60 protein-coding genes and 1 tRNA gene (2 of these 61 running past the window's edge) are annotated in these 57,671 nt (G+C 28.4%); 25 read left to right on the plus strand and 36 right to left on the minus strand.

The window, feature by feature from the left end; translation table 11 throughout:
* Nucleotides 1-309, minus strand: partial view of a transporter gene (locus tag R3342_RS06330; protein ID WP_318939061.1) — the 5' end (the start) only. The gene continues 651 nt to the left of window position 1, outside the view; 309 of the gene's 960 nt are visible here — the first part of the coding sequence; it begins with the start codon at nt 307-309; its stop codon lies beyond the left edge, outside the window.
* Nucleotides 310-382: 73 nt separating this feature from the next.
* Between R3342_RS06330 and R3342_RS06335 the strand changes: the two genes are divergently transcribed.
* The 9 genes from R3342_RS06335 to R3342_RS06375 all read left to right on the plus strand — a co-directional run bounded on the left by R3342_RS06335 (nt 383) and on the right by R3342_RS06375 (nt 10,137).
* Complete coding sequence (locus tag R3342_RS06335; protein WP_318939062.1) at nt 383-661, plus strand: DUF4834 family protein; 279 nt, start codon at nt 383-385, stop codon at nt 659-661.
* A 2-nt stretch (nt 662-663) separates the two neighbouring features.
* A complete protein-coding gene (locus tag R3342_RS06340) occupies nt 664-3,099 on the plus strand; it encodes a YfhO family protein (protein ID WP_318939064.1) in 2,436 nt (811 codons plus the stop codon).
* A gap of 173 nt (nt 3,100-3,272) precedes the next feature.
* Nucleotides 3,273-3,800 (plus strand): methyltransferase, encoded by a 528-nt coding sequence (locus tag R3342_RS06345; protein ID WP_318939066.1) that lies wholly within the window; start codon nt 3,273-3,275, stop codon nt 3,798-3,800.
* Nucleotides 3,797-4,987 (plus strand): glycosyltransferase family 4 protein, encoded by a 1,191-nt coding sequence (locus R3342_RS06350; RefSeq protein ID WP_318939068.1) that lies wholly within the window; start codon nt 3,797-3,799, stop codon nt 4,985-4,987. The genes R3342_RS06345 and R3342_RS06350 overlap by 4 nt, the downstream gene beginning before the upstream one ends.
* Nucleotides 4,984-6,261: a glycosyltransferase family 4 protein gene (locus tag R3342_RS06355; RefSeq protein ID WP_318939069.1), complete on the plus strand. Its 1,278-nt coding sequence runs from the start codon at nt 4,984-4,986 to the stop codon at nt 6,259-6,261. Before R3342_RS06350 ends, R3342_RS06355 begins: the two co-directional genes overlap by 4 nt.
* Nucleotides 6,258-7,337, plus strand: coding sequence for a non-hydrolyzing UDP-N-acetylglucosamine 2-epimerase (gene wecB, locus R3342_RS06360; protein ID WP_318939071.1), 1,080 nt, complete (start codon nt 6,258-6,260; stop codon nt 7,335-7,337). The genes R3342_RS06355 and wecB overlap by 4 nt, the downstream gene beginning before the upstream one ends.
* Nucleotides 7,337-8,797 (plus strand): lipopolysaccharide biosynthesis protein, encoded by a 1,461-nt coding sequence (locus R3342_RS06365; RefSeq protein ID WP_318939072.1) that lies wholly within the window; start codon nt 7,337-7,339, stop codon nt 8,795-8,797. The genes wecB and R3342_RS06365 overlap by 1 nt, the downstream gene beginning before the upstream one ends.
* A 189-nt stretch (nt 8,798-8,986) precedes the next feature.
* A complete protein-coding gene (locus tag R3342_RS06370; RefSeq protein WP_318939074.1) occupies nt 8,987-9,601 on the plus strand; it encodes a hypothetical protein in 615 nt (204 codons plus the stop codon).
* A 38-nt stretch (nt 9,602-9,639) separates the two neighbouring features.
* On the plus strand, nt 9,640-10,137 hold the full coding sequence (locus tag R3342_RS06375; RefSeq protein WP_318939076.1) for a DinB family protein: 498 nt from the start codon (nt 9,640-9,642) through the stop codon (nt 10,135-10,137).
* A gap of 32 nt (nt 10,138-10,169) precedes the next feature.
* Here R3342_RS06375 and R3342_RS06380 read toward each other — a convergent pair whose 3' ends face one another.
* The 8 genes from R3342_RS06380 to R3342_RS06415 all read right to left on the minus strand — a co-directional run bounded on the left by R3342_RS06380 (nt 10,170) and on the right by R3342_RS06415 (nt 16,830).
* Nucleotides 10,170-11,225, minus strand: a complete 1,056-nt coding sequence (locus R3342_RS06380; RefSeq protein ID WP_318939077.1) for a D-alanine--D-alanine ligase — start codon at nt 11,223-11,225, stop codon at nt 10,170-10,172.
* Nucleotides 11,225-11,449 (minus strand): DUF6095 family protein, encoded by a 225-nt coding sequence (locus R3342_RS06385; RefSeq protein WP_318939078.1) that lies wholly within the window; start codon nt 11,447-11,449, stop codon nt 11,225-11,227. Before R3342_RS06385 ends, R3342_RS06380 begins: the two co-directional genes overlap by 1 nt.
* Entirely contained in the window at nt 11,439-12,257 is an 819-nt protein-coding gene (gene murQ / locus R3342_RS06390) for an N-acetylmuramic acid 6-phosphate etherase (protein ID WP_318939079.1), read from the minus strand. Before murQ ends, R3342_RS06385 begins: the two co-directional genes overlap by 11 nt.
* Before the next feature lie 134 nt (nt 12,258-12,391).
* Nucleotides 12,392-13,618: an NADP-dependent isocitrate dehydrogenase gene (locus R3342_RS06395; protein WP_318939081.1), complete on the minus strand. Its 1,227-nt coding sequence runs from the start codon at nt 13,616-13,618 to the stop codon at nt 12,392-12,394.
* Nucleotides 13,619-14,334: 716 nt separating this feature from the next.
* Nucleotides 14,335-14,685 carry a 50S ribosomal protein L19 gene (gene rplS, locus R3342_RS06400; protein WP_318939083.1) on the minus strand — a complete coding sequence of 117 codons (351 nt, stop codon included), beginning with the start codon at nt 14,683-14,685 and terminating at the stop codon, nt 14,335-14,337.
* An 88-nt stretch (nt 14,686-14,773) separates the two neighbouring features.
* Nucleotides 14,774-15,451, minus strand: a complete 678-nt coding sequence (gene trmD / locus R3342_RS06405; protein WP_318939084.1) for a tRNA (guanosine(37)-N1)-methyltransferase TrmD — start codon at nt 15,449-15,451, stop codon at nt 14,774-14,776.
* Nucleotides 15,452-15,493: 42 nt separating this feature from the next.
* Nucleotides 15,494-16,339, minus strand: a complete 846-nt coding sequence (prmC, locus tag R3342_RS06410; RefSeq protein WP_318939086.1) for a peptide chain release factor N(5)-glutamine methyltransferase — start codon at nt 16,337-16,339, stop codon at nt 15,494-15,496.
* Complete coding sequence (locus R3342_RS06415) at nt 16,339-16,830, minus strand: GNAT family N-acetyltransferase (RefSeq protein ID WP_318939088.1); 492 nt, start codon at nt 16,828-16,830, stop codon at nt 16,339-16,341. The genes prmC and R3342_RS06415 overlap by 1 nt, the downstream gene beginning before the upstream one ends.
* A gap of 22 nt (nt 16,831-16,852) precedes the next feature.
* Here R3342_RS06415 and ribD point away from each other — a divergent pair, with 22 nt between their 5' ends.
* Nucleotides 16,853-17,899: a bifunctional diaminohydroxyphosphoribosylaminopyrimidine deaminase/5-amino-6-(5-phosphoribosylamino)uracil reductase RibD gene (ribD, locus tag R3342_RS06420; RefSeq protein ID WP_318939090.1), complete on the plus strand. Its 1,047-nt coding sequence runs from the start codon at nt 16,853-16,855 to the stop codon at nt 17,897-17,899.
* Here ribD and R3342_RS06425 read toward each other — a convergent pair whose 3' ends face one another.
* A complete protein-coding gene (locus R3342_RS06425) occupies nt 17,900-18,940 on the minus strand; it encodes an isoaspartyl peptidase/L-asparaginase (protein ID WP_318939092.1) in 1,041 nt (346 codons plus the stop codon).
* A 72-nt stretch (nt 18,941-19,012) separates the two neighbouring features.
* Between R3342_RS06425 and R3342_RS06430 the strand changes: the two genes are divergently transcribed.
* Nucleotides 19,013-19,648, plus strand: a complete 636-nt coding sequence (locus R3342_RS06430; RefSeq protein WP_318939095.1) for a YigZ family protein — start codon at nt 19,013-19,015, stop codon at nt 19,646-19,648.
* On the opposite strand, the gene R3342_RS06435 is transcribed toward R3342_RS06430, so the two are convergent.
* Nucleotides 19,643-20,050 (minus strand): thioesterase family protein, encoded by a 408-nt coding sequence (locus R3342_RS06435; RefSeq protein WP_318939097.1) that lies wholly within the window; start codon nt 20,048-20,050, stop codon nt 19,643-19,645. The two genes, R3342_RS06430 and R3342_RS06435, sit on opposite strands and share 6 nt — an antisense overlap.
* A 163-nt stretch (nt 20,051-20,213) precedes the next feature.
* Here R3342_RS06435 and dnaA point away from each other — a divergent pair, with 163 nt between their 5' ends.
* Genes dnaA through R3342_RS06450 form a run of 3 tightly spaced genes read left to right on the plus strand, consistent with a single transcriptional unit; the run spans nt 20,214 to nt 22,813 of the window.
* A complete protein-coding gene (gene dnaA, locus R3342_RS06440) occupies nt 20,214-21,641 on the plus strand; it encodes a chromosomal replication initiator protein DnaA (protein WP_318939099.1) in 1,428 nt (475 codons plus the stop codon).
* Between the two features lie 3 nt (nt 21,642-21,644).
* Nucleotides 21,645-22,097, plus strand: a complete 453-nt coding sequence (locus R3342_RS06445) for a low molecular weight protein-tyrosine-phosphatase (protein ID WP_318939101.1) — start codon at nt 21,645-21,647, stop codon at nt 22,095-22,097.
* Nucleotides 22,097-22,813, plus strand: coding sequence for an SAM-dependent methyltransferase (locus R3342_RS06450; RefSeq protein WP_318939103.1), 717 nt, complete (start codon nt 22,097-22,099; stop codon nt 22,811-22,813). The genes R3342_RS06445 and R3342_RS06450 overlap by 1 nt, the downstream gene beginning before the upstream one ends.
* Before the next feature lie 59 nt (nt 22,814-22,872).
* Here the strand turns inward: R3342_RS06450 and R3342_RS06455 are convergent, their stop codons facing one another.
* From R3342_RS06455 to dapF, 4 genes are all read right to left on the minus strand, one after another.
* Complete coding sequence (locus R3342_RS06455) at nt 22,873-23,490, minus strand: peptidoglycan-binding protein LysM (protein WP_318939105.1); 618 nt, start codon at nt 23,488-23,490, stop codon at nt 22,873-22,875.
* Nucleotides 23,491-23,943: 453 nt separating this feature from the next.
* Nucleotides 23,944-24,981: an endolytic transglycosylase MltG gene (gene mltG, locus R3342_RS06460; protein ID WP_318939107.1), complete on the minus strand. Its 1,038-nt coding sequence runs from the start codon at nt 24,979-24,981 to the stop codon at nt 23,944-23,946.
* 1 nt (nt 24,982) lies between these two features.
* Nucleotides 24,983-25,504, minus strand: a complete 522-nt coding sequence (locus R3342_RS06465) for a GNAT family protein (protein ID WP_318939110.1) — start codon at nt 25,502-25,504, stop codon at nt 24,983-24,985.
* Complete coding sequence (dapF, locus tag R3342_RS06470; protein WP_318939112.1) at nt 25,504-26,283, minus strand: diaminopimelate epimerase; 780 nt, start codon at nt 26,281-26,283, stop codon at nt 25,504-25,506. The genes R3342_RS06465 and dapF overlap by 1 nt, the downstream gene beginning before the upstream one ends.
* Nucleotides 26,284-26,442: 159 nt before the next feature.
* Between dapF and R3342_RS06475 the strand changes: the two genes are divergently transcribed.
* The 3 genes from R3342_RS06475 to R3342_RS06485 all read left to right on the plus strand — a co-directional run bounded on the left by R3342_RS06475 (nt 26,443) and on the right by R3342_RS06485 (nt 30,399).
* Nucleotides 26,443-27,849, plus strand: a complete 1,407-nt coding sequence (locus R3342_RS06475) for a trypsin-like peptidase domain-containing protein (protein ID WP_318939114.1) — start codon at nt 26,443-26,445, stop codon at nt 27,847-27,849.
* A gap of 126 nt (nt 27,850-27,975) precedes the next feature.
* Nucleotides 27,976-29,421 (plus strand): glyceraldehyde-3-phosphate dehydrogenase, encoded by a 1,446-nt coding sequence (locus R3342_RS06480; RefSeq protein WP_318939116.1) that lies wholly within the window; start codon nt 27,976-27,978, stop codon nt 29,419-29,421.
* 54 nt (nt 29,422-29,475) lie between these two features.
* Nucleotides 29,476-30,399 carry a DMT family transporter gene (locus R3342_RS06485; protein WP_318939118.1) on the plus strand — a complete coding sequence of 308 codons (924 nt, stop codon included), beginning with the start codon at nt 29,476-29,478 and terminating at the stop codon, nt 30,397-30,399.
* Between the two features lie 51 nt (nt 30,400-30,450).
* On the opposite strand, the gene R3342_RS06490 is transcribed toward R3342_RS06485, so the two are convergent.
* Genes R3342_RS06490 through R3342_RS06505 form a run of 4 tightly spaced genes read right to left on the minus strand, consistent with a single transcriptional unit; the run spans nt 30,451 to nt 33,243 of the window.
* Nucleotides 30,451-30,954, minus strand: coding sequence for a DsrE/DsrF/DrsH-like family protein (locus tag R3342_RS06490; RefSeq protein WP_318939120.1), 504 nt, complete (start codon nt 30,952-30,954; stop codon nt 30,451-30,453).
* A 24-nt stretch (nt 30,955-30,978) separates the two neighbouring features.
* The gene (locus tag R3342_RS06495) at nt 30,979-31,290 is read right to left on the minus strand and encodes a TusE/DsrC/DsvC family sulfur relay protein (RefSeq protein ID WP_318939122.1); all 312 of its coding nucleotides are present in this window, start codon (nt 31,288-31,290) and stop codon (nt 30,979-30,981) included.
* 18 nt (nt 31,291-31,308) lie between these two features.
* Complete coding sequence (locus R3342_RS06500) at nt 31,309-31,992, minus strand: DUF1641 domain-containing protein (RefSeq protein WP_318939123.1); 684 nt, start codon at nt 31,990-31,992, stop codon at nt 31,309-31,311.
* Nucleotides 31,993-32,010: 18 nt separating this feature from the next.
* A complete protein-coding gene (locus R3342_RS06505; RefSeq protein ID WP_318939125.1) occupies nt 32,011-33,243 on the minus strand; it encodes an FAD/NAD(P)-binding oxidoreductase in 1,233 nt (410 codons plus the stop codon).
* Nucleotides 33,244-33,464: 221 nt separating this feature from the next.
* On the opposite strand from R3342_RS06505, the gene ligA reads away from it, so the two are divergent.
* Nucleotides 33,465-35,468, plus strand: a complete 2,004-nt coding sequence (ligA, locus tag R3342_RS06510) for an NAD-dependent DNA ligase LigA (protein ID WP_318939127.1) — start codon at nt 33,465-33,467, stop codon at nt 35,466-35,468.
* Here ligA and R3342_RS06515 read toward each other — a convergent pair.
* From R3342_RS06515 to R3342_RS06565, 11 genes are all read right to left on the minus strand, one after another.
* Nucleotides 35,465-36,115: a Crp/Fnr family transcriptional regulator gene (locus R3342_RS06515; RefSeq protein ID WP_318939128.1), complete on the minus strand. Its 651-nt coding sequence runs from the start codon at nt 36,113-36,115 to the stop codon at nt 35,465-35,467. The two genes, ligA and R3342_RS06515, sit on opposite strands and share 4 nt — an antisense overlap.
* A 91-nt stretch (nt 36,116-36,206) precedes the next feature.
* Complete coding sequence (locus R3342_RS06520; protein WP_318939130.1) at nt 36,207-37,247, minus strand: porin; 1,041 nt, start codon at nt 37,245-37,247, stop codon at nt 36,207-36,209.
* 22 nt (nt 37,248-37,269) lie between these two features.
* The gene (locus R3342_RS06525; RefSeq protein ID WP_318939132.1) at nt 37,270-38,265 is read right to left on the minus strand and encodes a rhodanese-like domain-containing protein; all 996 of its coding nucleotides are present in this window, start codon (nt 38,263-38,265) and stop codon (nt 37,270-37,272) included.
* A gap of 43 nt (nt 38,266-38,308) precedes the next feature.
* The gene (locus R3342_RS06530; RefSeq protein ID WP_318939134.1) at nt 38,309-39,304 is read right to left on the minus strand and encodes a rhodanese-like domain-containing protein; all 996 of its coding nucleotides are present in this window, start codon (nt 39,302-39,304) and stop codon (nt 38,309-38,311) included.
* 296 nt (nt 39,305-39,600) lie between these two features.
* Nucleotides 39,601-40,209, minus strand: a complete 609-nt coding sequence (locus R3342_RS06535) for a rhodanese-like domain-containing protein (protein ID WP_318939135.1) — start codon at nt 40,207-40,209, stop codon at nt 39,601-39,603.
* Nucleotides 40,210-40,233: 24 nt separating this feature from the next.
* The gene (locus R3342_RS06540; RefSeq protein ID WP_318939137.1) at nt 40,234-40,884 is read right to left on the minus strand and encodes a rhodanese-like domain-containing protein; all 651 of its coding nucleotides are present in this window, start codon (nt 40,882-40,884) and stop codon (nt 40,234-40,236) included.
* A gap of 10 nt (nt 40,885-40,894) precedes the next feature.
* A complete protein-coding gene (locus R3342_RS06545) occupies nt 40,895-41,485 on the minus strand; it encodes a YeeE/YedE thiosulfate transporter family protein (RefSeq protein WP_318939139.1) in 591 nt (196 codons plus the stop codon).
* Nucleotides 41,486-41,506: 21 nt separating this feature from the next.
* The gene (locus R3342_RS06550) at nt 41,507-42,037 is read right to left on the minus strand and encodes a YeeE/YedE thiosulfate transporter family protein (RefSeq protein WP_318939141.1); all 531 of its coding nucleotides are present in this window, start codon (nt 42,035-42,037) and stop codon (nt 41,507-41,509) included.
* Nucleotides 42,038-42,048: 11 nt separating this feature from the next.
* A complete protein-coding gene (gene nrfD, locus R3342_RS06555; RefSeq protein WP_318939142.1) occupies nt 42,049-43,008 on the minus strand; it encodes an NrfD/PsrC family molybdoenzyme membrane anchor subunit in 960 nt (319 codons plus the stop codon).
* A gap of 9 nt (nt 43,009-43,017) precedes the next feature.
* Entirely contained in the window at nt 43,018-43,554 is a 537-nt protein-coding gene (locus tag R3342_RS06560) for a 4Fe-4S dicluster domain-containing protein (RefSeq protein ID WP_318939144.1), read from the minus strand.
* A complete protein-coding gene (locus tag R3342_RS06565; RefSeq protein WP_318939145.1) occupies nt 43,551-45,797 on the minus strand; it encodes a molybdopterin-dependent oxidoreductase in 2,247 nt (748 codons plus the stop codon). Before R3342_RS06565 ends, R3342_RS06560 begins: the two co-directional genes overlap by 4 nt.
* A 282-nt stretch (nt 45,798-46,079) precedes the next feature.
* Here R3342_RS06565 and R3342_RS06570 point away from each other — a divergent pair, with 282 nt between their 5' ends.
* Together R3342_RS06570 and R3342_RS06575 are read left to right on the plus strand one after the other, a co-directional pair.
* Nucleotides 46,080-47,960 carry a hypothetical protein gene (locus tag R3342_RS06570; RefSeq protein WP_318939148.1) on the plus strand — a complete coding sequence of 627 codons (1,881 nt, stop codon included), beginning with the start codon at nt 46,080-46,082 and terminating at the stop codon, nt 47,958-47,960.
* A 9-nt stretch (nt 47,961-47,969) separates the two neighbouring features.
* Nucleotides 47,970-48,632 carry a lysoplasmalogenase gene (locus tag R3342_RS06575; RefSeq protein ID WP_318939150.1) on the plus strand — a complete coding sequence of 221 codons (663 nt, stop codon included), beginning with the start codon at nt 47,970-47,972 and terminating at the stop codon, nt 48,630-48,632.
* On the opposite strand, the gene R3342_RS06580 is transcribed toward R3342_RS06575, so the two are convergent.
* From R3342_RS06580 to R3342_RS06605, 6 genes are all read right to left on the minus strand, one after another.
* A complete protein-coding gene (locus R3342_RS06580; RefSeq protein ID WP_318939152.1) occupies nt 48,629-49,906 on the minus strand; it encodes a porin in 1,278 nt (425 codons plus the stop codon). The genes R3342_RS06575 and R3342_RS06580 overlap by 4 nt on opposite strands.
* 82 nt (nt 49,907-49,988) lie before the next feature.
* Nucleotides 49,989-51,533 (minus strand): SLC13 family permease, encoded by a 1,545-nt coding sequence (locus R3342_RS06585; RefSeq protein WP_318939153.1) that lies wholly within the window; start codon nt 51,531-51,533, stop codon nt 49,989-49,991.
* Nucleotides 51,534-51,704: 171 nt separating this feature from the next.
* A tRNA-Lys gene (locus R3342_RS06590) sits at nt 51,705-51,777 on the minus strand.
* Between the two features lie 7 nt (nt 51,778-51,784).
* On the minus strand, nt 51,785-52,825 hold the full coding sequence (locus R3342_RS06595) for a GMP reductase (RefSeq protein ID WP_318939155.1): 1,041 nt from the start codon (nt 52,823-52,825) through the stop codon (nt 51,785-51,787).
* Nucleotides 52,826-52,838: 13 nt separating this feature from the next.
* Entirely contained in the window at nt 52,839-53,747 is a 909-nt protein-coding gene (locus R3342_RS06600; protein WP_318939157.1) for a metallophosphatase, read from the minus strand.
* A gap of 8 nt (nt 53,748-53,755) precedes the next feature.
* Nucleotides 53,756-54,508 (minus strand): 5'-nucleotidase, encoded by a 753-nt coding sequence (locus R3342_RS06605; protein ID WP_318939159.1) that lies wholly within the window; start codon nt 54,506-54,508, stop codon nt 53,756-53,758.
* A gap of 52 nt (nt 54,509-54,560) precedes the next feature.
* Between R3342_RS06605 and R3342_RS06610 the strand changes: the two genes are divergently transcribed.
* The 5 genes from R3342_RS06610 to R3342_RS06630 all read left to right on the plus strand — a co-directional run.
* Nucleotides 54,561-55,076, plus strand: a complete 516-nt coding sequence (locus tag R3342_RS06610) for a DUF6913 domain-containing protein (protein WP_318939161.1) — start codon at nt 54,561-54,563, stop codon at nt 55,074-55,076.
* The gene (gene dapA, locus R3342_RS06615; RefSeq protein ID WP_318939162.1) at nt 55,076-55,951 is read left to right on the plus strand and encodes a 4-hydroxy-tetrahydrodipicolinate synthase; all 876 of its coding nucleotides are present in this window, start codon (nt 55,076-55,078) and stop codon (nt 55,949-55,951) included. Before R3342_RS06610 ends, dapA begins: the two co-directional genes overlap by 1 nt.
* Nucleotides 55,952-55,981: 30 nt before the next feature.
* Nucleotides 55,982-56,494 carry a ferritin gene (locus tag R3342_RS06620; RefSeq protein WP_318939164.1) on the plus strand — a complete coding sequence of 171 codons (513 nt, stop codon included), beginning with the start codon at nt 55,982-55,984 and terminating at the stop codon, nt 56,492-56,494.
* A gap of 123 nt (nt 56,495-56,617) precedes the next feature.
* Nucleotides 56,618-57,445, plus strand: a complete 828-nt coding sequence (locus R3342_RS06625; protein WP_318939165.1) for an outer membrane protein assembly factor BamD — start codon at nt 56,618-56,620, stop codon at nt 57,443-57,445.
* Nucleotides 57,435-57,671, plus strand: the 5' portion of a protein-coding gene (locus R3342_RS06630) for a DNA-directed RNA polymerase subunit omega (RefSeq protein WP_318939167.1). Its footprint extends 90 nt past the window's final position; the window shows 237 of its 327 coding nt (coding positions 1-237); its start codon is at nt 57,435-57,437; the stop codon falls past the right edge of the window. Before R3342_RS06625 ends, R3342_RS06630 begins: the two co-directional genes overlap by 11 nt.

Below are 57,671 nucleotides of genomic sequence, written 5' to 3' on the forward strand. Positions count from 1 at the left end.
TACAGAATTATTGTCAAGTGCAAGAAATTGATCTTTTTGATATGCTATATTAGCATTTAATTCTAGCTTCTCTGAAAATTTTCCATATCTAAAAAATAAATCGCCTCCAAAACTTTTAGGAATACCGCTACTTGTAGTGTTATTACTAGACCTATAAAACAAACCAGTTTCAAACTGATAAACATTTGTGCCTATACTGTATGGGCTTTCAGAAAAACCTGGTCGTTTAGAATTAATTATTTCGGTGTATTGCGCAGTTAATAACTGAATATTTAAAAATAGTATAATCAGTAAAAAAGCTTTTTTCATATTAAATGGGAATAAAGTTCAAATATAAGATTTTATATAATTAAACGTTTTAGTTGTACTCAAATTGTTATTTTTGAAAATTAAAATTATTGAAATGGGTTTGTTAAAAACAATAGCTATTCTAATTGTTGTTTACTACGGAATTAAAATTATTGGTAGATATATAATGCCATTATTTATTAAAAAGGTAGTAAGTAATGTAGAAAAAAAATATAAACAACAGCAAGAGCAACAACAAGAAACAACAGGAAAAGTAGGAGAAACGGTTATTGCTAAAACGCCTCCTAAAACTAAAGAAAGTAATAAAAGTGTAGGCGATTATGTAGATTATGAAGAGGTAACAGACGAATAAATATGAAACAGATTTTTAAAAGTATTATTCCGTTTTTAATTGCAATAGCAGTTTTTATAATAGTTTCAGTTGCTTACTTTTCACCAGTTTTAGAAGGTAAAAAATTATATCAAAATGATATAAAGCAATTTACCGGAATGGCAAAGGCTGTTAATGATTTTAGGGAAGAATATCATACAGAGCCTTATTGGACAGATGCGGCGTTTAGCGGTATGCCAACCTATAATTTAAGTGTCTTATATCCTCATGATTATATCAAAAAAGTAGATAAAATTATTCGGTTTTTACCAAGACCTGCCGATTATTTGTTTCTGTACTTTTTGAGTTTTTTCATATTATTAATGGTTTTAAAATTTGACTATAAATTAGCAATTTTAGGAGCATTAGCCTTTGGGTTTTCAACCTATTACATTATAATTTTAGGAGTTGGTCATAATGCAAAAGCACATGCAATTGGTTATATGCCAATGGTTTTAGCGGGTATTTTATTAGTGTTGCAAAAAAAGAGGTATTTAGGATTTGTGTTAACGGCTTTAGCAATGTCATTAGAAATAAATGCAAGTCATCCGCAGATGACCTATTATTTGCTTTTTGCAGTACTTATTTTAGGAATAGTTTATGCCGTAGATGCTTTAAAAAAACACCAATTAAAACCATTTTTTAAAAGTATTATGGTTTTAGTAGTAGCTGTTGTTTTAGCTGTAGGGACTAATGCTACAAGTTTATTAGCTACCAAAGAATATGCTAAATACAGCACTCGAGGAAAAAGTGAGTTAACCATTAATCCTGATGGAAGTAAAAAAGTTGCAACTAATGGGTTAAGTAAAGATTATATTACAACGTATAGTTATGGAGTTTGGGAAACCTTTAATTTATTTATTCCTCGTTTTATGGGAGGAGGAAATAGTGAAAATTTAGGTTACGATTCTAATATTTATAATTTTTTAAAAGGAAAAGTTAATCCATCTCAAGCTAGGCAGTTTACAGAACATGCACCAATGTATTGGGGAAAACAACCTATAGTTGAAGCACCTGCTTATGTTGGCGCTATTTTAATATTTTTATTTGTTTTAGGATTATTTTTAGTAAAAGGAAATTATAAAAAATGGTTAGTTGGAGTGGTTATTTTTTCCATATTACTTAGTTGGGGTAAAAATTTAAACTTTTTAACTAACTTTTTTATAGATTATATTCCTCTCTATAATAAGTTTAGGGCAGTATCATCTATTCAAGTAATTGCTGAATTAGCTATTCCGTTGTTCGGAATTTTAGCTTTAAAAGAATTTTTCTCTGATAAAATAGAAACAACAATTAAAGTAAAAGCGTTAAAAAACAGTTTGTATATTACAGGTGGTTTTGCTCTGCTATTTGTTTTGTTTGGTAGTAGTTTATTTGCTTTTGAAGGATTACATGACAGCGGTTATGCAAAATTAATTCCTGGTTTATTAGATGCTATTATAGCAGATAGAAAAGCTGTCTTTTTTAGCGATAGTTTAAGAACTTTAATTTTAGTGGTTTTAGCAGCAAGTGTTTTATTTCTATTCTTAAAAGAAAAATTAAATAAAAATATAACCATAATTGTTTTAGGAGTACTTATTTTATTTGATTTGGTTGCTGTGGATAAAAAATATGTAAATAATGCAGATTTTTTATCTGCACGAAAAATAAATCACCCTTTTGTAGCTTCTGCAATTGATAAAGAAATTTTAAAAGATACAAGTTATTATAGAGTCGCAAATTATGCTGCAAATTTAATGAATGATGGTAGCACATCATATTTTCATAAATCTATAGGAGGTTATCACGCAGCTAAATTAGGTAAATATCAAGAATTATTTGATTATCAAATTGCTAAAAATAATATGCAAGTACTTAATATGTTAAATACTAAGTATTTTATATTTACAAATGAAAATAATCAAGAAGTATATCAGCCTAATAAAAATGCAAATGGAAATGTTTGGTTGGTTAGTAAATTAAAATTTGTAACCAATGCAAATGATGAAATTACAGGATTAGATAGTTTACAAACTAAGAACGAAGCTATTTTAGATAAACGTTTTGTAAAGGATAATTTAGAAAATAATTATGAGCTAGATTCCACAGCATCAATAAAATTAGTTGCCCATAAACTAAATGAATTAAATTATACAAGTAAATCTAATACAAAGCAGTTTGCAGTATTTTCAGAAATATATTATAAAAATGGATGGAATGCTTATTTGGATGGAAAGCTAACTAATTATTATCGTGTAAATTATGTTTTACGAGGAATGGAAATTCCTAAAGGAAATCATAAAATTACTTTTAAGTTTGAGCCTACAGTTATTAAAACAGGTACTATAATAATGCTAGTTTCTTTTCTTTTATTAATTTTAATTACCGTTGGCTGGTATTTTATTAGAAGAAAAAAACGATATCTTCCTAATAAACAATAACTTACAAACTTTGGGTTTTAATTAAGATATATTTTTTGTACATTAGATTCAATCAAAGTAAAGAGGAAGATGAGCAGAGAAGGATATTTAAAGCGCATTTTATGCGCTTTTTTACTACACTAAGTCTAATTTAATTTTATATATTGTAGACATAAATTTAATTTTATATATACTTGAAAAATAGCACTATACATTTAAAAAGATATAAAAACACCATAGAATTTTTACAATCTGTACTACCAGCTCCAGCAACCATTTTAGATTTAGGCGTAAGAAATAAACTGAGTATTCTAATGGAAGAAAAAGGATATACAGTAATCAACACTACAGGTGAAGATTTAGATGATGTTTATACGGCAGTAAACAATAAAAAAATAGACGCTGTTACTGCATTTGAAATATTTGAACATTTAATTGCTCCGTATAATATTTTAAAAGAAATTAAATGCGATAAATTAATAACTACAATACCACTTAAGCTTTGGTTTGCAGATGCTTATAGAAGTAAAACGGATTTATGGGATAGACATTATCATGAATTTGAAGATTGGCAATTTGATTGGTTATTAGAAAAATCGGGATGGAATATTAAGAAAACAAAAAAATGGACTAGCCCAATTAATAAAATTGGAATTAGACCAATATTAAGAAAATTTACTCCACGTTATTACGCAGTTTTTGCCGAAAAGAAATTGAAATGAAAATTGGAATGATTTTGGACAAAACATTTCCACCAGATCCTCGTGTGGAAAATGAAGCCGTTTCTTTAGTGAAAAAAGGGTTTGAAGTGTATTTGTTTTGTTTAAATTATGGAAATGAAAAAAAGGATGAAATTATAAACGGAATTAAAGTTAAAAGATATAAGTCCAATAAATTTATTTATAAATTATCAGCACTTGTTTATACAGTTCCATTTTATAGTTTTATAATGGCTAAAAAAATCAATCATTTTTTACAAGAGAATAAAATTGACGCCATTCATATTCACGATATGCAAATTGCAGAAGCCGTTTTTAAAGCAAACGAAAGTTTAAAATTGCCAACGGTTCTAGATTTGCATGATAATATGCCAGAAGTAATCAAGTTTTATCCACATCTTCAAAAGTTTCCTGGAAAACAACTTATTTCTCCTGTAAAATGGAAAAGAAAAGAGGAAGAGTTTATAAAAAAAGCCACTAAAATTTGTACGGTTTCTAAAGAGTTTATTGATGAAGTAGTTTATAGAACAGGTATTTCTAAAAATAAAATAGTTTTAGTTCCAAATACTGTTCAAAAAGAGTTTTACAAAAATGCTATAATTCACAATTCTATTTTAACTAAATATGAAGATAAATTTGTGATTTTGTATTTAGGCGATACTGCAATTAGGAGAGGATTATTAACAGCCATAAAATCGTTACCACAGTTAATTAAAAAAATACCAAATATTAAATTAGTAATTGTTGGTAGTAATACTACAGATTCATTATTATTTAATAGTGTAAATGAGTCAAATTTAAATGATTATGTGGATTTTGAAGGGTGGCAAAATGTAGAATTATTTCCATCATACATTAAGGCTAGTACAATTTGTATATCACCATTATATAGAAATATTCAACATGATGTTGCTTATGCAAATAAGTTATTTCAATATATGAGTTTTGCAAAGCCACTGTTAGTTAGTAACGCAATTGCACAAAAAAAAATAATTGAAAAAGTAAAAGCTGGACTTGTACATATTGAAAAGGATTCTGATGATTTTGCAAAAAAAATTTTAATGCTTTATGAAGATGAAAATTTAAGATTAAAATTAGGAGAAAACGGAAAGCACTTTGTTGAAAACGAGTTTAATTGGGAAAAAACTTCAGAAAAATTAATAGATTTATATAAAAATATTAAATATTGAAACGTGCTTTAATAATAACGTATTATTGGCCTCCAGCAGGTGGATCTGGTGTGCAACGTTGGTTAAAATTTGTAAAGTATTTTCGGGATTTTGATATTGAACCAATTGTTTATACGGTAAAAAATGCAAATTATCCAATATCAGATGAATCACTTTTAAAAGAAATACCAAAAGATATTGAAATATTAAAACAACCTATTTGGGAACCAAATAATCTATTTTCTTTGGGGAAGAAAAAATCAAAACAATCTGCAGGGTTTTTAAATAATAAACCTTCTTTATTTGGTAAAATACTACAATATGTTAGAGCCAATTATTTTATTCCTGATGCTCGTAAATTTTGGATTAATCCTTCCGTTTCATTTTTAAAAAAGTATTTAAAAAATAACCAAATTGATATATTAATTACAACAGGTCCGCCACATAGTGTTCATTTAATTGGTTTAAAATTAAAAGAAGAATTAAACTTAAAATGGATTGCAGATTTTAGAGATCCTTGGGTAGATATTGATTATTTTCATCATTTGCCATTAACCAAAAAATCATTAAAAAAGCATCAATATTTAGAGCGAAATGTGGTAAAAAATGCTGATGCTGTTATGGTTGTTGGTAATACAATGAAAGAAAATTATTTAAAATTCAATAAAAATATTGTTACAATAACAAATGGTTTTGATGATGATATAGCCATGGAAAAAGTTACGCTCGATACTAAATTTTCTATTACGCATATTGGGCTTATGAATTCTGATAGAAATCCAGTTTTATTTTGGAGAGTTTTAAAAGAAATTGGAGATGAGAAACCTCAATTTTTAAACGATTTAAATGTTAATTTGATTGGAAAAATTGATAAAGAAATATTAAATAGTATTTTTGAAAATGAATTAACTAAAAAGGTTAATGTCATAAATTATGTTCCTCATAACAAAATTGGTAATTATCAAAAAACCTCCCAAATATTGTTGTTGGTAGTTAATAATGTTCCAAGTGCAAAAGGAATTATTACTGGTAAAATTTTCGAATATCTTAAAGCAAAAAGACCAATTTTGGTAATTGCACCAAATAAAGGCGATTTAGCAAATATTATAAAAGATACCAATGCAGGTTTTGTAATAGATTATGAAGATAAAGAGTTGTTAAAAAGTACTATTTTAGCATTATATACTTCTTATAAAAAAGGAAATTTATATATAGATTCTAAAAATATAGAACAATATCATAGAAAGGAATTAACTAAAAATGTTGCAACTTTAATAAAGAATATTACCAAATGAAAAAAATTGTAACTATTGTTGGTGCTCGACCTCAATTTATTAAAGCAGCTGTTTTAAGTAGAATTATTGCTGATAATAAAGAAATTAAAGAAATTTTAGTGCACACAGGTCAGCATTTTGATGCAAATATGAGTGCTATTTTTTTTGATGAAATGCAAATTCCTAAACCAACATATAACTTAGGAATTAATACTTTAGGTCATGGTGCTATGACAGGTTTAATGCTTCAAAAAATTGAAGAAATATTAATTAAAGAAAAACCTGATTTAGTAGTAGTTTACGGAGATACAAATTCTACAATAGCAGGTGCGTTAGCAGCCAAAAAGCTACATATAAAAGTTGCGCATGTTGAAGCTGGTTTGCGATCTTTTAATATTAAAATGCCAGAAGAAATTAACCGGATATTAACCGATAGAATTTCAGATTTGTTATGTTGTCCAACAGAAAATGCTATAAAAAATTTAGAGCAAGAAGGGTTTAATAATTTTAATTGCAAAATTGTTCAAAGTGGCGATATAATGAAAGATGCAGTTGAATTTTATAGCAAAATAGCTTCTAATAAATCTACCATAATTTTGGACTTAAATTTAGAACCAAATAAATTTGTTTTAGCAACAATTCATCGGCAAGAGAATACAGATTCTTTAGAAAATTTAAAAGCGATTTTTAAAGGATTAGAAAGTATTAACAAGAAGGCGAAGGTAGTAATGCCAATTCATCCAAGGACTAAAGCGATTTTAGATAAAAACAATCTGAAATATACCATAACTTTTATAAATCCTGTAGGTTATTTTGATATGCTACAATTATTAAAACATTGTAATTTAGTGGTAACCGATAGTGGGGGATTACAAAAAGAAGCATTTTATAATAAAAAAATGTGCATAATTGCAAGAGAAGAAACGGAATGGGTTGAATTAGTTGAAAATAATTTTGCTGCCATTTGTGGTTCTAATTCTGGCAAAATTGAACAAGCTTTTGAAGCTTTTCAAAAATTAAATTTAGATTTTGAAAAACCATTGTTTGGTAATAATGTTGGAATGAAGATTTATAATGAAATACTTTCAATTTTATAATGGGAATAGTATTAAAACAGTCATTTAAAAACACATTAATTCTATTTTTAGGATTTGCAATTGGAGCAGTAAATGTATTGTTTTTATATACTCATTTTTTACAAGAAGACTATTTTGGTTTAGTTACTTTTTTATTGTCGAGCGCTAACATTTTATTGCCATTAGTTGCTTTAGGAATGCAACATACTATAATTAAATTTTTCTCAAGTTATAAAACAAAATTAGATCAAGATTCGTTTTTAACATCCACATTATTATTGCCATTATTAGTAATTATTCCTTTAGGCATAGTAGGCGTTTATTTTTATGAAAGCATAGCAACTTGGTTATCTTCAGAAAATATTTTAATAAAAAAATACACATTTCTTATTTTTATTATAGCCGTTTTTATGGGGTATTTTGAAGTGTTTTACGCTTGGACAAAAGTGCAATTTAAATCGGTATTTGGAAATTTTATTAAAGAAATATTTGCAAGAGTTTGCGTAACTATTTTATTATTTTCAGTCTATTTTAATTGGTTAACCAATCAGCAATTTATTTATGCAATTGTTGTGGTTTATGGAATCCGAACATTAATAATGTTAGTATTTGCATTAATGGTTTATAAACCATCCTTTCATTTTAAATTTCCAACTAATTTAAAAGAAATAATTTCCTTTTCAATATATATATTAGTAGCAGGTTCAGCCGCTGGAATTTTATTAGAAATAGATAAATTTATGATTCCTCAAATGGAACAAATAGCACAAGTTGCGTATTATGCAGTTGGAATTTATATTGCAAGTGTAATTGCTATACCAACTAGAGCTATGCAGCAAATTACAACTCCAATTATTGCCAAAGGAATGAATGAAAATAGAATGGATGAAATTTCAAATTTATATAAGCAATCTTCCATAAATTTATTAGTTGTAGGTGGTTTGTTTTTTTTACTTATTAATTTGAATATAAATGAATTATATCAATTAATTGATAAACCACAATTTAATAAAGGTATTTGGGTAGTTCTAATTATATCTTTTGCAAAATTAATGGAATTAGCTTTAGGAACAGGAAATGCTATTTTGGTAAATTCTAAATTCTACAAACTGTTTTTTTATATATCCTTAGCTATGGCATTGAGTGTAATTTTATTAAATCATTGGTTGATTGCTGTTATGGGAATAAACGGAGCAGCTTTGGCAACTCTTATTGTTGTAGTTATTTACGGAGTTATTAAAATTATGTTTATCAAAACAAAATTAAATCTTCAGCCATTTACAATTAAAACTATCAAATTAATTTTAGTAATAGCAATTTTATATATTGGGTTTAGTTACCTGAATTTTAATTTTAATCCATTATTAACTATTATTTTAAAGAGTTTAATTATTGCTTTGTTATATTTAATAATAATTAAAAAGCTCAAAATTTCTAATGATATAAGTGAATTGTTGTCTAAATATTTGATAAGAAAATAAAAAACCACTATAGCTATAGTGGTTTTAATTATGAAAAATCAAGATAACTTCTAATTTCAGCAGTATATAATGAATTAGGTTTTCTTATGTGTAAAAATACGGCAACAATTAAAACATATATGTAATTTATGTTACAACATATTTAAAATAAAAAGTAATGCTTTGTCAAAATTTTAATAATCAAAAGAAATGACTTATATAATTCACTTTTTATACGGTATAGTAATGGGGTATTTTGGATTAATTTCCCCAGGGATGTTAAATATGACAGCTTTAAAGATAAGTTTGACAACGAATAAGAGTAGTGCCGTTAAATTTGCTGTAGGAGCATCGTTGATAGTTTTTATTCAGGCTGGAATTGCTTTATTTTTTGCAGATTATTTAGTTAAAAATCCAGAAATTATTAGAGCTTTAAAAATAGTAGGAGTAGTTGTTTTTCTTATACTGGCAATTTTCTTTTTCTATTTATCAAGAAAGGAATTCAAAACAAACTCGACCAATAGCAAGATGAATTATATTTTTAAAGGTATTGGGATGTCTATGGCAAACATGCTTGCCATACCATTTTATTTAGGCCTTAGTATTTATTTAGCATCTATTCAAATAATAATTATTAAGCAGCCATATATTATGTTTTTTGTTTCTGGAGCTGCAATAGGTGCATTTTTATTATTTTACACCTACATTGTATTTGCTAAAATTATTAAAAATAAAGTATCCTTTATCGCCAAAAATATAAATATCTTATTAAGTGTTTTATTTTTAATACTAGGAATTTTGACGTTAACAAAACTACTTAACTAATTTTATTTTTATATTTGTTATAAATGCCAAACTAAAATATGATTAAAGCTATTGAAAAAAATTTAGATAGAGGAATTCAACTATTATCTCAAATAACAGATGAGCAATATAGCGATACTTCTATTGCGCCATACTACTCAAGTATTGGAGGTCATGTACGTCATATTTTAGATATTTTTGATTGTGTTTTTGAAGGAATACCATTTGAAAATATTAATTTAATTACAAGGAAAAGAAATATTTTAGTAGAAAAATATACTTCTAATGGAATTGAATATTTTGAAGAAGTAAAACTAAAATTGAATAAATTAGAAAATACTAATTTTAATAAAATAGTTAAAGTAACCGACGATTTAGGATCTGGGGAAATAACAGCAAATTATACTTTGGCAGCTATTTTAATTCAGGCACATAGTCATGCAATTCATCATTTTGCTAGTGTTGGGTATATTATTTCTCAATTAGGTATTAAACTTCCTGATGACGATTTTGGTTTTAATCCTACTACGCCAAAACACTTGAAACTAAATAATTAAATTAATTTTACTTAGAAAGTTTTTAGGATTTGTTAAACCGACAATTTTTTTGACTTAATTAATTGTATATATTTTTTTAAATTCCATAGACTTTTTAAGAATTTAATAGGTGAGCTAAATTTTACTTGGTAGTTTAAATGATTAGATTTTGAAATTTCATAAGCTATTTTCCAATGTTTTCTAATTTCTTTTAAAGCTTTAAAATATGAAATTTTTGAAGCATCATAAATATGTGTTGGTTCTGATATAATTCCGTTAATTTCAATAATTTTAATTTTTTCTTTCTTTATTAAGCTTTCAAATGAATCGTATTTTATATCTAATCTTCCGTAATAAAAGTTTGGTATATCTTTTAAAATAGTATCAAAAATTAATTCTAATTCATTATTAATTAAGTGATTACCATTTTTGAATTCTGCTCCTTTACAATGATTTCCTAAAACATTTAAAATTTTAATTTCACCATTTTTTAGCACGGTTTTAAAGTCATGTTGTAAATTAGAATATAAATGTTTATAGGTATTTGCTCGTTTATCTTTCTCAATAAGTTCATTTAAATTTAGTTTGCCATCACCTTTTACAAATGGAAATGTTTTTAATGTTATAGAGGTGATTTTACCAGTTTTTGAAGTTGGTAATCGGTGATAAAAAATGCCACATTCATTTTTGAAATCAACAAATTCCTGAATTAAAAGATTAATGCTGTTATTTTTATTCAGATAAGTTTTTAATTCTCTTTCATTAATAACTTGTTTTACAAGTAAACCTTTAAACCCAACATCTGGTTTTATAATTAAAGGATAGTTTAATTTTAGACTATTAAGATTATCAATTACAGTAATCACAGACTCATTTTTTTTAACAAATAATGTTATAGGTCTGTAGCTTTCTGGTATTAATTTTATTGTGTCATATTTAGACTCTGTACCATTTCCAGAAAATTTAATTGCTGGGTTTACTGCTGTAAAAAAGGTTAAACTTCTTGATTTTATAGCTAAATAGATTCCGTAGGGAACATTAGGAATATAAAACATAAATGAAGGCCAAAATTCCCAATGGTATAACTTATATAAACTGTTTTTTAGCATTAATTTTTATCAAAAAGCGCATTTAAAAGTATTTTTATGCCTAAATAGCCAACTATTACCGCAGTAATTGCTAATGCTACGCCTGCTATTAGCCACCAATAATTATGTTGATGCTTTATCGCTTTAAAGCCTATACTAATTAAAACAGGAGATAATAAAAGCAATGGTAAAGCTATTACTTCATATTTTAATCCTCTTAATAGAGTGTTTTTATTATTTTTCATTTTGGTAGTTTTTTATGGCGTTCCTTACATTTTCATACTTATTTAATATTTCAATAGCTTTTTCTTTAGAAATAGAAAGTTCATCCATTAACATTTTAGTGCCTCGTTTTATTAATTTATTATTGCTTAATTGCATATCCACCATCTTATTATCCTTTATTTTTCCTAATTGAATCATGGTGCTTGTAGATATCATATTAAGAACTAGTTTTTGAGCAGTGCCAGCTTTCATTCTTGAGCTTCCAGTTACAAACTCTGGTCCAACTACTACTTCAATGGGATATTTTGCTGCCTTTACTAGAGGAGAAGATTGATTACAGGTAATGCAACCAGTAATTATATTTTGCTCATTACACTTCTTTAAACCACTAATTACGTATGGTGTTGTACCCGATGCTGCAATACCAATAACTACATCTTTATTTGAAATTTTGTATTTTTTTAAATCTTCCCAACATTGTGTGGTAGAATCTTCCGCAAATTCTACTGCAGTTCTAATTGCAGTATCACCTCCAGCAATAATACCTATTACTAAATTTTGTGAAACTCCAAAAGTTGGAGGACATTCGGAAGCATCTAAAATTCCTAATCTACCACTTGTTCCAGCACCAACATAAAAAAGTCTTCCGCCATTTTTTAATTTTTCAACAATTTGAATTACTAGTTCTTCTATTTTTGGAATTACTTTTTCAACAGAATTAGGAACAGTTTTATCTTCTTTATTCATGTTTGATAAAATATCCATTACGCTCATTTTTTCTAAATGATTATATTTTGAAGATTGTTCCGTAGTTTTTATAAAGCTCATGTTTCAAAAATACTAAAATGAATTATAATTAATGTGACTTCAAATTATTTTTGTAATAAATGTATGATTTTAAGAAAAATAAAAAAGCGAGCAATTAATTGCTCGCTTTTTAAATATAAATAGAACCTCTTGTATTAAGCTAATTCTTTATCTAAATTTTCTTTTAGTGCATCTAAAAATTCTTGAGTATTTAAATAATCTTTTGAAGTCATTTTATCTCCGTGAATTAATAATGCTAAATCTTTAGTCATTTTTCCACCTTCAACAGTGTTTACACAAACTTTTTCAAGGCTATGGCAAAAATCAATTAAAGCTTGATTATTATCTAATTTACCACGATGTTCTAACCCACGAGTCCAAGCATAAATAGATGCTAATGGATTTGTAGAAGTTTCTTTTCCAAGTTGGTGTTGTCTGTAATGGCGAGTAACTGTTCCATGTGCAGCTTCCGCTTCCATAGTTTTTCCATCAGGAGTAACTAAAACTGATGTCATTAATCCTAAAGAGCCAAATCCTTGAGCAACAGTATCTGATTGTACGTCACCATCATAATTTTTACAAGCCCAAACAAAACCACCATTCCATTTCATTGCAGATGCAACCATATCATCAATTAAACGGTGCTCATAAGTTATACCTGCAGCTTCAAATTTATCTTTAAACTCATTGTCATAAACTTCTTGGAAAATATCTTTAAATCTTCCATCATAAGCTTTTAGAATAGTGTTTTTTGTAGATAAGTATAGTGGCCAGTTTTTTACTAATGCCTGATTAAAACTTGAACGAGCAAATCCATAAATTGAAGAATCAATATTATACATTGCTTGCGCTACACCATTTTCTTCGAAGTTATATACTTCGTGAACTTGTGGTTCTGAACCATCTTCTGGCTCAAAAGTTAAAGTTAATTTCCCTTTTCCTTTGGTAACAAAATCAGTTGCTTTGTATTGATCTCCAAAAGCATGACGACCAATGCAAATTGGTTTGGTCCAACCTTGCACATAACGAGGAACATTGCGCATAATTATTGGTTCTCTAAAAATAGTTCCGCCAACGATATTTCTAAGAGTTCCATTTGGTGATTTCCACATTTTTTTTAATCCAAATTCTTCAACTCTAGCTTCATCTGGAGTAATTGTTGCGCATTTTATACCAACATTGTATTTTTTTATTGCTTCAGCTGCGTCAATAGTTACTTGGTCATTTGTTTTATCTCTATATTCAATTCCTAGATCAAAATATTTGATATCTAAATCTAAATATGGAAGTATTAATTGGTCTTTAATAAATTTCCAAATGATACGAGTCATTTCATCTCCATCAAGTTCTACTACAGGATTTGTTACTTTTATTTTTGTCATGATAAGTATTTTAAATTAAGCAGCACAAAGATACTAATATTGTTAGGAAAATTAGCTTTTAAAAATGCATAAATAGCTATGGTTTTTTGAATTAAAAATAAAATTTGATAAGTGTTTTTAGGAAATAAATAAGAAAAACAAAAGCCATAATATTGATTTCTCATTATCATGGCTTTTTGCTGAAGCTCTTTTTTAATAAGTCTACACTAATTCATTTGGTTCCGCTTATGTTGTTCTTCTAAAAGCCCAACGCTAACCTCATTATTTAACGTAACTTGTTTAATTCTTACAAATTAACTTCTTATTATTAAGTAACTTCTTAAAATAGCTCTTAAAACTTTGTTGCAATTTACTAGAAACTACTTGCTTTAAATAACTATTTCAAATGTCTTTAAAACTTGTGTCCATTTATTCATGCTAAACACATGGCTACATTACTATTTAAAGTTAAGTTTTAAAAACGATGTTCAAGAACATTTAGAACTTTCATTAAAGTTGTTTTAAGTACTTTTTAAAACTTGCGTTTTAAACCTTCCAAAAAACATTTCTCTGATAATTCTTGTGTAAAGAAAGTACTCAAATTTTAATAATGCAAATTTTTAACTCATTATCTTTCAACAAGATATAAACCAAGGTTATTAACAATTGTTTATAACAAAAGAACCCGTATTAATTTATTAATACGGGTTCTTAATTTTATAAAAAGAAAAAATAAACTAACGTCTTTTTTCTTGAATTCTAGCTTTTTTACCAGTTAAACCTCTAAAGTAGTAAATACGTGCTCTACGAACTCTACCATGTTTGTTAACTTCAATTTTTTGAATTGCAGGTAAATTAATTGGGAAAATACGTTCAACACCAACTGTTCCTGACATTTTACGAATAGTAAATGTTTCTGATGATCCAGAACCTTTACGTTGAATTACAGTTCCTCTAAAAAACTGTGTACGTTTTTTATCTCCTTCTCTAATTTCGTAATAAACAGTAATAGTATCACCAGCTTGAAATTGAGGAAATTCGTTTTTAGATACAAATTCGTCTTGTACAAATTTTACTAAACCTTCCATTTTTATGTTTTTTTAGTGTTTTTCAATAACCAACATTCACGATTTTCGTCAGAGGTTAATTTTGAGATTGCAAATTTAGTAAAAAAGATTACTCTTCCAACAAATCGGGTCTTATTTTTTTAGTTCTTTCTATAGCTTTTTCATTTCGCCAATCTTCTATTTTTGGAAAGTTACCAGATAAAAGTATTTCTGGTACCTTTAAGTCGTTATAAACAGCAGGTCTGGTATAAACGGGAGGGGAAAGCAAATTATCTTGAAATGAGTCCGTTAACGCTGAAGTTTCATCACCTAAAACACCTGGAATTAATCGTATAACGGTGTCGCATAAAACTGCTGCGCCTAATTCTCCACCACTTAAAACATAATCTCCAATAGATATTTCTTTAGTGATAAATAAATCCCTAACACGTTGATCTACACCTTTGTAGTGTCCGCAGAGTATTATAATATTTTTTTGAAGCGATAATTTATTTGCAGTTTGTTGGTTTAAAGTTTCAGCATCAGGAGTTAAGTAAATTATTTCATCATAAGTTCTTTCTGCTTTTAGTTTCGAAATGCAATTATCAATTGGTTCAATCATTAAAACCATTCCTGCTCCGCCACCATATTGATAATCGTCAATTTTACCATAATCATTTAAGGCATATTTTCTTAAATCATGAAAATGAACTTCTACTAATTTTTTGTCTATAGCTCGTTTTATAATAGAATATTCAAACGGGCTTTTAATGAGTTCAGGAGATACTGTTATGATATCGATTCGCATTTGGCAAAGATAAGCAACCTAGCAGAATTAATTGTTAACTTTTTAAAGAGAAGCTTTTATCATTCTGTCATTTTTAAAGATATCTTTTCTTAATTCTATATTTTTAAAGCCTTTTTCTTTTAAAAGATTTAAAGTCTCTTTACTTAAATACTGATTAATTTCGAAAAAAAGATTTCCATCTTTGGTTAAATGTTGTTTAGCTAAATCCGCTATTTTATTGTAAAAAAGCAAAGGATTTTGATCTTTAACAAATAATGCTAAATGTGGCTCATTTGCTAATACATTTTGTTGTATTTCGGTTTTTTCTAATTCTCTAACGTAAGGAGGATTACTAACTATAATGTCAAAGGTATTATTGAGTTTGCTGATTTTTAAAATGTCAGTTTCTATAAAGTTTATATTTACATTGTTGTTTTTCGCATTTATAGCTGCTGTATTAATAGCTTTTGGAGAAATATCAATTGCGTAAACATTAGCGTTAGGTAAATTTTTAGCTAAAGAAATGGCTATACAGCCACTTCCTGTTCCAATATCTAAAATGTTTATTGTATTTTTTTTGTGATTTTTAGATAAAACCCATTCCACTAATTCTTCTGTTTCTGGCCTTGGAATTAAAACGTTTGGGTTTACTTTAAAAGTTAAATTAAAAAAATCGGTTTCACCTATTATATATTGTATTGGTTGTTGTTTTTGCAGTTTTTTAATTGCAGATTGAAGAAACATTAAATCATTATCTTCAACTTTTAGTTGAGGATTTAAAGCGATATCTGTACGTGATAATTTTAACCTAAAATTTATCAGTAAATTAAAGAAGGATAAAATTTCAGTTTCAGGATAAATACTTTTAAGTTCTGTAAAAAACTGATTTTTTAAATCGATAATATTCATTATAAATCTTTAAGCATCCATAAATTACATGAATAATGTCCAGTGTCTCCCATACGTTCATTTAAATTTTTAAAGCCTGATTTTTTATATAGTTTCCGAGCATCTTCCATGTATGGTAGTGTTTCTAAATAACATTGTTCAAATCCAAATTCTTTTGCTTTTTTCAGGCATAACTCCATCATTTTACTGCCTAAACCAATTCCTCTAGCTTCTGGTAGAAAATACATTTTTTGTAATTCACATACCTTGCCATCATAATTTTCTAATTGTTTAATTCCGGCTCCACCATAAACATCGCCATCTTTTTCAATAATATAATAAACTGCTTTTTCAATGTTATATGTTTCAAAAAGTGTATCCAATAGTTTATCGGCATATGCGGTACCAACTTTAGGAACTCCAAATTCAATTAATATATCTCTAATAGCTTGCGCAATTTTAGGATTATCTTCAAGTTTAATTTCTCTAATTGTAAAGTTATTATAGGTCATTTTTATGTACTATTTTTGCGGTGTGAATATACACGAAAAATACATAAAAAGATGCATTGATATTGCAAAAAATGGTATAGGAACTACATATCCTAACCCTATGGTTGGCAGTGTGATTGTAATTAATGATGTGATAATAGGAGAGGGATGGCATAAAAAGGCGGGAGAACCTCATGCAGAAGTAAATGCTATTAATTCTGTTAAAGATAAATCACTTTTACAGCATGCAACTATGTATGTTAGTTTAGAGCCATGCTCTCATTTTGGAAAAACGCCACCATGTTCAAATTTAATTGTTGATAGTGGAATTAAAAATGTGGTTATAGGTACTATTGATAATAATAGTTTGGTTAGTGGAAAAGGTGTCGATTATTTAAGAACTAATGGTTGCAATGTTGTTGTTGGGGTTTTAGAAAATGAATGTTACAAATTAAATAAACGTTTTTTTACTTATCATAGTAAAAAAAGGCCATATATTATTTTGAAATGGGCGGAAACGGCTGATGGTTTTATAGATAAACTTAGAGATAGCGATTCAGATAAGTCACCAAATTGGATTTCAAATAGCTATTCACAGCAATTAGTTCATAAAATGAGAGCTCAAGAACAGGCAATTTTAGTTGGTACTAATACAGTTTTAAATGATGATCCAAGTTTAACAACGAGGCTATGGAAAGGTTCTAATCCAATAAGAGTAGTTTTGGATAGAACTTTAAAAATTTCTAAGGATTACAAAGTGATGGATAATAAAGCGAAAACTATAATATTTACTGAAGAAGTTGAAAAACTAACTAAAGAAAATATATTTTTTGAAAGAATTGATTTTTCTAAAAATGTTCTAAATCAAATTTGCGAAGGTTTATATAAATATGAAATACAGTCAGTAATTATTGAAGGTGGTGCGCAAGTATTGCAAAACTTTATTAAAGAAAATTTGTGGGATGAGGCTTACGTTTTTATAGGAAATACAAATTTTGAAAAAGGTATTAAAGCTCCAGAATTAGATAAAATACCATCTAAAAAATATACTATTTCAGATGATATTTTACATTTATATAAAAATCAGTAGTTATTCAGTTTCTTTAAACATTTCAATTTTTTGTTCACCATCCGATTTTTTATATCCTCTAAACATACCTGTGGAATTAAAATCCCAATATACATTTCCGTTTTTGTCTAATAAAATCATTCCACCTTCACCGCCTAATTTACCTATTTGATTAAATAAAACTTCATGCAAAGCATTTTTTGGATTCATATTTTTGTACTGAATTAAGTTTGAAACTTCATGAGCTGCAACAGTTCTAATAAAATATTCACCAGTTCCAGTTGCTGAAATACCACAAGTTTTATTGTTTGCATAGGTTCCAGCTCCAATAATTGGTGAATCTCCAATTCTACCGTATTTTTTATTTGTCATTCCGCCTGTTGAAGTTCCAGCAGCAATATTTCCATTTTTATCTATTGCAACAGCGCCAACAGTTCCATATTTATGATCATCAATTAGTTCTTTATTTATTAAAAGGGATGTTCTGCTTTCTTTATTTTGAATTTTATGAAGTTGGTCTAATCGTTTTTGAGTGTAGAAATAAGTACTATCTACCATTTCAATACCATATTTTTTTGCTAGTATTTCAGCTCCTCTTCCTGAAAGCATAACATGTTCAGTACTATCCATAACTACTCTTGCAGCTAAAATTGGATTTTTAATATGATTAACTCCAGCAACGGCACCTGAATTTAAAGTTTTTCCATCCATAATTGAGGCATCCATTTCTTGTTTACCTTCACTATTATATACGGCTCCTTTTCCTGCATTAAATAATGGTGAATTTTCCAAAACATTAATTGCAGCTTCCACAGCATCTAATGAAATTCCTCCATTTTCTAATGCTTTATAACCTGCATTTAAAGCTTCTTGTAATTTTTGCGTATAAGCATCTTGTTGCTCTTTTGTAAAATACTCTTTTTTAATTCCTCCAGCGCCACCATGAATTACAATAGCAAAAGAATTTGGTTTTCGGTTGTTTTCTTTTTTGTTTTTAGTTAATGTTGATTCGCATGCGGTTAAAAACAAAAAAGTCAGTAAAATAGTTATAATACGTTTCATAATAAAGTGTAGATAAGTTTATCAAATTTATCGATTTAAAAATGAAATAAAAACTGAATTGAAATTATATCTTTGCAGTATATAAAAAAATCAGTTATTTCTTTAAAAAAGGACACATATAAAACTATAGAAGTTTCGGTTGGCGAAGCTTTATACAAAGAAAAAGGAAGTAAGTTTATCGGATTTGCTTTTCCTGTTTTATCAGAAGATGAAGCAAAAATTCATATTCAAGAGTTAAAGAAAAAACATCATGCCGCTAGGCATTGGTGTTATGCTTGGCAATTAGGAATTAAAAAAAAACAGTATCGAGTTAATGACGATGGCGAGCCAAGCAATACTGCTGGCCAACCAATTTATGGACAAATATTAGCTAAAGATGTAACCAATATTTTAGTAGTTGTGGTTCGTTATTTTGGAGGTACAAAATTAGGTGTTGGAGGTTTAATGACTGCTTATAAAACAGCCGCTAAATTAGTTTTAGACGATGCAAATATTATTATAAAAACAATTAATGTTTCGTTTAGATTAAATTTTGAATATGCCGATATGAATAAGGTGATGAAAATTATTAAAGATCAAAATTTAAAAATTTTGAAACAGCAAATGGAATTAAATTGTGAGTTTATTGTTGAAGTTAGAGAAAGTGAAGCTGCTAAAGTTGAGCAACTTTTTAGGGATTTACGATGTTTACAAATTAAAAAGTTATAACTCTATTTTTGTTAACTTATCTAATAAATACTTTGGTGGTCTTGTAGGTTTGTTGGTTTTCATATTTATAAAAACCAAAGTTGTAGTTGCGGTGGTTAATAATTCATTTTGTTCATTATAAATTTCGTAATTAAAATTTATTTTAACGGAAGGTGTTTTTACAAGCGTAGTTTTTAGGGTTAATAAATCGTCGTATTTTGCAGGTTTTAAATAATTTATATTTAGATTAAATACAGGTAACATAATACCACTTTCTTCCATTTCTTTATAAGAAATGCCTATATTGCGAAGCCATTCAATTCGCCCCATTTCTAAGTATTGTGCGTAATTGCCGTGATAAACATAGCTCATTTGGTCCGTTTCGGCATATCTAACTCTGAATTGAATAGTAGATGATAACATAGTGAGTTTTTAGGTTTTGTTATTTACGAAAAAATAAATTAATAATCAATAGATATTTTATTTTTTTATAACAAAAAATATTCACATTTTTGTATAGAGATAATGTTATCATTATTTTAGAAAAATCAGCAAGCTTTAACCTAAAAATACTAGTGAAAATATAATGATTAAAACTGCATCAACAGTTTGGAATGAATGTTTATTATTTATTAAGGATAACATTAAGCAACAAGCCTATAAAACTTGGTTCGAACCAATTAAGCCAATAAAATTATCTGGTGAAGTACTTACAATTCAAGTTCCTAGTAAATTTTTTTACGAATGGTTGGAAGAACATTATATAAAATTATTGAGGGTTGCATTGGTAAAATGCCTTGGAGAAGATGCTAAATTAATTTATGATGTAAGAATGGAAAATAACTACAGTAGTGCTAATCCGCATACTGTTAAAATTCCAAGCTCTAACAGAAATCCAATTAATGCACAAGGCGTAAATGTTCCACTAGATATTAACAAAAGAGAACTTAAAAATCCATTTGTAATTCCAGGAATTCAAAAATTAAAAATTGAATCTCAATTAAATCCTAATTATAATTTTGATAATTTTATTGAAGGAGACTCTAATCGTTTGGCTCGTTCAGCAGGAATTGCTGTAGCAAATAAACCAGGAGGAACATCTTTTAATCCATTATTAATTTATGGTGGAGTAGGATTAGGGAAAACGCATATTGCTCATGCTATTGGGGTTCAAATCAAAGAAAAGTATCCTGAAAAAATGGTACTTTATATTTCGTCTGAAAAATTTACACAACAATTTATAGATTCAGTAAAAGGTAATAATAGAAATGATTTTATTCATTTTTATCAAATGATAGATGTCCTTATTATTGATGATGTTCAGTTCTTGTCAGGAAAAACAGGAACACAAGATGTGTTCTTCCATATATTCAATCATTTACACCAAAATAGTAAACAAGTAATTTTAACATCTGATAAAGCGCCTGTAGATATGCAGGATATTGAACAACGTTTATTATCTAGATTTAAATGGGGATTATCGGCGGAATTACAAGCTCCAAATTATGAAACTAGAGTTTCTATTTTGCAAAACAAACTGTTTAGAGATGGTGTTGAAATGCCAAATGAAATTATAGAATATATTGCAAAACATATAAAATCTAATGTTAGAGAACTAGAAGGAGTGTTAATTTCTATGATTGCACAGGCTTCTTTTAATAGAAAAGAATTTACACTTTCACTAACAAAACAAATTGTAGATAAATTTGTAAAAAACACAAAACGAGAAGTTTCTATAGAATATATTCAAAAAATTGTCTCTAATTATTTTGAATTAGATGTACCTACATTGCAATCTAAAACTAGAAAAAGGCATATTGTACAAGCGCGTCAATTAGCAATGTATTTTGCTAAAAGAATGACTAAAGCTTCTTTGGCTAGTATTGGTTCTCAAATAGGAAAAAGAGATCATGCAACTGTACTTCATGCTTGTAAAACAGTAGATAATTTAAATGAAACTGATAAGCAATTTAGAAAGTATGTAGATGATTTAACTAAAAAACTTACCTTTTAATTAATGACGAAAATATTAATGGTTTGCTTAGGTAATATTTGTAGGTCGCCTTTGGCCGAAGGTATTTTAAAATCTAAGTTAATTACAAAAAATATTCAAATAGATTCAGCGGGAACAGGATCCTATCATGTTGGTGAATTACCAGATCCAAGATCTATTGCTATTGCTAAAAATAATGGAATAAATATTACAGATCAAAGAGCAAGAAAATTTGTGGTAGAAGATTTTGATAATTTCGATCTTATTTATGTAATGGATGCTTATAATTATGATGCTGTTATGAAATTAGCCCGAAATGAAGCTGACAAAGCAAAAGTTGATTTTATTTTAAATGCTGTTTTTCCAAATGAAAATTTAGATGTTCCAGATCCGTATTCAGGAGGAGATTATGGATTTAAAAATGTTTTTAAGATGTTAGATGAAGCTTGCGAAATAATAGCCAAAAAAATAATTTAATGGAAAATAATAAAGGAGTTTTATATTTGATTCCAACTACTTTAGGAGATAATGAACCATTAGAAGTAATGCCAATTTCTGTTAAAAAAACAGTGGAACAATTAGATTATTTTATTGTTGAAAACGAAAAAACAGCTCGAAAATTCATTAAAAGAATTACTCCAAAAAAATCTCAATCTTCATTAGTTATTTTTAAATTAGATAAATATGCTGATGCTTTAGAAATACAAACGTATTTAGATAGTTGTGAAAAAGGTATTTCAATAGGGTTGTTATCTGAAGCAGGAATGCCAGCAATTGCTGATCCTGGTGCTGAAATAGTTAAATTGGCACACCAAAAAAATATTAAGGTGGTTCCGTTAGTTGGTCCTTCTTCTATTTTATTGGCTATGATGGCCTCTGGTTTTAATGGTCAAAATTTTGCCTTTAATGGATATCTTCCAATAGATAATTCTGAAAGAAAAAAAGCAATAAAAAATTTAGAAAAATTATCTAAAGAAAAGGGACAATCTCAAATTTTTATTGAAACACCATATAGAAATGAAAAAATGTTTAATGATTTAAAAAGTTCATTAACTCCAAGTACTAAGCTTTGTATAGCCTGTGATATTACTTTGAAAGATGAATACATTAAATCTTTAACTATACAGGAATGGAAGAATGAAAATCCAGATTTGTATAAAAGACCTGCAATATTTATAATTCATAAAGAATAAAAAAAAGCGTAAACAAATAAAATGTTTACGCTTTTTTTATTAACCAAAAATTAATCAAATTATAAAGCAGGATTTTTTGAAGCTTCAATGATTGAAGTATCATATCCTGAAAATTGTTTTAAATAGTGTTGAACCGAAGAGCCATAAGCATCTTTAAAGTCAAAACTTCCATTACTTCTAAGGTATTTTTTTACATTTCCAGCTCCAGCTAAATGTGCGGCTGCTAAAATTCCTGATTCTGTAATTTTAATGTGGTTTATAGTTTTACCAGCACTTCTTTTAATATCTCTTCTTAAAATCCATTTATTTACAGAACAAAGTGCTCTAAACGCATCTTCCTGTAATTCAGGATCCTGTAAAAAGTGACGTGTGTTGTAAATATTAAATCGTTCTAAAGTAGTTCTTCCAAATTGATATTTACCTAAATATCCTAAAGTGTTAACGGTATTATACTTTCCTTGAGATTCTTTAAATGCTATAGCCTCTCTAAATCCGTTAAAGGATTTACCAACAAAAGGAATATTAATTTGGTTATAAATACTTTGATTTTTTGTAGGAACTGTACTTGTGTAATTGGGTCTTAATAAACTAATATCTCTAGTTTCACCTTCATTTGAAAAACTTGATATAATAATTACTAGTGCCAATAAGCTAAATAATAATAGTACTTTTTTCATAATTTAAAGGTTTTTGCCTTATAAATTTCAGCGTGCAAATATACGATAAATTATTAAATATTTAAATATAGTGTTTTAAACAACTTGTTTTTTAAATAATAATTAACATTATCTATATTTCATTCATAATAAATTAACAATTATTTATGAAAAATGCTTAGGTATAATTAAATGCCTTATCATTAATTTATTATTATAATAATTCCCAACAAAAATCAATTTTAAAATTTCAAAGTATTATATATCTTATATTCTGAATGTTTTTATATTGTTGTGGGAACAATTAATTTCAATGTAAAAATACGACGTAGTTTAATTCAATAATCAATAAATAGATGGATGTAAGTAAAAAATACACAAATGGTTAAATTTTGATAATAAACCACAAAAAAGCTTAATTTATTTTTGTAAGTTGTTTAAATACAGAATAATACGTTTTTTAGGAGTTTAATTTTATCGATTTATTCCTTGTTTGGAAAGCCATTTTTGATACTTAATTGCATTTCTATTGTGTTGTGCTAACGTTTTTGAAAACTCGTGTTCACCAATATGGAAAGTGCTTGCGCACATATAAAAGTAGTCATGGTTTGCAGGGTTTAAAACCGCATTTATGGATGATAAATCTGGCATTCCAATTGGACCAGGAGGTAATCCTAAGTTTTTATAAGTATTGTATGGGGAATTAATTTCTAGATCTTTTGTTAAAACTCGTTTAATTACAGTATTTGCTGTATTCCCTTTCTCTTTAATGGCAAATATTATTGTAGGATCAGCTTGTAATGGCCATTTATGTTGTAATCTGTTTAAATATAATCTGGCTACTTTAGGTCTTTCTGCAATACTTGCAGTTTCTTTTTGTACGATGGAAGCTAAAGTAATAACTTTGATTGGAGTAAGTCCTAACTCTTTTGTTTTTGCTAATCGGGTTTTATTCCAAAATTTACGATATTCAACTAATAATTTAGCTCTTAATTTGTTAGGAGTAATATTCCAATACACTTCATAAGTGTTTGGTAAGTACATTGCTAAAGCAGTTTTTTTTGTAAATCCTTCTTTTGCTAAAAAAGATGCATCATTAAAACTATTATATAAATTAATAGAATCTGCTTCAATTTGTGTAGAAATTCTTCCAGCTAATTTTTTTAAGTTATCTTGATTATTAAAAGCCAACTTTACGGGAGTTTGTTTTCCACTTCTTAATAAATTAATTAATTCGTTGTTACTTAATCCTTTTGTAACAAGATATTTGCCAGGTTTTATGTTAGTAGGATATTTTTTTTTGTTAGAAACCCATATAAATGACTTTATGTTTTTTAAAAATGGACTAATTAAATTTTCAACTTCACTAAAGTTGCTATTTGTAGTAATGTATAAAAAGCCTTTTTTTATAGTATTTGGTTTGTAAATTTTGCTATAAAAATTATAAGTAACAACACCACCAATTAAAACTAATGAACTTATAATTAGTAAAAAGAGTTTTTTTAGATTCATTTTATTCTTTTATTAATTGGTAAATATTTTCATCTTTAAATTCGTTTTTACTGAAAATCCAATCTTTTTTCACACCTGTTTTTTTGAAATTAAATTGTTCGAATAAATGAATACTTTTACTATTATCTGTTGTAATATTCGCATAAATTTGATGAATATTTAAATAGGTAAATGCATAATCTATTAATAGTTCTAACGCTTCTGAACCAAATTTCTTATTTTGATATTTCGGAAGTATTAAAATACCAACACCTACACGTTTATGTTGTGGATTAAAATTAAATAAATCTATCATTCCAACAGGAATGTTTTTAGTATCACAAATTACAAATCTAAATTGTTTGGCTTCGTAAATATCTTGATGTGCATTTTCAATATAATTTTGTAATAAGTGTTTTGAGTATGGAGTTTGAGTATTGCTTACTTCCCAAAAAGCTTCATTATTTTCCGTAGAAAATAAAAAATCTAAATCTTCTGGTTCTAGAGCCCTAAGCGTTATGTTTTTTCCGTGTAAAGTAGCCATTATAGTTTAATGTTTCCTTCAAATACTTTTACTGCAGGTCCAGTTAAAAATACGTTAGTATAGTTTTGGTTTTCAAAATCAAAAGAAACTTCTAGGTTACCTCCAAGAACTTCTAATTTTATATGATTAGCATTAGTTTTATTAGTTTTGTTGGCGGCAATAGCAACTGCAGTAGCGCCTGTACCACAAGCTAAAGTTTCATTTTCAACTCCACGTTCATAGGTTCTCATTTTAAAGGAGTTGGCGTCTATTTGTTCAACAAAATTAACATTTGTTCCTTCTTCAAAATATGGTTTTCCGTATCTAATTTTAGCTCCTTTTTCTTTAACATCTATATCATCAATATTAGTTTGAAACAGAATATGATGTGGAGAGCCCGTATTTAAGAAAGTATGATTTTTAAATTCTTTAATGGTATTAACATCAGCCATTTTTAGGCTAACTAGGTCGTTTTTAATGTTTGCTGAATGTTCACCATCAACAGCTTCAAAAGAGGTGATATTATTAATAATTTTTAATTCTTTAGCAAAAGCAACAATACATCTTCCTCCGTTGCCGCACATTGTACCTTCTTTTCCATCAGCATTAAAATAAATCATTTTAAAATCAAAATTATCTGAATTTTCTAATAAAATTAATCCGTCAGCTCCAATTCCAAATCGTCTATCACATAATTTATTAATTAAATCTATGTTGTTTTTAGGAAATGATAAAGTTCTATTATCTATCATAATAAAATCGTTTCCTGCACCTTGATATTTGTAAAAATGTATTTTCATTATTGCAAATGTACTAAATTTAGTACTAGTTTATTTTAAAATTAAAGCAGTAAAATTTAAATGTTAAAAACCGTTAAATGAGCGTTAATGAAGCGTTAAAGTGATTTTTTACTTTCAAATAAGTCCTAATTTTGAGTAGAAATTTAAAAATAAAATAAGATGAAAAAACTAGTAAGTATTGTGTTATTCTCAGCTTTAGGAGGTGCTATGACATTAAGTGCTTATAAATTATTTATTGAGAAACCTCAAGTTGTTATTGAAAAATCGATTAAAACTAATCCTGCTGTTGTTAATACAACGTATAGTAAAAATGCGGTTAAGTCATTTGAAAATACGGATTTTACAGTAGCAGCGGAAAAAACTTTAAATGCGGTTGTGCATGTAAAAAATACGTCTGTAGAAGTTGTTAGAGATCCATTTTCAGAATTCTTTTATGGACAAGGGAATGGAGTTAAAAAGTTTTCACAAGTAGGAATGGGAAGTGGCGTAATAATATCTCCAGATGGATATATAGTAACTAATAATCATGTAATTAGGAATGCTACGGAATTAGAAGTTACGTTAAATAATAAAAAAGTATATAAGGCAAAAGTAATAGGATCAGACTCTAAAAATGATATTGCTTTACTTAAAATTGATGCAACCAATTTGCCGCATATTGTATTTGGTGATTCAGATGCTGTAAAAGTAGGTGAATGGGTTTTAGCGGTTGGTAATCCTTATAATTTAACATCCACAGTAACAGCAGGAATTATTAGTGCAAAAGGTAGAGATTTAGATGGAAATGGAAGTACAGATTCTTTTTTGCAGACCGATGCAGCGGTTAACCCAGGAAATAGTGGAGGAGCTTTAGTAAATAGTAGAGGCGAATTGGTAGGTATAAATACAGCAATTTCTTCTCAAACAGGATCATTTATTGGATATTCTTTTGCAGTTCCTTCTAATATTGCTAAAAAAGTAGTAGAAGATATTATGGAGTATGGAAATGTGCAACGAGCTATGTTAGGTGTTACAGGTGGGGGAATGACCAATGAATACGCTAATAAATTGGGAATAGATTTTACAGAAGGATTTTATATTTCACTTGTAAATGATAATTCTGGAGCTAAAAAAGCGGGTTTAAAAACAGGTGATATTATTACTCAAGTTGATAATATTAAAATAACTTCATTTGCAGATTTAACAGGTTATTTAAACACAAAAAGACCAAATGATGTGGTTAATGTAACTTATTTAAGAAATGGAAATGAAAAAAACACCAATGTAAAGCTAATAAAATACACCATAAATACTGTAACGACTCTTGGTTTAGGTTTGGAAAATTTAAATAAAAAAGAATTGAATAACCTGAAAATTGATAATGGAGTAAGAATTGAAAATATTACAAATAAGGAACTGTTATATTATGGAGTTAAAAAAGGATATATTATTACCTCAATTAACAATCAAAAAGTAAATTCTGTTGATGATGTTAATAAAATTATTTCAAACAGAGATAAAGGAGAAGTTCTTTATATTGTAATGAGAAACTTAAACGGAGACCTAGAAAGATATATATTTAGGTAAACAGTTTTTCATAAGTTGATTTTTATTTAAATCCTTTTCAAATTGAAAAGGATTTTTTTTATTAACATGTGTTGCGAAAACGTTTGAAATTGGTACTTTTGCACAAAAAAACAACACAACAAAAAAATGACTTACAACAAGCTTTACGAAAAAGAAGTCTCTTTTCAAGCAAAAAGAAGAAGAGCAACAGTGGAACTAATTAGATTAATTAGTGATTTATGGTATGATGATACCGTTGAACTAGTTTTATTTAGAAATCAATTATTAGATAGAAATGTTAGTGAAATTCTTAATTTAATTGAATACGCAAGTGATTTTGTAGAAAAACCAATTTCAATTTTTGATGCCGTTGCGATTGCTAACGAAATTAAAAAACATAAGTTAGCTCCTTCTAAAATTGATTTAGGTAAATTAGTTTATGAATATCATTTAGAAGATACAAAACCAAATTTATATGAATTTGTTGAAGAAAAACTTAATGCAGCAAAAAACGAAAATGGTAATGTACCAAAAGATGTAGTTTTATTTGGCTTTGGAAGAATAGGAAGGTTATTAGCAAGAGAGTTAATGACTCGCATGGGAAAAGGTAAATTATTACGATTAAGAGCCATTGTAGTTCGCGGAGAAATAAATGAAACCGTACTAGAAAAAAGAGCTTCTTTATTGCGAAATGATTCTGTTCATGGTGATTTTCATGGAACAGTTAATATTGATGTTGCTAAAAATGCATTAATTATTAATGGGACTACGGTACATATAATTTCTTCTAAAAATCCTGAAGATATTGATTATACTTCTTATGGTATTTCCGATGCGCTTTTAATTGATAATACTGGAGCATTTAGAGATGAAGAAAGTTTAGGAAGACACTTAAAAGCAGAAGGCATTTCTAAAGTTTTATTAACCGCTCCGGGGAAAGGAATTCCAAATATTGTTTATGGAGTTAATGAAAACAAATACGATCCACAAGAAGTAAATATTTTTTCAGCAGCTTCGTGTACTACAAATGCAATTACACCAATTTTAAAAGTTATGGAGGATAATTTTGGAGTAATTCACGGACATTTAGAAACTATACATGCATACACAAACGACCAAAATTTAGTGGATAATATGCATAAAAAATACCGAAGAGGTAGAGCAGCGGCATTAAATATGGTAATTACGGAAACTGGAGCAGGAAAAGCAGTTTCAAAAGCATTACCTTCATTTGAAGGAAAACTTACATCAAGCGCAATTAGGGTTCCTGTGCCAAATGGTTCATTGGCTATTCTAAATTTACAATTAGAAAATGCAGCAAGTAAAGAAACTATAAACCAAATAATGAAAAAAAATGCGCTAGAAGGAAATTTGGTAGAACAAATTAAATATTCATTAAGTAATGAATTAGTTTCGTCAGATATTGTTGGAACATCTTCACCTGCAATTTTTGATAGTCATGCAACCATTTCAAGTAACGATGGAAAAAATGTGATTTTATATGTTTGGTATGATAATGAATATGGATACAGTCATCAAGTTATGAGATTAGCGCGTTACGTTGCACAAGTAAAAAGATTTGCTTTTTATTAATTATTAGCAACTTATGTTGCTAAAATCCATACAATTTAAAATTACCTTTGGTATATGAATTTTTCAGATGCTACCAAAGGTTTTTTATTTGCATTAATTTCTGTAATTGCAGTTTCTAATGTGTATATTTTTAGTAAAGCTGCTTTAATGGAAGTAAAAATTGCACAGTTTGGAGTGTATTGGTTTGGATTTGGATTTCTTTGGATTTTAATTTTTGCTTGGTTTAAAAAAACGTATCCAATAATTAAAGAACTTTCATTAAGAAGTTATTTAATATTAGGTGTTTTAGGGGTAAATCAAGTTGTTGGAACTTACTTTTTTTTTAAAGCAATTCACACTATTTCAAACCCTTCCATAGTTTCATTTATTGCAAACTTATCTCCAGTATTAGTATTAATTTTTAGTTTTTTAATACTAAAAGAACGATTTAATAAAATAGAATTATCAGGAATGTTATTAGTGTTAGTTGGAGCTTTTATTATTAGTTATAAAGGAAACACAAATTTAAATACGTTGTTTATAAACGGAACTCAGTTTATTTTATATTCTAGTATTTTAGGTGCAACAAATTCAGTAATTATAAAAAAGAATATAGATATTATAAACCCAATTATTTTAACAATTAGCAGAAGTTTTTTCTTATTAATATTCTCTTTAGGGCTGTTAAAACACCTAAATTTATCTTTAGATATACCAGTAACTGCGTTAAAAAATATTTTTATTGGTTCTATATTAGGGCCTTTTTTAACTGTAGTAACAGGATATATTTCCTTAAAATATATAAAGTTATCTCATAAAGCTATAATAATGAGTACCAAAGGATTGTTTGTGCTAATTGGCTCTTATTTGTATTTTGGAAACTTTCCGAAATGGTTAGCAATAATTGGTGGGTTTATTACTATTATTGGAGTTTTGCTAATAGCTTTTGGTAAAATGAAAAAGAAACAAAAAATAAAATTTATAAATACAAGTATATAAAAAAGAGACTGCATTAGCAGTCTCTTTTTAGTAATAAAATTTATTAAAAAATTAAGTGAAAATTATCTGAGTTCTGTCTCCATCACACATTTCATAAAATTGACCAATGGTAATAATATCAGAAACCTCATCTGATAAATCTTCTTTTTTTAATTTAAACATGTCTACCGCTAATTTACAAGCGTAAACTTCTCCGCCACCTGCTGTAATCATTTCTAAAAATTCATCTACTGGAGGCATATCTAAAGCTTCCATTTGTTTACGCATCATTCCAGAAACTGCAGATTCAACTCCAGGTAATCCTCCAAGCATGGTTGGAAAAGGTAATCCTCCAGGCATGCGCATTGCAGGGTTTCCTGTGGTTGCAGTATGTAAATGATTCATAGATTTTTTGGTAATACCATCTAATCCAAAAAATGTAAAAAATACTTTAGTTTCAATACCTTCCATAACAGCTCCATTTGCCATTACCAATGTTGCATAAACATCTTCTAAAGACCCTTTAGCACAAATCATGCATACTTTTTCTAAGGGTTTTTTTTCTTGATTTTCCATAATATAGAATTAATTAGTTAATAATTAAACACAACTTGTTGGTTTTGGAATTCCTGCTATTTTTGATGAAAATTTTAATGGTCCTTTAGGAAATAATTTATATAATTCTTTAATATCTACTACTCCTGATTTACCAACTTTTCTAATTGTTAATGCTTCTCCAGCTTTTGTTTTTTCGCGTAGGTAATTAAGTACTTCAAAGTGTTTGTCAGTTAGTTCAATACCTATTTCTTTTGCAATTTCTTTTGCAATTTCTTCATTCCATTGATTCATGTCTTCAAGATATCCATCATCGGTTACTTGTACTTGCACATCTGCAATTGTTTTTACTGCCATAATTTTGGTTGTTTTAATTTATAATTTTTCTTTAATAGTTACATCCTTAGATACGTTTTTCATAAATGTAATACCGTATCCAAGTGCTTTTTTCATTTCTGGGCTATTCATTTCTTTCATTACTCTCCAAATGGAGTAAGAAGGTACACTTTCAGTTTCCATACTGTTAAATGCTTTAACTGCATTTTCCATAGTTCCAAGTACTTCAGGCTGTGTCATTTCTTTTATTATAGAAAGAATAGATACTATACTGTCTGCTAATTGTCTTAGGTCTTCTGGTTTGAAACCAGTTACAACATTATCTAAAATTGGACCTAATTCTCTAAAGAATTCAAAGTATCCTTTTTGGTTGTATAATTGTAATTGTTTAGTAAAGTCTATAATAACTTCATTTGCTATTGGACCAGCTTCTTTACTAAAGTCAAAAGCCATTTCAAAAAGATTCATAACTGTTTTAAAATTACCAATGTTTTTTAGCATAGTAACTACTAAATCAGTTAATTCAGATGGTTCAATATTAATTTGTCTTTTGTCAAGTTCATCTACAGCATTATCGTAAACATCTTTACCAATAATACTTAAATCACTTACTAAATCTTCAATAACTAAAGTATCTTTTCTTTGTTGCTGAACATGGCCTAGAATTAAATCTAGTTTTTTGTCAAGCGCATCTATTTGCGATTGTATATTTTTATCTTCCATTACAAATCACTATTTAGATTAAACTCGTTGTTTTCCAGCCATTGTCATATCTGCTTCAATAGGTAATTCTTTACCTTTAATTAAAATATGCCAATAAATCCATCTAAATAATACTTTTCCATAATGATTCATTTTGGTGTTTTTTAATAAACCAAATGGACCAATTCCAGGTAAAGGGAAAGTTCCAGGAAGTGGCTCAGTGTCATAATTAAAATCGATTAAGGCCCCTTTGCCATAACCGGTTTCAATATAACAGTTAGCGTGACCATCAAATTTTGCAGGTAATGCTCTTCCTTCCATAGCTGCAAGAAGGTTTTCCATTAAAATCTCTCCGGCAAAATGCGCTACAGAACCTGCTTTTGAAGTAGGGATATTAGCAGCATCACCAATAACAAAAATATTTTCGAATTGTTCAGATTGTAAAGTGAATTTATTGGTTTTTACGTAATTCATATCATCACCTAAGCCACTTCGTTCAATCATATCCGATCCCATATTTACAGGAACAATAGTTAATATATCAAATGGTATTTCACGTTCGTCATATGAAACAATCTTTTTGTTTTCATTGTCAACGTGTTCCAAGTAAAAATCAGGAACTACCTTAATATTTTTTTCTTCCAATAATTCGCCTAACATTTTTGATGCCACTGGTTTTGTAAATGCACCAGACATTAAAGTAACGTATGTAATATTTACTTTGTCTCTAATTCCTCTTTTTGCAAAATAAGCTTCTGCTAAACAAACAAACTCAATAGGAGCAACTGGGCATTTATAAGGTAGCTCTGGAATACACATTACTAAATCACCACCTTCAAAGTTTTTTAATCTTTGGTGTAAAGCTAAAGCTCCTTCTATTGTGTAGAAATCAAAGATATCTTTGTACCATAATTTATCTTTTAATCCTGTAGTTTCAGATGGTCGTGTTTGTGTACCAGTTGCTATAATTAAGTAATCATAATTTAACACTTTTCCTCCATCTAAATATACTTTATTTTCTTCTCCAACTATTTTATCAATTGGGCTAAATATTACCTCAACTCCAGCAGGGAAAAAATCGTATTTTGGTTTAGTTACATCTTGTTTATTATAAATTCCAAAAGGGATAAATAAAAAACCTGGCTGATAATAATGGGTCTTATATTGATCAACTATAGTTACTTTCCACTCTTCTTTGTCAAGCTCTTTATATAATTTATTGAGCATCATTGTACCTGCAGTTCCTGCACCTAATATCAGTAAGTTTTTCATTTTATGTGTTTTATTAATTATTAAGTTTTAATTATGATGTAAAGTTACTTAAGTTACATATTAATGTTTATGATAATTGTCAGTTAGTATTGTAACGTAAGTTACATTTGTATTAACGTAATTTAGCTGTTATTATTTGCAATAAACCTAGGATTTAACACAAAATTAGGATAGTTGATTTTCAAAAAATATGATTACTTTTAGCATTGAAAATTATTGAAATGATAGAAGAGTTAGAACATCAGATTAAGCAACTTAGAGAAGAGCTAAATACGCATAATTATAATTATTATGTTTTAGATAATCCAACAATATCCGATCGTGAGTTTGATTTAAAGTTGAAAGAATTAGAAAAACTAGAGATTGAAAATCCTCAGTTTTTTGACCCTAATTCTCCAACACAAAGAGTGGGAGGAGAGATTACTAAAAATTTTAAAACAGTTGTTCATAAAAATAGAATGTATTCTTTAGCAAATTCTTACTCCTTAGAAGATTTAAATGATTGGGAAACTAGAATTAGAAAATTGATAGATGATGATGTTTTAGAATATACTTGTGAACTTAAATATGATGGAGCTTCTATCAATTTAGTTTATGAAAATGGAGTTTTAGTGCAAGCTGAAACTCGTGGAGATGGTTTTCAAGGAGATGATGTAACTACAAATGTTAAAACTATTAAATCTATTCCATTAGTATTAAAATCAGAATTTGTACCTAATTTTGAGATACGAGGTGAAATTATTTTGCCTTTAAGCGGTTTTAATAAAATGAATAAGGAAAAAGTAGAAGCAGGAGAAGATCCGTTTAGTAATCCAAGAAATACAGCAAGTGGAAGTTTAAAAATGCAAGATAGTGCTGAAGTTGCAAAAAGACCTTTAGATTGTTTGCTTTATCAAATTGTAGGAAATAAATTACCTTTTAAAACGCACTTTGAAGCATTAAATGAAGCAAAAAATGCAGGATTTAAAGTACCTGATACAATGGTAGTATGTAAAAATATGGATGCTGTTTTTCAATTTATTAATACTTGGGAAGAAAAAAGACATCATTTACCATACGAAACGGATGGAGTTGTTATTAAAGTAAATAATTTAGCGCAACAAGAAGAATTAGGTTTTACTGCGAAATCACCTCGTTGGGCTATTGCATATAAATTTAAAGCAGAACAAGAAAGTACTATTTTAAATGAAATTACTTACCAAGTTGGAAGAACAGGAGCAATTACACCAGTTGCAAACTTAAAACCAGTACAATTAGCAGGAACTATTGTAAAAAGAGCATCTTTACATAATGCAGATCAAATTGCAAAATTAGATGTAAGAGTTGGAGATACTGTTTATGTTGAAAAAGGTGGAGAAATTATACCTAAAATTGTTGGAGTAGATTTAAGTAAAAGACCATTGAATTCAGTTTCAACAGAATACATTACTCATTGCCCAGATTGTAATACAGAATTGATTAGAACAGAAGGAGATGCCAAACATTATTGTCCTAATTATTATGGCTGTCCAACTCAGATTACAGGCAGAATTCAACATTTTATAAGTAGAAAAGCAATGAATATTGATGGTTTAGGAGCAGAAACCATTGAATTATTGTTTAAAGAAGGCTTAATTAAAAATTATGCCGATTTATATGAATTAAAAGCTTCTCAAATAATTCCATTAGAAAGAATGGCAGAAAAATCTGCAGAAAATATAATTTCAGGAATTGAAGCATCAAAAAAGGTACCTTTTGAAAAAGTTTTATTTGCTTTAGGGATTAGATTTGTTGGGGAAACCGTTGCTAAAAAATTGGCAAAAGCTTTTAAATCTATTGAAATTTTAAGTAAAGCATCTTTTGAAGAATTAATAAATGTAGATGAGATTGGAGATAAGATAGCAGAAAGTGTTCTCGAATTTTTTAAAAATGAATTGAATACTGAATTAATAGATCGATTAAAACAATATGGTGTTCAACTTAAACTAAATGAGGAAACACTTAAAAATATAACCAATAAATTAGAAGCTAAAATTTTTGTAGTTTCAGGTGTTTTTGAAAAATTTAGCCGTAACGAATTAAAAAAATCAATTGAAGATAATGGCGGAAAAGTTTCCAGCTCTATTTCTAAAAAAACAAATTTTATTATTGCTGGGGATAAAATGGGCCCAAGCAAAAAGGAAAAAGCAAATACACTAGGTATTTCAATTATTACAGAAGAAGATTATTTACAAATGATTAATTAAAAATTTACAATAATACGGTTACGTCTTATAGTAATTTTTCCTTCATTTTCTAATTGTTTTAGCATACGAGAAACTACAACTCTAGAAGTGTTTAAATCATCTGCAATTTCTTGATGAGTTATTTTTAAAACACTGTCTTTCATTATTTTAACTTTGTCAGATAAAAATTTATATAGTCTGTCGTCTAATTTCATAAAAGCTAAACTATCAATTGCTTCAACCATTTCAATTAGTCGCATATGATAACTGTCAATAATAAAATGGCGCCAAGTTTCATATTTTTTAAGCCATTCATCAATTTTATTTACAGGAATAAAAATAGCTTCTGTATTTTTTTCTGTATTAGCTTTTAAAATACTTTTCCTTCTGTTAATGCAATTTACAAAGGAAACAGCACAAGTATCTCCTTTTTCTAAAAAGTACAATGTAATTTCTTCCCCATTTCTATCTTCTCTAACTACTTTAACAGCTCCATTTAAAATTAGAGGAATATGGGTCATATTATCTCCAATATTAATTATTAACTCGCCACTTTTTAGAGATTTGTAGGCTCCTAATTCACAAATTTCATTAATTAATTCTTTTTCAAAGATGTGTGAATAATAATCATTTAATTTTTCTTTAAGGAATGCTTTATCATTTATCATTTGTGCTAAATTACAGATTTATACAAAGATACAATATAACAAAAAAAAACTCCTGACAAATGTCAAGAGTTTTTAAGGATTCAAATAATTATTACCACTTTATTTGGATTTGAGCTAATAACATATCATTATCTACATTTATATAGGTTTCAATATGTGCTTGGTAATTTAATTGAATACGTACTTTATCATTTATAAAATAGTTTGCACCAATTGTCATCATTTCTTGATATCCAATTTTTTTAACATCAATATTTGGGTCAAAATATTCATACTTAAATACTGGTTGTACTTTCCATTTAGTATCGTATGAAACCATTATATAAGCACCATCTCTTTTTTCTCCTAACTCAACTGGTTCAGATCCACAACCTCCACCAGCTGCTCGATTATAATCACCTTCATCATAAATATATTCACCTTGAATTTTGAAGTTATTTAATTTTAAGGCCATTTCAGCACCATAAGTTGTTCTAGTATCATCATTGTTATTAGGATAACCATATCTAAAACTACCACCTATAGTCATAAAGTCAAAAAGTTTATAAGATACTCTACCAATAATATCTTTTTTCGAATTATTATCTACCACGTTTAAACCTCTACCATTCATTAATGCAACAGCATAATTAAATTTAGTGTATTTATTACCTCCTAAAATAATTAAACCGAAGTCACGTTGTGGAGCAACTAATTGATCGGAAACAATTGATCTATCAATAGTTGTTAAGTTATTACAAGGTGTATTTACCTCTAAACCAAATGGTTGCTTGAACGAACCTACAGAAATTTTTGCCCAGTTATATTTTTTATAGGTTACAAATGCATCCATTAAATATGCACTTCCAACACCACCAATAAATGGACTAGCTTCTAACATAAAGTAATAAGAAAAATCATTATCTATATTTCCTCGTACACCAATTCTTGCCCTTTTAAATTTTAAGGTATTTTCATTGATGTCATTAAAAGTGTAATCGTATTGAGTTTGTAAGTAACCAAAAATTTTAATTTTTGGGGCAGCTCCATCTTTATCAGTTACTGGATCATCTCCGTCACATCCTTGTGCATAGGTTAAATTCAGTTGAAATAGGATTGCTATAACTAATGATATATATATTTTAATTTTCATTGTTGTAATATTTAAATTTGAATTAATTTACTAATGGTAAATCTTTTGGAACAGATGAGGTCCATTTGTTAGAAACCCATGCATCATTAGAATTATAAAATCCATTCATACCAAATTTGATACTATAAGCATCATAACCTAAAACTCTTAAACAAGCTGTAATAACGGCTGAAGTTTGTCCAGTATAACAATATGTTGCAACCTTTGCATTAGCACCAGGATCTAATCCTAAATAACTATTATCAGATAATAATAACGGATTAATTCTATATGCATTAGCAACATGACCAAATGCTTGGTAATCTGTAGCGTTGAAATAATTATTAATAAAATATTGAGATGGTGAAGCTAAAACATCAGCAGTACTAACACCTTTAAATCCGTCAGCAACAACTTGTTCAACTCTTTCTTTTAAAATCTGAGCACCATCTGTTGAAAAACTAGTAATAGTTGGGCTTGAGAACACTAAATTTGCAGGAGCAGTTGAATAGGTCCAGTTAGCATTACCATCTGCTGGGTCACCAATATTACTGTTCCAAGAACCAGCAGTAGAAGAGTTCCAACCAGACATTCCCCATTTTAATGCTTGAGTATTGCTGTAACCATATAATCGTAAAAGTGCAGTTCCATAACAAGCTGTTTGACCAGTATAACATACAACTAAAATTGGTTTACTTCCAGCATTTGTTGCTTCTGTTAAAATATTTGAAAAAACTACATTTTTTGCACCTTCAATATGACCGTTAGCAAAGTCAGTGGCACTTCTAATATCCATGATGTAATATTTAGCTAAAAAAGCATCTAAATCTGCTGCATCAGGAGCTGCAACTACAAATTTTACACCATCAGGACTTGATAATATGTTATTTAAATCTAAATTATTTGTAGTCATGTAATCTTTCATCAATGTAAAAGATGGTGTTGAGGTTTCGGTAATATCGTCACCTCTATCACAAGAGGTTAGAAATAATGTTGGAATTAATAATAATCCGATTAGATACAATGATATTTTTTTCATGATTTTAATTTTAAGGTATTTATAGTTTATTTGAATTAATGTTCTATTCTATTACTGGAAACATGTTAATTTCTTTTTTAGAAAATGCATTCCAGTTTTTTGCTTTTAATTGGCTATTCATAAAGCTATTTTCTCCGTATGCAACATTTCCAGTATCGTATCCTAAAATGCTTAAGTATGCAACCATTTTTGCTGCATTTTGACCAGTTTGGCAGTAAAGAGCAAGTTTTTTATTGGTTGGTAACGTATTTAAGTTGGTATTTAGTTGGAATGAACTTGCTGGTTGGTATTCTTTTGCTCCAGGAATGTGTCCATTTTTATAATTTTCAGAATTAGTATAACTAATTACATAGTAGTTGCTAGGATTTGCAAAAACATCGGCAGATTTAATAATATGTTCTCTGTATGGTGTTGCAAATGCTTTTAGTAATTTTGTTCTTAAAATTGATTTTGCATCTGATTTACCTGTTTCTAAATTAGGATATGAATCATTTGCTACAACAGAATTTTCTTTGGTTTCTAATTTTGAAGCAAAAGAGTTTTTAATATTTTTTAACCAAGAATTTTCAGCAAAATCTACTCGCCAAGAACTCATCCCCCATTTCATGCTATATACATTATTATAGCCAGCAATTCTTAACAGACTTGTGTAGTATGAAGCGGATTGACCAGAGTAGCATATAACTACAATTTTATCAAAGTTGTTAGGTGTAATTTTTGTTTCAAAATAGTTAAGTAAATTTTCAGCTTTTACATTGTGAGCATTTTTAATGTGTCCGTATTCGAACCAGCTTTCGCTTCTAATATCAATAATATGATATTTTAAATTTTTAATATTTTTTTTAACTTCATCAGCACTAATTAAAGTGTTCTCTGTAATACTTTTAAATCTTCCTTGAGCTTCTAAATAATTGACTAGAGTTTCAAATTCAGAAGACGTTTTTGTGTTAGGAATAGAATCTTTTTGTATGGTTGTAAAACTGCTTAAAGCTAGAGTTACAAATAAGATTGCGAATGCATATGTTGCTACTTTTTTCATTTTTATTGTTTTTTAATGAAACATTTTTATGTTAATAATTACCATAAAATTAGTAGCCAAATCACATTTTTAACCTGACTTTTGTCATTTTACTTACAATAAATATTTAGTCTGTGTAGTAACAAATGTTACAATTTAACTACCTGAAAATCAGCAATATAAATATGATAAAAAGATTAAATTATCTTTATATAGCTAAAATGAAAATAAATTAAATGAAAAGTAGACAATAGGTAAAAAGTAAAAAGTCAGTTTAAATGCTTAAACTGACTTTTTTTGTGTTTAATGGAGAAAATTTAGCAGCCTCCTTCAGCCACTTTCTTTTTCTTTTTTGCTAATTTAATTACTCTTTTAGGAGTAACTTTTTTAACTTCAATTTTACCTGAAGTTGCTTTTTTCATATAAGCAGCATAATCTAATTGTGCTTTTTCTATTGGAAAATCACTTATAGAAAAGGTGTTGTGAATATAGTTTGTTTTTATGCTCAATAATTTAACATTTTTAATGCCTAATTGAGTTAATAACATCCAAGCTCCACTTGCTTCACCAGGTTCTGCACCATATAAAACTATAGTTTTATTTTCTTTTTCTAAATCTAAAATATATTCTTTATTTTTAGGATCTAAAAGATCTGGAGTATAAATATTTTTAGCATTTTTTATATGGCCTTTGCTATATTCAAATGGACTTCTAACATCAATAAAAGCCATATTACTTACTGAAGCAGTATCAATACTAGATTTTGAAATAATATAATCTTGTGAAACTATTGGGTTTAGAGTTAATGTTTTATCGTTTTTAAAAACATTAGCAGCTTTTTTAAAGCTTAATAAACCAATAAGTACTACTAAAATAATTATTACTGCTGAAAATGAAATTCTTTTTGTTCTTTCTAATTCTTTCATGATTTTAAACTATTAAAATTTATATTAGCAGCCACCTTCAGCAACTTTCTTTTTCTTTTTAGCAAGTTTAATTACCCTTTTAGGTTTAACTTTAGGCGCAGTATTAGTTTTGTTTCCAACACCAAAATACATGGCCGCTGCTTTTCTAAAATTATAATCTTTAAATGCTAATTCAGAGTCTGTTTCAGTAGGTTCTTTAGGATTAATTATAGTATTAAACCATTCATTTAAACCACCTTTTAAAACATAAATATTTTTATATCCCATTCTATTACATAATTGCCATGCTTGATCGGCATAAAAATTATCGTTAGAATATAAAACTACATCAAATGCATCTTGATTTAAATATGATTCAGAATCTGAAGATAACACTTTAGCTAAAGGAATATTTATAGCATTAGGTAAACTAAATGCATCAAACGCTTCTTTTTTACGAACATCAATCAACAAAAGATTAGGATCTTGTTTAATAATTTTATCAGCAACTTGGTCTGTTGTAACGTAACGTTCCGTACTCATTATATTAACTAAAAAGTTTTCTGGTTTTATCCCTACATTTTTTTGATATTTAGGTAATAAAACTAGTCCTGCAGCTAATAATATAAGTATTCCCGCAAGTACTTTGTACTCCGTTTTTATAATTATTTTTTTTACTTTATACGTATTTGACATAATATATTTTTTAATAGAATACTTTTTTTACTCGTTTTCTAATCATATCGACAAGGAAAAACAAAATAACTGCAGTTACGGTAAATAGGAATATAAACCAGTAAGGGTTTACTCCTAAAGAGTCAACTAATGTTATGTGTCCTAAATAAGCTCCGTCAAAGTAAGGCTCAAGGAATGAAAAGAATTCAGAGAAAATTAATACTCCAATCATAATTCCTAATCCATAAGCCATAGCATCAATTTTACCAATGGCTACAGCACAAAGACTTGTTCCTGGGCAAAAACCACCCATAACAAAACCTATACCCATAATAATTCCGCCGCCAATTGCTCCGTATAAATAGGTTGGATGAATATATAATTGTCCAACATTAATTAATCCTAAATAATCCATATAATAAATACCTATAAGCGAAACTATCGCCGCAGTAAAAAACACTTTAAGTACAACAAAATCGTACCCGTAAAATAGTCCAGCTAATTTTCTTGAAGAAGAAAAACCAGAGGATTCTAAAATATATCCAAAGACAATACCAATTAATATTGCTATTACGAAATTCCACTCAAATGGAATAACACCGTTAGGAATTAATGGTCCCATAATTTTTTAATTTTTTTTAATTTAAATCCAGAATTTTCTAAAGAAGTAAGCGAATGCAAATGCACTACCAAAAATCGCCAGCACAGTTATAAAACCGCCTGTTGATAATACAGCCATACCACTTAATCCGGCACCACTGGTACATCCTCTAGCTATTTGAGCTCCAAACCCAAATAAAGTTCCACCAATTAAGGCTACTATTATTCTTGTTTTACTTGTTATTTTTGGAGAGTGTTGCACAAAAAATTTCAATCTACCGCTTATTGCACCAGAAATAAAACCTCCAATTAAAATACCTAAAGCTTCAAAAACTAACCAAGTATTCATAGGAGAGTCTCCTTCTTTTATAAATCTATCATAATATGCGTTGCTTTCTGCGTGTACAGGAGCTATATCATCTACTATAGTTACAACGGAGCTTTTAAATGCACCACTAGCACCCAATCCTCTTCCTGTAATATAGAATGTAAAAACTATTAATAAACCAAGTAGCAAGCCTCCAAAATATGGATTCCAATATACATGTTTATTTTCTTCAATATGTATTTTCATTTTTTATTATTTTAATATAAATATCTAGTTAATTGACCTGCATTTACCATTACTATTCTAAAAATTAATCCACCAATTAAGATTAGCATAGCTGGTGCAATAATAGGAACTTTAAATCCTAAAATTTCAGTTAACTCTAAAACAAATGGTACTATAAGTCCAAGTATAATAACAAATACAAAAAACATTACAGTATAGGAACCTCCAATTAATATTTGCATTGCTTCTAATTGAACTTGTGAACCAGCATACATTCCCATAAACATATGAACAATTAAAGCTAGTTCAATAAAAATAAGAGCTAAATCTATTTTACTAATTAATGTTCTCTCAAAATGACTTTTAGTAAACAACAATATTGCTGCTGCACCTGTTGATAAACCTGAAGTTAAAAATAAAGGTCCTAATATAGAATTATTCCATAGAGGTCTGGCATTAAATGCCGATAATAAAATACCTGTATAAATTCCTAATATTAGAGATAATGGAATTAAAGCAATTGCCATTGTTTTTCTATTTTTAATTAAGAATTTTTCAAATGTATTTAAAAATTTCAATCTTTTAAAGGTTTGTAATTTAGCTTCTAATTTTGGATATGTTTCTCTATAATAGCTAAATACCCATAATATAGAAAGAGGGGTGATAATTAAAAGTACCCATGCTCCCCAAGACATTGGAGAGGTTATTCTAACTGTGGTGTATAATTGCCAAAAATAAAGTTTGTGCGATAAATCAAAAAATAGCGCAGCTAAACCAACTATTAATGCTATAGGAGCTATAATTGTTGCATATTTTACAGTTGCTTGCATTTCATTTTCTTTTTTAAGAAGATAAAACAATGCTGTAAAAAATAAGATTCCTGCAGCTAAACCACCTAAAAATAAATATAAGGATATTTCCCAATGCCAAATTTCTAAATTTGGATCAATTTTAGGTAAATGTCGTCCACTAACGAAAATTTCTTCTTGCATAATAATATTTTATTTAATTAAATAATATACGTTTGGACTTGTTCCTGCTTCAGGTGCCAAAACTTTATGTTTTCTAGTTTTTAGTAATTCAGAAACCTCACTTGTTGGGTCATCTAAATCTCCAAAATACATACATTTTGTAGGACAAACTTCTACACAGGCAGGGTTTTGACCTTTTTCTAATCGGTGATGACAGAATGTACACTTATCTACGTATCCATCAGGATGTTGATAACGAGCATCGTAAGGACATGATTCTATACATGCACCACAACCAATACATTCATCTTCTGTAACTAATACAATTCCTCCTTCAGCAATATGACTTGCTCCAGTTGGGCAACAACGTACACAAGGTGCGTTATCACAATGGTTACAACGTTCTGATTTTAATTCTAATTCTACTTTTGGATAAGCGCCATCAACAGTTTCTGTGACCCAATCTCTACAATATCCTAATGGAACATTGTTTTCGGTTTGGCAAGCCACAACACAATCACTACAACCAACACACTTTAATGTGTCTATAACCATTGCATATCTCATACTTTACTATTTTTATATGGGTCTTCAGTTAATATTTTTACAAAATTACCTCTAAGTCCTGTTCCTCCCATTAATGGGTCAACTGCTACTTTAGTTATCATACGTGTATCGCTAATACCTTTTCCAAAGGCTCTAGATAATTTTTTATTGTTATGTCCAAATCCATGGTACATATATACAGAATCCCAACGAATTCTTTCCGTAACTCTAACTTTTATTGAAAAAGTTGAATCAACTCCATCTTGATTTTGTAACCAAACGGTTTGATCGTTTTTTAAACCTAACATTCTTGCTACTTTAGGATTTACCCATAGTTTATTGGTGTCTTTAAGAGCACTTAAATTAGGATTATTAATAGTTCTACTAAATGTGTGCATAGGAGATCTACCATAAATTAATCGATAAAAACCTTGTGGTGGTTCAGGATGTTGTTTGTATACAGGCATTGGATCAAATCCTTTTGAAGCTAATTCATCAGAATAAAATTCAATTTTACCACTGTTTGTTGCAAATTCAAAATCTTCACCGTCTTCCATATATAAAGGTGTTTTTCTTTCGAATTTTTTAACACCTAATCTTTTCATTTCTTCTAATGATGAACCAACTTGTTCTAATTGCCATTTAATTACATCTTCATAATCGTTATAATTAAAGTATTCTTGCAATCCAAGTCTTTCTCCTAATTGTTTACTTATCCACCAAGCAGCCTTTGAATCATATTTAGGTTTTGCTACTGGATATCTTAGTGCAAGAGAAGGTTCTCTTTTTGCAGCATTTCTAATTCCATCGTAACGTTCTAAATACGTACATTCTGGTAAAACTACATCTGCATAACCTGTTATTTCCATTGGCATAGTATCTACAACAGCAATAAAATCAACAGCATCCATAGCTTTTAAAATCACGTCACGTTCTGGAATCGTATTTATTAAATTAGTACCAGCAATGATCCATGCTTTAATAGGATATTTTTCATTTTCACCTTCACCTGGAATAGATGCTTTAATTAATTCAGAAGTAATTCCCATTTCTGCGTAAGGATATTTCTCTCCAATTTCTTCCCATCCCCATTTTGGTTTTGGATAAGCTGGATGAGGGAATTTTGGAAGACTTACTTTTTCTTTAAAGTAGAATCCACCTCTTTTACCCCATGAACCAAGTAAACCATTAAGCATGGCTATAGCTCTTTCTCTTTGAGAATCATCTCCATACCAAACAACGTGGCGACCTGGGTGAATAATTACAGAAGGAGCAGCTGCAGCCATTAATCGGGCAGTTTCTCTAATTTGTTCTGGTTTTATTGTTGTAATACCATAAGCCCATTCAGGAGTAAATTCTTTAACGTGTGCTTTTAATTCTTTAAAACCATAGCCATATTTTTCAATATATGCTTCGTCGTATAATTTTTCTTCAATAATAACATTCATCCAAGCGAGTAATAATGCTATATCAGTAGCTGGTTTAATAGCTAACCAATGTTGTGATTTACTTGCTGCAGTTGAAAGTCTTGGATCTACAGTTATAATAGTAGCATTATTATCTATGGCGTCAGACATTTCTTGCACTTGTGAGTTGTGCATGTTTTCACCGATATGAGAACCAATTAAAACTAAACATTTAGTATCTCTAATATCAGTTGGTTCAGGAGAACCAATCCAAGATCCAAGTGTTAAAGCAAATCCAGTTTCTCTAGGGCCTCTACATTGAGCATAAGCAGGTTCCGCAATTGTATCGGAGCCATATGCTTTAAAAAGATGTTCTAAGTGACTTCCTGGAGAACCATGTTTTAATAATGCAAAACTTTCAGCGCCATATTTAGATTTTACATCTTTCATTTTTGATGCAATTAAATCTAAAGCTTCTTCCCAAGTTGCTTTTCTAAAAGTTTGTTTACCATCAACTGTAGTTCTAATTAATGGTGTTTTTAAACGATCTTCATCATTGTACATTCCAACTCCACCTGTACCTCTTGGGCACAAACGACCGTGACAATGTGGATCAGTTTCATTTCCTTTAATTTTAATAATTTCTCCGTCATTATCGGTATATGCCCATGCGGCACATTTCCAAAAACAAACTTCGCAGTATGTAGCAGTTTTATTAAATTCTCCAGCAATATTTTGTTTTACTAACCCTTCTAAATAAGTGTTAGCGCCAAACATTTTAAGTGCTGAAGTTGAAGCTGCTACACCTCCTAAGCCTAGGGCAGAAATTTTAATAAATTTTCTTCTTGATGTAGTCATAAGTATATTTATATTTACTGGTGTAAAGTTATTTACAAACCGAGTATTTGCATATGACAAATATCATATTTTAAAATTTGGAAAGTAACTAAAGTTACGTAATCGTTTGAGAATCAAAATATTATATGTTACTTAAGTTGCACAAAAGAGGTAATAGCTTGATAGATTGACAACTAAAAAATAATCTGTTTTACAAATTATAAAATATTAAATAGTTTAATTGTGTAAATTTGTACAATTAATTTTTTTATGAGGATAAAATACTTAAAAATCAGTTTTTTTTTGGTGATTTTAATTGCAATCACTCTCTTTTTTTTATTTCGGAACACTGATGATTTTAGTGATATAATAAATGGACCTAAAGAAAACTATACAGAGATTTCTGCTAAAGAGACAAATTCCGAATCTTGTTTACAATGTCATCAAAATACAACAGGTTATTCAGCTTATCATAATCCTGAATTAATTGGATGTACAAGTTGCCATTTAGGAAATAAAACAGCATCAAATAAAGAAGTGGCTCATAAAGGAATGATTTTAATTCCGGGTAATTTAGTGGATGCCGAAAAAACTTGTGGAAAATGTCATCAAGAAGAATTAAAAAAAATTAATAATTCTTTAATGACTACTAATAGTGGTTTAGTTGCTGTAGATAAATATATATTTGGAGAAGCAGATTCACCTAACTATCATTACCATATTAAAGATATTAAAAATTCTGCGGCAGATAAACATATTAGAGATTTATGTGCTAATTGCCATTTGGGAGCAGAAAAGAAAGATTATGGAGCTATTACAAATATAAATAGAGGAGGAGGCTGTAATGCTTGTCATTTAAATTACACGGATAAATCTAAAGCTGATTTGAAAAATTATTTGAGTTCTAATAAAAAAGAATTGCCAAAATTTCATCCATCAACAGATGTGTTTATAACAGATAATCATTGTTTTGGTTGTCATAGTAGATCTAGTAGAATTTCTACCAATTATGAAGGTTGGCAAGAAACATTATTAAATGTAGATTCCTTAAAAAATAATCATAATTACAGAGTTTTAGAAGGAAATAGAGTGTATACTAAAAAACAAGAAGATGTGCATCATGCAAAAGGTATGCTTTGTATTGATTGTCATTCTTCGCATGAAGTAATGGGTGATGGTAAACAATATGCTCATGAAGAAGATGCTGTTAAATTACAGTGTGCAGATTGTCATTTTAGTAAAAAACCTAAACCTACAACTATTCCTTACGATTCCTTAGATGTGGAAAGTTTAAAAGTGTTTTTACATAGAAATTATTCTCATCAAAATGATAGAATTTTAGTTGCAAAAAAAGATAAACATCCTTTGGTTAATACTTTTGTTGATTCGTTAGGAAATGCATTTTTAATTGGTAAAGGCGATGGTAAATTACATAAATTATCCCCTAGACCAGAAGTTTGTTCAAGAGATAAAGTGCATTCAGATGTTAGCTGTTCCAGTTGTCACTCATCTTGGACTTCACGTTGTATAGGTTGTCATACAGGATTTGATAAAAATGAACCAAGAGCCTTCGATTTATTAGACAAAAAATATGGTAAAGGTCAATGGAAAGAATATGTTGCTGAATTTTCATCCTCTTTACCAGCTATGGGAGTTAAAGTGTCTAAAAATAAAAAATTAATAGAACCAGCAATTCCTGGTATGATTTTAACTATTGATAAAGGAAGTTACGCAGGTAAACCTGAAGGAGAAGATGTTTCGTTTCATAGATTGTATGCTCCAAACTCGCCACATACAACTACAAAACAAGTAAGAGATTGTAAATCGTGCCATACTAATTCAGCAGCAATTGGTTATGGCAATGGAGAATTGACTTACGATATAAAAAATGGAATTGGCATATGGAGTTTTTCACCAGATTACGCTTTAAATAAAAATGATAGTTTACCTGAAGATGCTTGGATTCCATTTTTAAAACAAGTTGATAAAAAAGTGATAAACTCAACAAGGTTAGATTTTAGACCTTTTACTGTTAAAGAACAAAAGCAAATTTTAACTGTTGGAGCTTGTTTGCAATGTCATCAAGGAAATTCTAAAATAATGCAAGAGAGTTTAGTGAAGGGAATTAAACCTTTATTAAAAAAAATAAATAAAAAAAGATGTATATTACCTGCTTGGAAATAATCTTTTTTTATGAATAAAATTAAATTAACTTTTTTGCTCTTTCTTTTTGCTTCCGTAATGGATATAATTGGAATTATTTTAAAAACACCAATGCTTATTTATGTTTTTAAACCTTTAATTATAATAGCCCTATTATTTCTATATGTTTTTTCTTTACCTAAAAGGTTAAAATGGTATGTTATAGCTTTAGAATTTTCTTTTTTTGGAGATGTTTTATTAATGTTTTCAGGAAAATTATTTTTTATGGCAGGTTTATTATCTTTTTTAATGGCGCATATTTTATTTATCAAAATTGTTATAAATCAAATTAAAAAGACTTCCATTTTAAAAGTAATTATAGCAAGTGTACCATTTTTGATGTTATTTTTAGGACTTATGTTTGTTCTAAGAAATTCATTAAATGAATTGTTAATCCCAGTAATAATTTATGGATTAACTATTTCTACTTTTGGGGTAGTTTCTTTAATAAATTACTTGCAAAAGAAATCGGTAAAATCATTTTTGATGCTTGTTGGAGCAGTCGTTTTTATTACCTCCGATTCCTTATTAGCTATAAATAAGTTTTACAACCCAAATAAAATTTTTGAAGTATTAATTATGGTAACTTATATTGTTGCTCAATATTTAATTTTTAAATCTATGGTTTTAAGTCCTAAAAAGGTGAAAAGTTAGTTAATTTCAATTTGATATTGTAAAACAATCATTCCTTTTCGTTCATCTACTTTCAGATTATTATTAATATTTTGAAACACAGGTCTGTTTTCATAATTTAAACTAAGTTTATTACTATGGCCATTTATATAATAATTTACACCTAAATTGTAAACTATCATATTATCTTTTAATGCTTCAAAGTTCGAATACTGAACTGCTATATTTGGTTGAAATTGATGGTTGTTTTTATCTTTACTTAATAAGTACCCAAATTGAAAAAACACAGTGTTTCCAGTTCCCATCATAGGAAAATGATTACCACTTCCGTTAAAAGATGTTCCGCCAGTAGTAACATCATTTACGCCAACGTTTCTTATGTAGTTTGGACCAAAATCGGTATTAAAATATCCTAAGTAGGTAGTAATAGCTGTTCCTTTTTCTTTATTTAAAGGAGTGTCATAAAAAACATCTATTGCCCAATTTTTGAAATCGTAAAACTTTTCTACATTATTTATTAATTGAGAAGTCATTTTTGGTTGATTCATAAACCCAACACCAATATTAAAAACTTGTTTTTTACCTAAATATGTTCCTATTTTATCACTATAAGCTGAGGTATTATTTTCAGGCTCTAAAAATTCATATTTTAAATATCCAGAAACTCTTTTACGTGGTTTGTTTATTGCATAATCTACAACACCTTCTTTTGCATTAACTCCATATTGAACGGAATTTTTTAAGGCAAATCTATAATCTATTTTACCAATTTTACCTTTTGCCCAAATTCCTAAACTTCGAGCATGATCATCATTTTTATTAACGGTTAGTAAATTAAATCCAGGAGCATCTAAAGTCATTAGTGACTTTGTACTTCTAACATTCCAACGGCTAAGTCCTTCCCAACCAGATTCTCCAAAACCAATTCCAAATGCTTTAGAAAATTGATAAACAGCATATAAGTCAATTATTTTTAAGGTAAAGTTTTTTTCAGTTTGCTGGTTTATATTATTTCCACCAAATACAGCTGCTGCATACAATTTTGGAGTTACTTGTGAACTAATACTCATTCGAATTCTTCGAACAGAAAAATCCATAACATTATTAGTTATTTCTCCATTAATCTCTGAATTCGGATTAGTATCATAATATCGAGCCCATAATTGCATTCTTGCAGATGCTTTTATGTAGGTTTCTCCAGATTTATCTAGATTTAATTTTAGTTTGTTTTGTTGAGAAAAGCTTATTTGAAAAAATAAAACGAAAGTAAAAGATAGTATGAAATTATTTTTCATGATGTTAACGGAATAATATAAAAAAGAGCAAATTTACTACTAAAAATATGGATAACAAGTAATTTTATGGAAGAAGATAAAGTTATTTTGGTAAGGTAGAAATTGTTTGATTTGCCCAAATAGGAAATTCATTTAAATTTATGTGAAAAATAATTTTTCCTAATGTTAAAGTAGCAACTGATATTACAATAATTGCTACTAGATTTATAAAAAAACCAACTTTAATCATTTCAATCATTTTTATTTTTCCTGAACCAAATATAATAGCGTTTGGAGGGGTTGCTATTGGAAACATAAAAGCCATGCTTGCAGCTAAAGTTATAGGTAACATAAACAACAAAGGGTTAATTTTGAGTTGAACTGCTAATCCAGAAATAATTGGTAGCATCATTTCAGTAGTTGCGGTATTTGATGTGAATTCAGTTAAAAGAGACATTATTCCTGTTAATGTAACTAATATAGAAGGAGTTGAAAAGGTACTTGCATTTGCTAATACATTTCCAATATAAGTAGATAAACCAGAATCTATAAATCCTTTTGCAAGTGCAAATCCACCTCCAAATAAAAACACAATTCGCCAAGGAATTTTTCTTGTAATTTTCCAAGTTACTAATGTTTCATTTTTTTTAGAAGCAGGTGTAATAAATAACAATGTAGCAACAAAAATAGCCACAGTACCATCATTTATATATTCAGGATGTTTAAAAACAGAGCTCCATCCAGGAGTAGTTACAAAACCTAAGTCAATACTTTTTCTAAATACCCAAAGAATTGCTAATAAAATAAATAATACAAACACTCTTTTTTGTTCTGAGGTTATATTTCCAAGTTCTTTATATTTATTTTTAAAGAAAGATTTTGGAAGACTCTCTAGTTTTTGTTTAGGTTTAAAAATTAAATATAAAAATAGTAATGTAAACCAAAACATAAAAAATGAAATTGGTAATGCAAAGGTTATCCATTGACCAAATGAAATTTCAGGAGCATTAGGAAAAATAATTTCATAAATTCTTAAAAATGATAAATTTGGGGGAGTTCCAACTAGGGTTGCAATTCCTCCTATAGAACAAGCATAAGCAATTGAGAGTAATAATCCAATAGAGTATTTTTTTATCTTCTTTTCGCCATGGATTTCTTCTAAAGATAAAATTACAGAAAAAGCAATAGGTAGCATCATCATTGCTGTTGCTGTGTTTGACATCCACATAGATAAAAAAGCAGAAGAAAACATAAATCCAGCTAAAATCATAAAGGGACTACCACCCATTATGGATAATATTTTTAAAGCAATTCTTTTGTGTAAGTTCCATTTTTCAATTGCCAGCGCCATAATAAAGCCGCCAATAAATAGAAATATTACATAATTAATATAACTGTTTGATATTGATTTTCCGTCCAAAACTCCTAACATTGGAAATAGTAATATTGGTAAAAGTGAAGTTAAACCTATAGGTAAGGCTTCAGTTACCCACCAAAATGCCATTAAAAATGCTATAGCAGCTGTATAAGTAACTTCAGGTTTTTCAGGTTGTAAGTCTACAAAAAATAGAATACTAAAAAAGATGGCTAAACCAATTATAATAAATTTAGGCTTAATAGTAGTTTGTTTTTGTTTATGTGAAACCATATTAAAAACTTTCTATTCCTTTTTTATAGGAAGAATAACATTTAAAGGTATAAATAAAATTTTTAAATTTAGTTAAGGAAGTTACATATGCTATTTTATAGTAAAACTGGGTTAATTCATTTATCTATTTAAATTATCATTTTGAAATACGATATAACGAATTTTAAAAAGTCGGCTCCGTGGGTTTCGAACCCACGACCGTCTGATTAAGAGTCAGATGCTCTGCCAGCTGAGCTAGAAGCCGTTTTTAGTTATTTTGAAAACACTTGATTGTGTTGTTCTTGTACTCTAATAAAAGTAGTTCTTTTTGTTAATTCTTTTAATCTTTTTGCTCCAACATATGTGCAGGTAGATCGTAATCCACCTAAAATATCTTGGACTGTATTTTCAACCGGACCTCTGAACGGAATTTCAACAGTTTTACCTTCAGAAGCTCTGTAATTTGCAACTCCACCAGTATGTTTGTTCATAGCTGTTTCAGAACTCATTCCATAAAATTGTTTGAATTCTTGGTTGTTTTTAGTGATAGTTTTTCCTCCACTTTCTGTATGACCAGCAAACATTCCTCCCAACATAACAAAATCAGCTCCACCTCCAAAGGCTTTGGCAACATCTCCTGGAATTTTACATCCTCCATCTGAAACTATTTGTCCTCCTAAACCATGGGCAGCATCAGCACATTCAATAATTGCAGATAGTTGTGGATAGCCAACTCCAGTTTTAACACGAGTAGTACAAACAGATCCAGGGCCAATACCAACTTTTATTATATCAGCACCTGCAAGTAGCAATTCTTCCACCATTTCGCCAGTAACTACGTTACCTGCCATAATTATTTTATCAGAATATAGTTCTCTAGTTTTTTTTACAAAACGAACAAAATGTTCTGAATAACCATTGGCAACATCAATGCAAATAAACTTTATTTCAGGATGTACAGAAAAAATATTTTTCAATTTTTCAGCATCCTTTAAACCTGTACCGGTGCTTACAGCAATATATTCTAAAATGCTTTCATCTGTGTTTTTCAAAAAATTAGTCCATTCGCTAATAGTATAATGTTTGTGGATAGCTGTAAAAATTTTATGTTTTGCTAAAGCTACTGCCATATCAAAAGTACCTACCGTATCCATATTTGCGGCCATTATTGGTACGCCATTCCAAGTTTGATTACTATGTAAAAATGAAAATTCTCTGTCTAATGTAACTTGAGATCTTGAACTTAAGGTAGATCTTTTTGGACGGATCATTACATCTTTAAAGCCTAATTTTAAATCGTTTTCTATACGCATTTTATTATTTTATTTACACTATTATAGTTTTACCATCACTTTTTTTATTGTTATCATCATCAAAATAAAAATCTATTCTTCCTAAATTAACTCCATAACAACCTACCTGATTAACTAACACATTTTCTCCAATTTTGTTTTTTGTAACAGTTGGTTTCGGAAGAAAAGTATGTGTATGACCGCCTATAATTAAGTCAATGTCTTTAGTTTGAGCTGCCAATTTTAAATCGTCAATTTTATCGGATTTATAATGATATCCTAAATGTGATAAGCAAATTACTAAATCGCAATGTTCTTCTTCTTTTAATGTTTTACTTACATTTTGAGCAATTTCAACAGGATATAAATATTTTGTTTCCTTGTAATTTGCTGGATCAACTAAACCTGTAAGTTCAATTCCCAACCCAAAAACGCCAATTTTAATATCGTTTTTTATAAATATTTTATAAGGTTTTATCTGGTTATTTAAAACTGTTTTACTAAAATCGTAATTGGCATTTACAAATGAAAAAGTTGCATTTGGTAATTGTGCATATAAACCATCAATACCATTATCAAAATCATGATTTCCAATAGTTGCAGCGTCGTATTTTAGCATGCTCATTAACTTAAACTCTATTTCTCCACCATAAATATTAAAGTATGGTGTTCCTTGAAAAATATCTCCTGCATCTAATAATAACGTGTTTGGATTTTCTTGTCTAACTTTTTCAATTAAAGTTGCTCGCCTTGCTACTCCTCCTAAATTTGGATAATTTACATCATTTGCAGGAAAAGGTTCTATATGGCTATGCACATCATTAGTGTGTAATATGGTAATATGTTTTTTTGCATTGCTGGAAAATGATTGTAAAGATAATCCTCCAAGAGTTAAAAAAGCAGTTGCAGCAGTAGATTGTTGAATAAATTTTCTTCTTTTCATTACTAGTTTTATTTTTTCATTACAAATCGTCCATCAAGATTAGATTTTAAAGTATCCGTTTCTTTAAAATAATCAATAATTGCATTTCTCATTTTGTAATTTAAAGGATATAAATGAACTGGATTTTTGAAAAAATCCATATGATCTCCTCCATGTTGTAAATAATCTGAAGTTAAAATGTAATAATTTTTTTTATCATTAATTGGCTTGCCATTTATTGAAAAATTATATCCATTGTTGGTAATACTAAGTTTAACTTGCTTTGATAAAGGATGTGCTTTTTTTTGAGTGATTAAAAATTGAATTAACTCTTTTAATTTTTTTGAAGATAACTCGGCTACCACTAAATTGTTTTCAAAAGGCATTAAATTAAAGGCGTTTTTTCTGGTCACATTTCCTTTAGAGATTTCTGCTCTAATTCCTCCAAAATTAAACATGGCGAAATCTATATTTTTACCAGTTCGTTTTTTAAACACAAAATTTCCTTTTTTGTAGCATAAATCAGCTAATAAATTACCTAAAGAACTTTCTAATTCACCATCGGTTGATATTAAATTTTTTGGAGTGTAGCTTAATACTGCATTCATTTCTTTCTCTACTTTCTTTTTATAAGGAAGAATAGTTTTTACAATGGAAGAGTCAGAAGCTAATTTTTCGGTAATGGGAAGTTGTTTTCCTTCTATTTTTACTACGTGAAGAGTGTTTTTTTTGCAACTAAATAGTAAAAGGACGGTTAAAAATGAAATAATTATTTTTTTCATTAAATAAATACTAATGTTTTAATTAATTTTGCGAATGAAAGTGTAAATATAAATGATTTTTACAGGATTTAAACGAAAAACCAATCAAATTTTTATAAAGAATCATATAAATGATTTTTTTAAAAATGAAGCAGAAAGCACCAAACATAAAGTTAAAAATATTTTAATTTTTGTGGATGATGTATCTGAAATTTCGGCTATTAAAAAAGAAATTTTTCAGCAGTTTAAAATTGAAGAAAATCAATTAACAATAGTAGTTTACCAACAAAATAAAACTAAAACAGAATACCCAACAATTTCTCCAAAAAATTTTGGTTGGTATGGTAAACTTAAACAAGAAAAATTTCCATTTAGCTTAACAAAAAAATACGATTTGTTAATAAATTATAGTAAAGTTGACAACCTGTATTTAAATCTGTTATTATTGCAATTGAATATTAGTTTTAAAATAGGTTTTTCACATTTTGATAAACGTTTTTACGATTTGCTTATCGATTGTGAAACTACTGATATTTCTATTTTTACTAATGAAATTAAAAAATATTTAACCATTTTAAATAAATTATAATGAAAGAATTTTTAGGAACAGGTGTTGCACTGGTAACTCCCTTTAACGAAGATAAATCCGTTGACTATAAAGCTTTAGAAAATTTAGTAAATTATCAAATAGAAAATGGTGTAAATTATTTGGTAGTGCTAGGTACTACAGGAGAACCCGCAACATTAACTTTAGAAGAAAAAGAAGAAATAAAGAAAACTATTATAAAAGCAAATAATGGAAAACTTCCATTAATATTAGGTATTGGAGGAAATAATACCCAAGCAGTAATAAACGAAATTAAAACTACTGATTTATCTGCATTTTCGGCAATATTATCGGTTTCTCCATATTATAATAAACCAACTCAAGAAGGAATTTATCAGCATTTTAAAGCTATTTCGGAAAGTTCACCAAAACCAATTATAGTATATAATGTTCCAGGAAGAACCGCAAGTAACATTCTGCCAAAAACTATTTTAAGATTGGCAAATGATTGCAAAAATATTATAGGGGTTAAGGAAGCTGCAGGAGATATTGTACAAGCAATGACTTTAATTCAAAATAAACCAACTAATTTTTTAGTGATTTCAGGAGACGATATGATTGCTTTACCTATGGTTTTAGCTGGTGGAGCAGGAGTTATTTCGGTAATTGGGCAAGGTTATCCAAAAGATTTTTCTTCGTTAATTCAGTTAGGATTAAATAACAAACCTAAAGAAGCTTATCTCCTGCATTATAAATTAATGGATGTTATTAATTATATTTTTGAAGAAGGAAATCCAGCAGGAATAAAAATGCTTTTGAAAAAGTTAAATATAACTAGTAAATATGTTAGGTTACCATTAGTAGAAGTTAGTAATGAATTACACCAAAAAATAGCTGATTTTGTAGAAAATTATTAGTAATTTTGATAGGAATTTAAAAATAAAATTATGTTATCAGAAAGTATGGCAAATGCTTTAAACAAGCAGATTAAAGTAGAAGCAGAATCATCACAAATATATTTAGCAATGGCATCTTGGGCAGAAGTACAAGGCTTAGAAGGAATAGCTGAATTTATGTATGCACAATCGGATGAAGAAAGACAGCACATGCTTAAATTTTTTAAATATATAAATGAAAGAGGAGGACATTCTGTTGTTTCAGAATTAACAAAACCTGCAACTAAATTTGGATCCGTAAAAGAAATGTTTGAAACTTTATTTAAACATGAAGTGTATGTTTCACAAACTATTAATGAATTAGTTCATATTGCATTACAAGAAAAAGATTATGCAACACATAACTTTTTACAATGGTATGTTGCAGAACAAATAGAAGAAGAAGCGCAAGCTCGAACAATTTTAGATAAAATAAACTTAATAGGTGATGCTAAAAGTGGTTTATATATGTTTGATAATGATATTAAGCGATTAACAGTTGTTAGCTCAGTATCTCCAGCTTAAAATAATTAACAAACAATTAAGATTGTTAAGTAATAATTATTGCCAAACCAAGTTATTTTTGTGGTTTAATCAAGTTTAAAAAAAGCATTTTAATAATCCATAATAAATAACTAATTTTGCCAGATGCAAAAAATTAAAAATTACATTTTTATTTTATTGTTCACTAGCACGTTGTTTTCGTGTAGTGAATATCAAAAAGTATTGAATAAAGGGAATGTTCAAGAGCAATATAAAATGGCTACCAAAATGTACGAAGCTCAGAAGTACTCAAAAGCTATTCAGTTGTTTGAAAAAATAACGCCTAGTTATAGAGGGAAACCACAAATGGAGCGTATTCAATATATGGTTGCACAATCTCATTATAATACAAAGCAATATAGTTTAGCTGCCTATTATTTTGATAAATTTGTTAAAAACTATCCAAAAAGTTCAAAGGTTGAAGAAGCAGCGTATTTATCTGCTTATAGTTATTACAAAGCTTCACCAAGGTATAGTTTAGATCAAAAAGATACTAATGAGGCATTAAATGCAATGCAAAATTTTATTTACAAATACCCAACTTCCGATAAAGTTGTAGAAGCAAATAAAACTATAAAAGAGCTTACCTTTAAATTAGAGAAAAAAGCTTTTGAAATTGCAAAGCAATATTATAAAATTCAAGATTATATTGCAGCAGTTACAGCATTTGATAATTTTTTAGGTGATTATTTAGGAAGTTCCTTAAAAGAAGATGCTATGTATTATAAATTTAAAGCAGCTTACGAATTAGGAATAAATAGTTATATTACCAAAAAAGAAGAACGATTAAAAAACGCTATAAAAGCTCAAGAACGATTAAAAAGAAATTTTCCTAAATCAAAATATTTAAGTGAAACAGAAAAATTGAAGGAAGATTTAAATAACCAATTAAAGTCAGTTACAGCACTAAAAACTCAAACTAATGGATTATAAAAACTCAAAAGCAGCAAGTTCAACCATTACTTACGATAAAAATAAAATTGCAGAGCCAACAAGTAATATTTATGAAGCTATTACAATTATTGCAAAAAGAGCACAGCAAATTAATGGTGATTTAAAAAGTGAACTAATTGAAAAATTAGAGGAATTTGCTACTTATACAGACAGTTTAGATGAAGTATTTGAAAATAAAGAGCAAATAGAAGTTTCTAAATTTTAC

Source organism: Lutibacter sp. (assembly GCF_033723435.1).
Taxonomy (GTDB): Bacteria; Bacteroidota; Bacteroidia; order Flavobacteriales; family Flavobacteriaceae; genus Lutibacter.

Coding starts and splice junctions, on each gene's coding strand:
- R3342_RS06340 (WP_318939064.1), top strand. CDS start 664: ATGAAACAGATTTTTAAAAGTATTATTCCGTTTTTAATTGCAATAGCA.
- R3342_RS06350 (WP_318939068.1), top strand. CDS start 3,797: ATGAAAATTGGAATGATTTTGGACAAAACATTTCCACCAGATCCTCGT.
- wecB (WP_318939071.1), top strand. CDS start 6,258: ATGAAAAAAATTGTAACTATTGTTGGTGCTCGACCTCAATTTATTAAA.
- R3342_RS06365 (WP_318939072.1), top strand. CDS start 7,337: ATGGGAATAGTATTAAAACAGTCATTTAAAAACACATTAATTCTATTT.
- R3342_RS06370 (WP_318939074.1), top strand. CDS start 8,987: ATGACTTATATAATTCACTTTTTATACGGTATAGTAATGGGGTATTTT.
- R3342_RS06375 (WP_318939076.1), top strand. CDS start 9,640: ATGATTAAAGCTATTGAAAAAAATTTAGATAGAGGAATTCAACTATTA.
- R3342_RS06380 (WP_318939077.1), bottom strand. CDS start 11,225: ATGCTAAAAAACAGTTTATATAAGTTATACCATTGGGAATTTTGGCCT.
- R3342_RS06385 (WP_318939078.1), bottom strand. CDS start 11,449: ATGAAAAATAATAAAAACACTCTATTAAGAGGATTAAAATATGAAGTA.
- murQ (WP_318939079.1), bottom strand. CDS start 12,257: ATGAGCTTTATAAAAACTACGGAACAATCTTCAAAATATAATCATTTA.
- R3342_RS06395 (WP_318939081.1), bottom strand. CDS start 13,618: ATGACAAAAATAAAAGTAACAAATCCTGTAGTAGAACTTGATGGAGAT.
- rplS (WP_318939083.1), bottom strand. CDS start 14,685: ATGGAAGGTTTAGTAAAATTTGTACAAGACGAATTTGTATCTAAAAAC.
- trmD (WP_318939084.1), bottom strand. CDS start 15,451: ATGCGAATCGATATCATAACAGTATCTCCTGAACTCATTAAAAGCCCG.
- prmC (WP_318939086.1), bottom strand. CDS start 16,339: ATGAATATTATCGATTTAAAAAATCAGTTTTTTACAGAACTTAAAAGT.
- R3342_RS06415 (WP_318939088.1), bottom strand. CDS start 16,830: ATGACCTATAATAACTTTACAATTAGAGAAATTAAACTTGAAGATAAT.
- R3342_RS06425 (WP_318939092.1), bottom strand. CDS start 18,940: ATGAAACGTATTATAACTATTTTACTGACTTTTTTGTTTTTAACCGCA.
- R3342_RS06435 (WP_318939097.1), bottom strand. CDS start 20,050: ATGTTATCATCTACTATTCAATTCAGAGTTAGATATGCCGAAACGGAC.
- dnaA (WP_318939099.1), top strand. CDS start 20,214: ATGATTAAAACTGCATCAACAGTTTGGAATGAATGTTTATTATTTATT.
- R3342_RS06445 (WP_318939101.1), top strand. CDS start 21,645: ATGACGAAAATATTAATGGTTTGCTTAGGTAATATTTGTAGGTCGCCT.
- R3342_RS06450 (WP_318939103.1), top strand. CDS start 22,097: ATGGAAAATAATAAAGGAGTTTTATATTTGATTCCAACTACTTTAGGA.
- R3342_RS06455 (WP_318939105.1), bottom strand. CDS start 23,490: ATGAAAAAAGTACTATTATTATTTAGCTTATTGGCACTAGTAATTATT.
- mltG (WP_318939107.1), bottom strand. CDS start 24,981: ATGAATCTAAAAAAACTCTTTTTACTAATTATAAGTTCATTAGTTTTA.
- R3342_RS06465 (WP_318939110.1), bottom strand. CDS start 25,504: ATGGCTACTTTACACGGAAAAAACATAACGCTTAGGGCTCTAGAACCA.
- dapF (WP_318939112.1), bottom strand. CDS start 26,283: ATGAAAATACATTTTTACAAATATCAAGGTGCAGGAAACGATTTTATT.
- R3342_RS06475 (WP_318939114.1), top strand. CDS start 26,443: ATGAAAAAACTAGTAAGTATTGTGTTATTCTCAGCTTTAGGAGGTGCT.
- R3342_RS06480 (WP_318939116.1), top strand. CDS start 27,976: ATGACTTACAACAAGCTTTACGAAAAAGAAGTCTCTTTTCAAGCAAAA.
- R3342_RS06485 (WP_318939118.1), top strand. CDS start 29,476: ATGAATTTTTCAGATGCTACCAAAGGTTTTTTATTTGCATTAATTTCT.
- R3342_RS06490 (WP_318939120.1), bottom strand. CDS start 30,954: ATGGAAAATCAAGAAAAAAAACCCTTAGAAAAAGTATGCATGATTTGT.
- R3342_RS06495 (WP_318939122.1), bottom strand. CDS start 31,290: ATGGCAGTAAAAACAATTGCAGATGTGCAAGTACAAGTAACCGATGAT.
- R3342_RS06500 (WP_318939123.1), bottom strand. CDS start 31,992: ATGGAAGATAAAAATATACAATCGCAAATAGATGCGCTTGACAAAAAA.
- R3342_RS06505 (WP_318939125.1), bottom strand. CDS start 33,243: ATGAAAAACTTACTGATATTAGGTGCAGGAACTGCAGGTACAATGATG.
- ligA (WP_318939127.1), top strand. CDS start 33,465: ATGATAGAAGAGTTAGAACATCAGATTAAGCAACTTAGAGAAGAGCTA.
- R3342_RS06515 (WP_318939128.1), bottom strand. CDS start 36,115: ATGATAAATGATAAAGCATTCCTTAAAGAAAAATTAAATGATTATTAT.
- R3342_RS06520 (WP_318939130.1), bottom strand. CDS start 37,247: ATGAAAATTAAAATATATATATCATTAGTTATAGCAATCCTATTTCAA.
- R3342_RS06525 (WP_318939132.1), bottom strand. CDS start 38,265: ATGAAAAAAATATCATTGTATCTAATCGGATTATTATTAATTCCAACA.
- R3342_RS06530 (WP_318939134.1), bottom strand. CDS start 39,304: ATGAAAAAAGTAGCAACATATGCATTCGCAATCTTATTTGTAACTCTA.
- R3342_RS06535 (WP_318939135.1), bottom strand. CDS start 40,209: ATGAAAGAATTAGAAAGAACAAAAAGAATTTCATTTTCAGCAGTAATA.
- R3342_RS06540 (WP_318939137.1), bottom strand. CDS start 40,884: ATGTCAAATACGTATAAAGTAAAAAAAATAATTATAAAAACGGAGTAC.
- R3342_RS06545 (WP_318939139.1), bottom strand. CDS start 41,485: ATGGGACCATTAATTCCTAACGGTGTTATTCCATTTGAGTGGAATTTC.
- R3342_RS06550 (WP_318939141.1), bottom strand. CDS start 42,037: ATGAAAATACATATTGAAGAAAATAAACATGTATATTGGAATCCATAT.
- nrfD (WP_318939142.1), bottom strand. CDS start 43,008: ATGCAAGAAGAAATTTTCGTTAGTGGACGACATTTACCTAAAATTGAT.
- R3342_RS06560 (WP_318939144.1), bottom strand. CDS start 43,554: ATGAGATATGCAATGGTTATAGACACATTAAAGTGTGTTGGTTGTAGT.
- R3342_RS06565 (WP_318939145.1), bottom strand. CDS start 45,797: ATGACTACATCAAGAAGAAAATTTATTAAAATTTCTGCCCTAGGCTTA.
- R3342_RS06575 (WP_318939150.1), top strand. CDS start 47,970: ATGAATAAAATTAAATTAACTTTTTTGCTCTTTCTTTTTGCTTCCGTA.
- R3342_RS06580 (WP_318939152.1), bottom strand. CDS start 49,906: ATGAAAAATAATTTCATACTATCTTTTACTTTCGTTTTATTTTTTCAA.
- R3342_RS06585 (WP_318939153.1), bottom strand. CDS start 51,533: ATGGTTTCACATAAACAAAAACAAACTACTATTAAGCCTAAATTTATT.
- R3342_RS06595 (WP_318939155.1), bottom strand. CDS start 52,825: ATGCGTATAGAAAACGATTTAAAATTAGGCTTTAAAGATGTAATGATC.
- R3342_RS06600 (WP_318939157.1), bottom strand. CDS start 53,747: ATGAAAAGAAGAAAATTTATTCAACAATCTACTGCTGCAACTGCTTTT.
- R3342_RS06605 (WP_318939159.1), bottom strand. CDS start 54,508: ATGAAAAAAATAATTATTTCATTTTTAACCGTCCTTTTACTATTTAGT.
- R3342_RS06610 (WP_318939161.1), top strand. CDS start 54,561: ATGATTTTTACAGGATTTAAACGAAAAACCAATCAAATTTTTATAAAG.
- dapA (WP_318939162.1), top strand. CDS start 55,076: ATGAAAGAATTTTTAGGAACAGGTGTTGCACTGGTAACTCCCTTTAAC.
- R3342_RS06620 (WP_318939164.1), top strand. CDS start 55,982: ATGTTATCAGAAAGTATGGCAAATGCTTTAAACAAGCAGATTAAAGTA.
- R3342_RS06625 (WP_318939165.1), top strand. CDS start 56,618: ATGCAAAAAATTAAAAATTACATTTTTATTTTATTGTTCACTAGCACG.